Raw genomic sequence first — 47,005 nt, 5'->3', positions numbered from 1 at the left:
AACGCACCACAAACCCAGACCCAGACACCCTGACCAACCCCATCAACACACGAATGTTGCAACCACCCCCTGAACCCGCCAGGCCTCCGGCGGGCACTCTACAGCGAGGGGGCGACCTGCGCGACCTGCTTGATGGCGGCGGCCCGCGACTGTTCGGCTTGCCATCACGCTGTTGCCTGCGCCGCGTTGGCCGGTGGCGGTGTTGCTTGTGGTCGCCGGGTTCTGGGTACCTCGCCGCGTCGTCGCCGTAAACGGAACCAGTCCGGTCTGGCGGTGTCCAGCCGCATCGCTGCTGCTGTGGCCGGGCCTCGTTCGGCTGGACACCACCAGCGCGGCCAGGTTGGCTTCGCCCGTCGACGCGGCGAGGGACCCAGAACCAACACCCCGCATGGTCCTTCGGACCCCCGAACCACGGGGCCCGTCGCGCTGGCCCGTCACTGCCCGCAGCCGCCAAGGCGTCGGTTCTCATCGAAGCCGGCAGCCGGCCACACCCGCACAGCGCGCAAGGCCATGAGCGCCGATCGTCACCGCTCGACTGGCCCCGTGGCCCACTTCTCCCCCGCCAGGGCGGCGCGGATCAGGGTCAGGGTTCGGGCGTGGTCGGCGATGGCGTGGTCGCGGCCGGTGATCTCGTGGCCGCCGTCGAACCAGTCGAGGACCACGTCGCCGCCGGCGGATTCGAGGGCGCGGGCGTAGCCGTAGGCCTGGGCGGCGGGGGTGCGGGTGTCGTAGCGGCCCTGGCGGATCCAGGCTGGGGCGCGGACGTGGTCGATGTAGGTGATCGGGGAGGCTCGGCGGTAGCGGTCGGGGATTTCTTCGAGGGAGCCGCCGATGAAGGTGCGCCAGGCGACCTGGATGGCCGGGTTCATGTCGCGGTAGGCCGCGGTCCAGTCGGCCAGTGCCACGAAGGCCAGTGCGCCGGCGAAGAGGTCGGGGAGGCGGCCCAGGGACAGCAGGGACAGGAAGCCGCCGTAGGAGTGGCCGGTGATGAAGATCTGCTTCGGGTCGGCGATGCTCTGCTCCACCAGCCACGCCACCACCGCGGCGATGTCCTCGGTCTCGCGGTCGCCGATGTCGGGTCTGAAGCCTTCGCGGAAGTCCCGTCCGAAGGTGACCGAGCCGCGGTAGTTCACGGCCGCGTAGCCGATGCCCTCGGCCAGGAACGCCTGCGCCTCGGGCACGTAGCCGTCGACTGTCACCATGTTCGGGCCGCCGTGCACGGACAACACCAGTGGGCCGGGGCCGGTGACGCCGTCCGGTCGGGCCGACCAGACCTGGACGGGGGTGCCGTCGGCCGAGGTCACGGTGGCCGAGCGCAGCGGCGTCCCGGTGGGGACCGGTGTCGGCGACGCCCCGAGGTCCCAGGTCTGCTCGCGCGTCTGGCCGCCGTCGACGCGCAGCAGGCGCAACGGCTGGTTGAAGCGCGTGTGCAGCAGCCTGATCTCGCGGCCCGGGCCGTAGTGCGAGGCGAAGATGTTCAGGTGCGCGGCGGCGACGTCCGGGCTGAAGAAGCCGCCGTCGGGGTGTGGCACTGGCTGCAAGGTGCCGGTCGGCAGGTCGTACTCCAGCACCCGGTGCACCCCGGCGTCGACGTGCACCAGCAGCAGCCGCTCGGCGTCGTCGGACCAGTCCAGCGCCACCAGGTCGCCGGCGAGGTCCGGGGCGTCGACGTCGATCCGGGCGCCGTTGGCCGGGTTGTAGACGCACGGCCGGGCGAACCCGCTGCGCTCGGTGCTCACCAGCAGTCGGTTGTCGCCGGGGACCGGGGAGAAGCGGACCGCGCGGACCGGCGCGTCGGGACCGTCGCTGAGCACTGACACGGTCTTCGCGCCCTCGACGGCCAGCACGGTCACCGCGAAGCGCCGGATCCCCGGGTTGTGGTCGGTGGTGTCCACGGCCGCGAGCAGTCCGTCGGCCGAGATCACACCGTTCCACGCCTCGTTCGCCGAGGCGTACAGCCGCCGCGGCACGTCGCCCTCGGCGGCGACGTGGAGTTCGAAGCCGTCGTCGGTGACCACGGTGAGCGCCACGCGTCCGCCGGTGCGGGCCACGTCCAGGCCCCGCAGCACATACGGCGGGAGCCCCGGGGTGAGGTCGACGGCCGCGCCGGTGGCCAGGTCGGTGCGCCAGACGTGCCCGACCTCCGAGCCGTGGTCGTCGCGCATCGCCAGCAGCGAGAGCCCGTCCCGGCCGAGGACCGCCTCCAAACCGTCGCCGGCGTCGGCGAGCTCGGCCGGAACCGACGTGACCTGGTCGGTCTGCGCGTCCCACACCGCCAGGGTCAGGCCGTCGGTGTCGTCGGTGACGAGCAGACTGACGTCCCGCAGGCCGCGGCCCCGGCGGACCTTCACCAGCCGCTGGTGCGGGAAGTAGGCGTGCCAGTGAGATTCAGGCATGGAAGGCATGGAAGGCGTGTCAGGCATGTCAGGCTCCGATCAGAGCGGGCGGCTCAGGGTGATGGCAGGCGACTTGATGTACGGATTCGCTGTCGCCGACGGTGGCCGGCTGTGTGGAAACGAGAGTCTGGGGCGGGGCGGTCGTCGCGCAGATATCAGTGGCCTTCCAGCAGCGCGTGCGGAACCGGCATCCCGACGGCGGGGCGAGCGGGCTCGGCACGTCGCCGTCCAGGACGATCCGCTTGCGCGTGCGCTGAATCCGCGGATCAGGCACCGGCACGGCCGACAGCAGCGCCTTGGTATAGGGGTGAGCGGGCCGGTCATACAGCGCCTCGGCCGGGCCCCGCTCGACGATCCGCCCCAGATACATCACCGCCACCTCGTGGCTGATCTGCCGGACCACCGACAGGTCGTGCGCGATGAACAGGTAGCTCAGCCCGAGTTCTGCCTGCAGGTCCTCCAGCAGGTTGATCACGCCGGCCTGCACGGACACGTCCAGCGCGGACACCGGCTCGTCCAGCACCAGGATCCGCGGCTCCACGGCCAGGGCCCGCGCGATGCCGATGCGCTGCCGCTGCCCACCGGAGAACTGGTGCGGGAACCGGCCGGCGTGCGCCGGGTCCAGGCCGACCAGCTCCAGCAGCTCGGCGACGCGCTCCTCGCGCCGTCCCGGGTGCAGGCCGTGCACCGTCAGCGGCTCGGTGAGCAGGGCCCGGACGCTGAGCTTCGGGTTGAGCGAGGAATAAGGGTCCTGAAAGACCAGCTGCACGGTCCGGCGCAGCCGCCGCAGCTCGGCGCCCCGGGCCGCGGCGACGTCGATCCCGCCGACCGTGATCTCGCCGCCGGCCGGCCGGACCAGGTTCACCAGCACCCGGCCCAGTGTGGTCTTGCCGCAGCCGGTCTCCCCGACCAGGCCGACCGTGCGGCCGCGCGGCACCGTCAGGTCCACCCCGGCGACCGCCTGCACCGTGCGGGTCCTGCGGCCCATGCGGCCGCGGCCTTTGAGGTGGTACTCGGCGATCAGGTCGCGGACGTCGATCGCCGGGCCGCCGTCGGTCGCGGCGGCCGGCTGGGTCACGGCCCCGGCGGCGGTCATCGTGCCGCTCCCATCAGCTCCAGGACGCGTGCGCAGGCGCTGTCGTGCCCGGGCGACACCCGCGTCATCGGGAGCTGCGGCGCGTCGCAGACCCCTGGCACAACGTGCGCGCAGCGCGGGCCGAACGGGCAGCCGGCCAGCCGGTCGTGCGGCGACGGCGGCTGGCCGGGGATCGGCACGAGGCGCGCCGTCTTGCGGTCCACTCGCGGTAGCGCGGCCAGCAGGCCTTCGGTGTAGGGGTGCGCGGGGGCGTGGAAGAGGTCGTCGACCGGGCCGTCCTCCAGCTTCGTGCCGGAATAGAGCACCAGGACCCGGTCGGCCAGACCCGCGACGACGCCGAGGTCGTGGGTGATCAGCACGACCGCGGTGTCGGTGCGGTCCTGCACCCGCTCGATCACCTCCAGGACCTGCGCCTGGACGGTGACGTCGAGCGCCGTGGTCGGCTCGTCGGCGATCAGGATCTCCGGGTCGTTGGCGATGGACATCGCGATCAGGGCCCGCTGGCGCATGCCGCCGGAGTACTCGTGCGGGTACTGGTCCAGCCGTGCCCGCGGGTCGGGGATACCGACCAGGTCGAGCAGCTCGGCGGCGCGCTCGTGCAGCTCGGCGCGGCCCCGGTCGCGGTGGTGGACGGCGACGGCCTCGGCCAGCTGGGCGCCGACCGTCATCATCGGGTTCAGGGCGGACAGCGCGTCCTGGAAGACGATGGCGATGCGGCGCCCGCGGACGTCGCGCATCTGCGAGTCCGACAGGGTCAGCAGTTCCTCGCCGCGCAGCCGGATCGAGCCGGTCACCTCGGTGCCGGCCGGCAACAGGCCCATGACCGCCATCGAAGCGGCGGACTTGCCGGAGCCGGACTCGCCGACGATGCCGAGGGTCTCGCCGGCGGCGACGTCGAAGCTGAGCCCGGTCACGGCGGTCACCGGGCCGGCCTCGGAGCGGTAGCGGACGGTCAGGTCGCGGACCGCCAGCAGCGGTACGTCCGGCGATCCCGCGGCACCGGTCGGGATCGCCGAGTCGGTCGGGCCCCCGGAATTGTTCGTCGCGGCTGTCGTCATTGCCTATTGCCTTCCTTGCGGATCCAGGGCGTCGCGCAACCCGTCGCCGACGAAGTTCACCGCCAGCACCGTGGCCAGGATCGCCAGGCCCGGCGCGTAGAGCAGGTAGGAGTGGGAGGTGCCGACCATGCCGGAGGCCTGGCTGAGCATGGTGCCCCAGCTGGAGCGGGGCGGCTGGACGCCGAAGCCGAGGAAGCTCAGCGTCGATTCCAGGATCACCGAGGCGGCCACCGCCAGCGAGACGTTGACGACGATCACGCCGGTCAGGTTGGGCAGCAGGTGCCGCCACAGGATGCGCCGGGTCGGGACGCCGAGGACCCTGGCCGCGTCGATGTACTCCTTCTCGCGCAGGCTGAGCACCTGGGCACGCACCACGCGGGCGATGCTGGTCCAGCCGATGCCCGCCAGCACCAGGACGATGGTCGGCGGGGAGGAGCCCAGGCCCTGGATCGCCAGGGCCAGCAACGCGATCGCGGGCACGATGAGGAACAGGTCGGTCACGCGCATGAGCACTTCGTCGACCCAGCCGCCGAAGTAGCCGGCGACGGCGCCGAGCAGCGTGCCGAGCGCCGTGGACAGCACGCCCACGCCGAGGCCGATGGCCAGGGACACCTGCCCGGCGTACATGACCTCGGAGAGGTAGTCGCGGCCGAGCTCGTCGGTGCCGAGCAGGTGCGCGCCGGACGGCGGGGCGGCGCCGAGGAGCAGGTCCTGGGCGTTGTGCGGGTAGGGCGCGAGCAGGCCGGCGCCGAAGCAGCCGACGGTCAGAGCCGCCAGGACGACCAGGCCGGCGACGGCGACCTTGTGGCGGGCGAAGCGGCGCAGGGCGATTCGCGCCTGGCTGGGCTCGCGGTTGCTGTCGGTCTTTTTCGCAGCCCCGGCGTCGATCCCGGTGTCGATCTTGGTCTCGGTCATCGCAGATTCACCCGGGGGTCCAACAGGGCGTACGCGGCGTCCGCCAGGAGATTGAAGAGGATCATGGCGAGCGCGATGACCAGCATCCAGGGCACGAGGGTGAAGACGTCGCCGGCCATCATCGAGTCCAGGAACAGCCGGCCCATGCCGGGGATGGAGTAGATCTGCTCGGTGACCACCAGGCCGCCGACCAGGAGCGCGGCGTCCATGGCCACCACGGTCACGAAGGGGGCGAGGGAGTTGCGCAGCGCGTGCCGGATCAGGATCCGTCGACGCGGCACGCCCTTGGCCCGGGCCGTGCGCACATAGTCCGAACCCAGCGACTCCACCAGCGCCGCCCGGCTGAAGCGCGACCACCCGGCCACCAGCCCGACGGTCATGGTCAGCACCGGCAGCACGAGGTGCCGCAGGTAGTCGAGGTTCACGCCGCGGGAGCCGGGCGAGTGCAGGCCGATGAAGTAGAGCGGCGGGTCGGCCATGCCGAACTGCTGCTGCGGCCAGATCGCCAGGGCCTGGATGAGGATCAGGCCGACCCAGAACGCGGGCATCGCGATACCCAGATACGACAGCGCGGTGAAGCCGTAGTCGCCGACCGAGTACTGCCGCGAGGCGGAGTACAGCCCGACGGCCAGCGCCAGCACCGCCGCGAACAGCACGCCCCAGACCACCAGCTGCGCGGTCGTGGCGAGCGCCGACCCGATCATGGTGGAGACGGCGCCGCCGGTGCGGGTGCTGGTGCCCCAGTCGCCGGTAACGAACGCCTTCATCCAGCGCAGGTACTGCACCGGGACCGGCCGGTTCAGGCCCAGCCGCGCGGTCTCGCGCGGCAGGGCGGTCGGGTCGTGGGACTGGCGGAGCTTGGCCAGCGGGTCGAAGGTGGCGCGCACCGCCCAGAAGAGCAGGAAGGAGGCGATGATCACGACGGGCACGGAGGTGGCCAGGCGGCGGGCCACGAAGGTCAGCATGGTGGCGCCTCCGAGGCTTGCGATCGCACCAAGCGCTGCTGCGGCTGCGGCGAGCGCGACACCGAAGCCAGTCGGTGCAACAGCCGCGAGCACGACACCGAAGCCAGTCGGTGCGGCTGCGGCGAGCGCGGCACCGAAGCCAGTCGGTGCAACAGCCGCGAGTGCGGCGCCGAAGCCAGCCGGTGCAGCAGCCTCAAGCACGACACCGAAGCCAGCCGGTGCGGCCGCCGCGAGCACCGCGCCGAAGCCAGTCGGTGCGGCCGCGGCGGCGGCGAAGGCTGTGGCTGCTGCGACGAAGCTTGCGAACACTGATGCGGCAGCCGCGTGTGCGGCACCGGTTGCGGCGGCCGCACCGACTGCTGGTGCGGCTGCGGCAAGGGCGGCCGCTGAGACGGTGCCAGTGGCTGCGGGCCCGGATGCGGGCGCTGCTGCTGCTGGGGCGCTGGCTGTGTGCGCTGGTGCTGGTGCGGCGGCCAGGTCTGCGGCAGAAGCATCGTCGGCGCCATCACGAAACCAGCCCCCACTCCGCGAGGTTCCACCAAGGCCCCTCCGAAGGATTGATGCTGATCGGCCCGCCGACCCGCTTGTTCCACAGCAGCACGTTCGGCACCGCGCTGATCGGCAGCGACACCACGTTGTTCGCGATGAACGTGTCGGCTCCCAGCGACGCCTGGCGGCGGGCGGTCTCGTCGGTGGTGTTCGCGACCTTGCCGAGCAGCTGATCGAGCTGCGGGTAGTTCGACCGGATGAAGTTGATGCCGGCCTGGCCGTTCGACGGGCCCGGGATGTTCTGCGAGGCGAAGCTGGCGTCCAGGGTCGGGGCCGGGAAGGTGTCCACGATGGTCCACAGGCCCAGGTCGAAGTCGCCGGCCGGGGCGGTCTTGCTGAAGATCTCGGCGGCGGTGCTGTTCTTGATGGTCAGGGTGAACCCGGCCTGCTTCAGCTGGGCCTGGAGTACCTGCTCGATCAGTTCGCGGCGCTTGTTGCCGGACAGCGAGGTGATGGTGAACGCCGCCGGGCGGCCGTCCTTGGCCCAGATGCCGTCGGCGTTCTTGGCCCAGCCCGCGCCGGTCATCAGGGCCGTGACCTTCGCCAGGTCCAGGTGGTAGACCGAGAAGTCGGTGCCGGCGTAGCGGGACAGCATCGGGGAGTTGAAGCTCTGTGCCGGGCTCGTCGAGCCCAGCGGCCCGTACAGCCGCGTCACCAGCGCCTGGCGGTCGATGGCGTACGCCACGGCCTGGCGCACCGCCGTGGAGTCGAACGGGAACCGGGCGTTGTTCATCCACAGCGCCTCCAGGTTCCCCGACTGCGCGTCGGTCTGGATGTCCGCGTTCGGCAGGCCGGCCTTGATCTGGTCGATGACGTCCAGCTGCGGCGACGGGTACAGCGCGTCCAGCTGCCCGGAGCGGAACGCCTGGAAGGCCGCGGCCGTGTCGGCGGTGAACTGGAACGTCACCTTGTCCAGATGCGGCTTGGGACCCCAGTACTTGTCGTTGGGCACCAGGGTGACGCTGCTCCCCCGCACCCACTGCTCGATCTTCCACGGCCCGCCGCTGAAGCTGTACCCGTTCTTCATCACCGCGTCCCGGTCCTTGCCGGCCAGCAGATGCGACGGCAGCACCCCGTAGTCGCCGCTGAACAGCATCTTCCAGTTGCCGAACGACTTGCTGAGCGTCACGACAGCGGTCTGCGGATCCGGGGTGTCGATCGAGGTGATGAGGCTGTACCCGGTCTTGTCGAAGATGTCCTGGCCGTCGCGCACCTGCAGCGCCGTGTACTTCAGGTCGGCGGAGGTGATCGGCTGGCCGTCGGACCAGACCGCCTTCGGGTTCAGCCGGTAGGTGATCTTCGGCTGCGCGTCCCCGGTGATCGTCGGCTCGCCGGCCATCAGCGGCGAGGCCGCCGGCACCCAGTCGGCGCCCTGCTTGGCGACCGTGAACACCTGCGGGATCGTCTCGTTCTTCATGATGTACTCGCCCCACACGGCGCCACTGCACGTGCCCAGCCAGTCCGCGCAGTCCGGTTCCTGCTCGGCGCCGATGACCAGGCTGCCGCCCTGGCGCACGGCCACGGGAGCCGCGGTCTGGGTACGCACCGCCGACCCGGCCGACGGGTTCGCGGAGCCACCGCCGCAGCCGGCCAGGACCAGGGACAGGGAAAGGCCTGCGACCACGACGGCGACCGGCCCGGTGCGGCGAGTGCGACGGATGCCGCGGGAGCCAGCGGTGCGGTGGATATCGCGGGTACGACCAGTACTTCCTGAGCGGCCGATGCCGCCTGGGGTATTGCTCAGCTGCCGGTTCATTATTTGTCAACCTCTTCTCAACCGGTGCGCCGATAGTGAGGGGCAGCGATACCGGTCGTGTCAGTGAGCGATGGGAAAGGGAATGGTGGGTGCGGGTACTGCGGGACCCGGTGTCAGCGCAGGGCTTCGATCAGCCCGGCGACCAGAGCCGCGCGTTCGAGCAGAGATTCCTCAGCGACCCATTCGTGGCGGGCATGAGCACCGGCACCGCGAGGGCCGAGGCCGTCAAGCGTCGGGATCCCCAGACCGGCGGTGAAGTTGCCGTCCGATCCGCCGCCGACGAGCGCCGCGCCCAACGACGGCAGGCCTCGCTCGCGGGATACCTCCTGTGCCAGGTCCAGCAGATCGGCGGACATGGCCTGCTCCAGCGGCGCCCGGTTGATACCGCCGGACACCTCCAGACGAGCCTCGGGGTGCCGAGGCACAAGCGCGTGCAACGCGGCGTCGACACGCTGCAGCTCGGTCAGCTGCCAGGCGCGCACATCGACGTTGAAAGCGGCCGCCTCGGGCACCGTATTGGTGGTGGTGCCCGCAGAAGCGACGGTGGGAGTGACAGTCGTGCCGGCGCCGCTGTCGCCGAGCCCGGCCACAGCAAGCACCTGGCTCGCCAGCTCGATCAGAGCGTTGACACCGGCCTCCGGCTCAAGTCCGGCATGCGAGGCGCGGCCCTGCACGGCGATCCGGTACAAGCCCACGCCCTTGCGCGCGACCTTGGCGGCGTCACCTTCACCGGGCTCCAGCACCAACACGGCCGAGCAGTCCGCAGCAGCGGATTCGACCAGCGCGCGAGACGTAGGCGACCCGGTCTCCTCGTCCCCGGTCACCAGGACACTGACATGCTCCAGACCCCCACTATCGGCGGCCAGAGCAAGCGCCTCCCACCCGATCACCAGACCGGCCTTCATATCGAAGGCGCCAGGCCCGGTCAGGCGGCCGTTCTGGCGAGCGAAGGGACGTTCAGCCAGCGTCCCCAACGGCCAGACGGTGTCGGCATGGCACAGCAGCAGCACACCCCCGGGCGCCCCGGACCGCTTGGGCCAGAACAGGTGCGGGACCTCGTCCCGCATCATGCGGTGCGGCGTGCCCAAACCCGCCGGAGCCCAAGAGGTCAGCAGGTCGTAGCACGCGTGCAAGCCCGCGGCGTAGCCGGACGGAGTCTCGTGCCCGACCAGTTCGGCCAGCCGGGACACCGCACGCTCGGTGGCGGCCGCCGGACCGGTTCCCAGGTTGTCGGCAGCAGTCATCAGGACCACCCCTGCCGGGCCAGGAACTCCGCCAGCACGGACGCCGTGGCCTCCGGCGCCTCCTCGGGCACGTAGTGGTCGCACGGCAATGCCTGCCCGATGACCACCTTCGCGTAGTCGCGCCACACGTCCAGCACGTCGTAACTCCGTCCGACGAAACTGTGTTCTCCCCACAATGCCAGCACTGGACACTCCACGAGCCGACCCGCAGCCGCGTCCGCCTCGTCGTGCTCCAGATCGATGCCCGCCGCGGCCCGGTAGTCCTCGCACGAAGCGTGGATCGCCGCCGGGTCGGAGAAGCACCGCACGTACTCGGCCATGGCCGTGGGATGGAACGGCGTGCCGCCGTGATGCCGGGCCTGCATCCGGGTCCGGACCCAGAACCCTGGGTCGGCGCCGATCAGGTGCTCGGGGATCCCGTTGCCGGCGGCCAGGAAGAACCAGTGGTAGTACCCCAGCGCGAAGTGCGTGTCGGCGGTGGCGAACGTGTGCCGGGTCGGCACGATGTCCAGCACCGCCAGCGCCGCGACCGCGTCCGCGTAGTCCAGGGCGAGGCGGTGCGCGACCCGGCCGCCGCGGTCGTGGCCGGCCACCGCGAAGCGCTCGAAGCCCAGCTCCCGCATCACCAGGTACTGGTCGGCCGCCATCGCGCGCTTGCTGTACGCGGCGTGTCCCGGCGCCGTGGACGCCGGCTTGTCGCTGTCGCCGTACCCGCGCAGGTCGGTGAGCACCACCGTGTACCGCGAGGCCAGCAGCGGGGCGACCCGGTGCCAGATCACGTGCGTCTGCGGGTAGCCGTGCAGCAGCAACAGCGGCGGCCCGTCGCCGGCCACGCGCACGTTCACCCCGACGCCCTCGGCGTCCACGCGCCGAGCGGTGAAACCCGGTAGCAGCTCGTCGTTCATGCCCTGATCACAGCAACCCGTCCGGCGGCCTGTCCAAGACACGTCGGTGATGTCTCTGATAGGAACGCCCTATCTGCGGTGCTGAACCGGGACGCCGTGACGAGCCGAGACCTTCGGGACCGGCGTCGTCGGCGAGGTCATGAGCGGGGTGGAGGGCGGTGCGAGATGGACGTCCGGCAGCTGGAGTACTTCCTGGCGATCGTGGATTCCGGCGGCTTCAGCCGGGCCGCCACCGCGCTGTACGTGTCCCAGCCGTCGCTGTCGCAGGCCATGCAGGCCCTGGAGCGCGACCTGGGCAGCGACCTGTTCCACCGGATCGGCCGGCGCGCGGTCCTCACCGAGGCCGGCACCGCGCTGATCGAGCCGGCCCGGGCCGCGGTGCGCAGCCTGGAGCTGGCGCGGGCCAGCGTGGGCACGGTGCAGGCGCTGCGCGGCGGCGCGCTGGACATCGCGGCGATGCCCTCGCAGGCCGTGGAGCCGCTGAGCACGCTCATCCAGCGCTTCGCCGTCCGGTATCCCGACGTCGTGGTGCGGATCCGGGCCGCGTTCACCCCGCGCGACGTGGTGGAACTGGTCCGCACCGGGGCCTGCGAGCTGGGGCTGGTGGCCACCCCCGGACCGCTGGCCGAGCGCGGCGTGGTCACGCACCGCACCTGGGAGCAGCGGTTCGTGCTGGTCACTCCGCCGGACGGGCCGTTCCCGGCCGGCGTGCCGGTGAACTGCGCGGCGCTGAGCGGGCACCGGCTGATCGTCGGACAGCGCGGCACCGGGATGCGGATGTTCGTGGACAGCCTGCGCCACCAGGGGATCGAGGTCGGCATCGCGGTGGAGAGCGAGCACCGGGTCTCCATCCTGCCGCTGGTGCTGGACGGGGTCGGGTTCGCGGTGGTCACCGAGGCCTGGCGGGAGCTGGCCGAGCGGACCGGGGCGCTGGTGCTCGACCTGGAGCCGCGGGCCGCGCTGCACGTCGCGCTGGTCAGCCGGACCGCCGAGCTGACCCCGGCGGCGCGTGCCTGCCTGGAGCTGGCGGCGGCCACGCACGAGGCGGCGCCCCGCGACAGCCGGTAGGTCCCGTGGGCCGAATCCACGGACCCAACCGATAGGCCTCACCTATCAGGAGCATCGCCGATCGGTCTTGGACGCCCTCTCCGGGGCGTTGATGCAATCAGCCCATGACGAAACACCGCATCGCGCTGATCCCGGGCGACGGCATCGGGACCGAGGTCGTGCCCGCCGCACGCCGGGTCCTGGCGGCCGTCGGGGCCCGCCACGGCCTGGCCTGGGAGTTCACCGAGTTCGACTGGTCCTGCCGCCGCTACCTGCACCAGGGGGCGATGATGCCGGAGGACGGGCTGGAGCGGCTGCGCGAGCACGACGCGGTCCTGCTGGGCGCGGTCGGCTACCCCGGGGTGCCGGACCACGTCTCGCTGTGGGGCCTGCTGATCCCGATCCGGCGCGGGTTCCAGCAGTACGTGAACCTGCGGCCGATCAAGGTGTTCGAGGGCGTCCCGTCCCCGGTGCGCGGCGCGCTGCCCGGCGAGGTCGACTTCGTGGTGGTGCGGGAGAACGTCGAGGGCGAGTACAGCGAGATCGGCGGCCGGATGAACCGCGGGTTCCCCGAGGAGCTGGCGGTGCAGGAGGCGGTGTTCACCCGCGCCGGGGTGACCCGCGTCGTGGACTACGCCTTCGACCTGGCCGGGCGCCGCCGGGGCCGGCTGACCTCGGCGACGAAGTCCAACGGCATCGTGCACACGATGCCGTTCTGGGACGAGCTGGTCGCCGAGCGCGCGGCCCGGCACCCGGCCGTGAGCTGGGACCAGGAGCACATCGACGCCCTGGCCGCCAAGCTGGTCCTGGACCCGGCGCGCTTCGACGTGGTGGTCGGCAGCAACCTGTTCGGCGACATCCTCAGCGACCTGGCCGCCGCGGTGGCCGGCAGCATCGGCATCGCGCCCTCGGCGAACCTCAACCCGGAGCGCGCGTACCCGTCGATGTTCGAACCCGTCCACGGCTCGGCCCCCGACATCGCCGGGCGCGGCATCGCCAACCCGGTCGGCGCGATCTGGTCCGCGGCGATGATGCTGGAGCATCTGGGACACCCGGACGCCGCCGAGGACGTCACCGACGCCATCGCCGCGGCGCTCGCCGACGGGAAGGTGCTCACGCCGGACCTCGGCGGCTCGGCCGGGACCAAGGAGGTCACCGAACGCGTGGTGGAGCTGGTGGAGACTGCGGCAGGATAACCGCGAGCGACCGCCTGGCCGCAGCCACAGCTGTAGCCACGAGGGCCTACCGAACCGAAAACAGCCAGCCGCGAACACCGGCCGAGCCACGAGCACTTGCCGAGCCACGAGCACGTGCCGAGCCACGAGCCCCGAGCCGCGAGCGCCGATCGGCCGATCCCCGTGCCTCCTCTTCCGCCTGGTCCGAGGGCTCGCCCGCGACCGCGCCGGAGGCCGCCGAAAGGACCGGCCCGAGCGTGAACCGTTCGCGGCGCCCGATCCGATGAAGGGGCGTGAGTGCGGTCAGCGACGTCGAGTTGCTCGGAGCGATCGCGGCGGGCGACCGCCGCGCCTTCGAGACGTTCTACCGGCGGCACGCGAGTTGGCTGACGCTGCGGCTGCGGTATCGCTGCCCGGACAGCTCCCTGGTCGACGACGTCGTCCAGGAGACGTTCCTGGCGATCTGGAGCGGTTCGGCGCGGTTCCGCGACGAGCAGGCGTCCGCCGACGTCGCGGGGTGGCTGTGGCGGATCGGCTCGCGCCGCCTGATCGACGCGCTGCGCGCGCACGGCGCCCGGCAGCGCCTGGCGCGGATGCTCACGCTCGGCCGCTGGCGTGAGGAGCCGTCGGCCGAGCACGAGCTCCTGCTCGGCATCGAACACGGCGACCTCGGCGGCGCGCTCGCCCGGCTCTCGCCCGAACTGCGCGCGGTCCTCCAGGCCACGGTGCTGGACGGGCTGACCACCCGCGAGGCGGCCGTCCTGCTGGAGATCCCGGTCGGCACGGTCAAGACCCGGGCGATGAGAGCCCGTCGGCAACTGCGTCAGGAGCTGGCATGACCCAGGGTTCGGAGGCCGTCGTGGATCCCGGCGAGTGGCATGTGGCGAACGAGGAGTTGCGGCACTACGCCGCCGGCGAGTGCACGCCGCCGTCGCTGTGGTCGACCGAAGCGCATCTCACCGCCTGTCAGACGTGCCGGCTCCGGCTCGCCGAGCTGGCCGATCCCGCGCAGCTCGCGGACGGCTGGTCACGCCTGGACGCCGCGCTGGACGCGCCGGTGCCCGGCCGGCTGGAGCGGTTGCTGGTGCGCGTAGGAGTTCCCGAGGCCACGGCCAGGCTGCTCGCCGTGACGCCGGTGCTCCGGCTGTCCTGGTTCGCGTCCATCGCCGTGGTCCTCGTGGTGAGCACGGCGTCGGCGCATCTGGCGAAGGCGGTGTCCACCCCGATCGTGTTCCTCGCGCTGGCCCCGCTGCTCCCGCTGGCCGGCGTCGCGGTGTCCTTCGGTCCGCGCGTCGATCCCTCCTACGAGCTCGCGGTGGTGGCGCCGCTGCAGACCTTCCGGCTCTTGTTGTTGCGGTGTGCGGTCGTGCTCTCCACCACCAGTTTGCTCAGTTTCGCGGCCGCCCTGGCTCTGCCGGATTACGGACTGGTGGCCCTGGGCTGGGTCCTGCCTTCCCTCACCCTCACGCTGCTCAGCCTGGCGCTGACCCCACGGCTCGGACCGCTCACCGCCGTCGCCGTGGTCACCGCGGGCTGGATCGCCCTGCTGGCGGTCACCGTTCATCCGCACACCGGCAGATCCGTCGTGTTCGCGCTCGGCGGCCAGTTGGCCATGACGGCCGTGGGCCTGTCGGCCGCCGTCGTCCTGCCGCGTCTGCGGTCCCGCTTCGAGTCCGACCGCCACCCCGACCTCGTCGCGCGCCGCGTCACCAGGAGGACTCCATGACCGCCCCCACCATCGCCGCGCGTGCTCTGACGCTGCGGTACGCGCGGACGCTGGCGCTGGACGACGTGTCGCTGACCATGCACGACGGGGTCACCGGGCTGCTCGGCCCCAACGGCGCGGGCAAGACCACGCTGCTGCGGATCGTGGCGACGGCGATGACGCCGGACCGGGGCGAGCTGACCGTCCTCGGCCACGATCCGCACAGCCCGGCCGGCCGGCTCGCGGTGCGCCGCCGCCTCGGTTATCTGCCTCAGAGCCCGGGTTTCCATCCGAACTTCACGGCGTTCGCGTTCGTGGACTACGTGGCGATCCTGAAGGAGCAGACGAATCGCGGGCGACGCCACGAGGAAGTGCGCAGGGTTCTCGCCGTGGTCGGGCTGGACGCTCACCGCGGGAAGAAAATCAAGGCTCTGTCAGGCGGGATGCGGCAGCGGGTCGCGCTGGCGGCGGCGCTGGTCGGCGATCCGGACCTGCTGGTCCTCGACGAACCGACGGTGGGACTGGACCCCGAGCAGCGGCTGAGGTTCCGCGAGCTGATCGCCGAGCTCGGCGAGCGGCGCACGGTCCTGCTCTCCACGCACCAGACCGAGGACGTGATGACGCTCTGCCGGAAGGTGGTCGTCCTGGACCGGGGCCGGATCCTGTTCGAAGGAACCCCGACGGACCTCGCCGACCTGGCGCGGGGCCGGGTCTGGACGAGTTCGGCGCGCGAGCCGGGAGCACTGGCCGCGTGGCGTACCGGCACCGGTTCGTATCGCAACGTCGGCAACCCTCCGGGCGGCGCGCAGCTGATCGAACCGACGCTCGAAGACGGGTACCTGATGCTGATCGAGCGTCCCGGTTCGGCCGACGAGGTGTCACTGTGACGCAGACACTTCCCCTCCCCGCCCGGCCCACTCCATCACCCGCCGAGCCATCGGCGTCGGATCGTGCGGCGCGGCGCAAGGCTCTGATATGCCTGAGCCGTTTCGAGTCCGCGCGGCTGATCCGTCACCCGGGCACCGTTCTGGCGCTGGTTGTTCTCGTCGTCGTGCTCTACGCGGTCACGGACGATCGCACGGCGCGCTTCCCGATCCTCCAGGACACCGACCAGTTGGCCCAGATGCCGGTAGCCCTGCTGCTCGGCGGGACTGCGTTGATCCAGGGCAATCTGGCCGTGCTGCGGTCCCATCGGCACGGGACGGCCGGGGCCCTCGACGTCCTGGTCCTGCCGACGCGGTGGCGTACCGCCGCACATCTGGTCGCGGTACTGCCGTTGGCGATGGTGGCGGCGCTGATCGTCGCGGTGCACATCGTCTATCTCGCCACGCGCCCCGGGGCAGTCGGCTCGGTGAGCCTCTACGAGCTCGCGACCGGACCGGTGGTGGTGTTGCTCTTCGGCGCCGTCGGCGTCCTTCTCGGCCGCGTCACGCGCTCGGTCGTGGTCGGACCGCTGCTGATGGTGGTGCTCACCGCCGTCGCGTTGCTGACGGTGTCTCTGATCGCGCCGGGTTCCAGGAAGCCCGACTGGTTCCTCCCCTTCACTCCCACGTCGGGAGGCGATCCGCTGTACGGAACGGCGTCGCTTCCGGTGGATCTGATGACCAGGCCGGCCGGTCGTCACCTGGTCTATCTCCTGGGCCTGCTCGCTCTGATCACGACGGCGGCCCTGATGCGCGGCGGGCGGAAGCGCGGTCTGCTTGTGGCCGGTGCCGCGGGACTCGCGGTCACCGTCGCTGCCGGAGTGGCACAGACGCTCCCGCCTGATGCGTCGATCGTGGCGGCCCGATCCGCTGCCACCACGCAGCCGTCCTCACAGCAGCGGTGTCAGCACATTGAGAACATTACCTATTGCGCGTTTCCAGGGTTCTCTCCGTGGGTCACCGACTGGAACGCCGTTGTGCGCGGAGTGCTGCAGCGGGTTCCCGACCAGATGGCGGTGCAGCCACTGGCCGTACGGCAACGGATCATCGCCCCGGATGCGGCCTCACAGAACACGAGCAGCGGGGGCGCGCCGCCGGCACCGGTGGCGCAGTGGCACGCGGACGACGTCGCCGCCGGCACCCCCGACGCGCTCACGGCCGGCACCTGGTGGGGAGACGGCTGGTCGGAGACCGGGCTGGCCGGGCGCGTGGCCTACGAGGTGATCAGCCGGGCCGGACCGGGCGTGAGCGGCGAGCTGTGTCAGAGCCGCGGCGTGCTGGTCGGGTGGCTCGCGGCCCAGGCGACGGCCGGGACGAAGGCCGGCCTGCGCACGATGACCGACGGCAGTGGCGCCGGCGTCGCCTTCGCCGAGGCCGGGTTCGGCGGCGGTCTCTACCTCCCGGCGCGGGAGCTGGCGATGGTGTGGACGCTGCTGGATCAGCCTGCTGACAAGGTGGGCGAGCTCGTCCTTCAGCACTGGGACGAGCTGTCGGCGCGCACCACGACGATCGAACAGGCCGCAGCGCTTCTCGGAGTACCCGCGCCCCCGGACCAGGCTTCGGAAGGCGAGCAGCAATGCCTGTGACCGTGCGCGTCGCAGCCGCTCTGCTGCGCCCGACCGTGCGCGCCACGCACTGGGGACCGTTCGTCGCCACCACCGCCACGGGTCTGACGATCGTGTGCGTGCCCGCCGCGTTGACCGACCGGATGCTGCCCGGAACGCTGGTGACTCTGCTGCGGCTGGCGGCGGTCTGCGCCGCGCTCGGCGCGACGTTCCTGCTGGACGATCCGTCCGCGCCGACGACGGCGACCGTCGCCACGTCGCGCCTGGTGCGTCAACTGGTCCGGGCGGTGGTGGTGCTTCCAGCGCTGGCGATGTCGGTGTGCATCGCCTGGGCGATCGCCTCCGCGCTGCACAGCTCCGGAATTCCGGACCCGCTCGGGACTCTGGGCATCGAGGCGGCAGCGCTTTACGCCACGGCACTGGCTATCGCCGCAGCTCGACTGCGCAGCTCGCTCGACGGCGTCGCCGGGCCGTTCGCCGTCGCCGTCTTTCTGCTCGCGATCGGCGTCGCGATCCTGCTCCCGGAGAGCATCACACTGTTCCCGTCGCCGAACGACCCCCGGTGGCATCAGGTACACGTCCAATGGACGGCCATCCTCGGCATCGCAGCACTCGGATATCTGTGGGCTGCGTCGGATCACGTCCGCTGAATCCACTGAACAGGAAAGGAGCTGGAGCATCATGGCCGCTGCTCGGGAGTATCAACGCAAGGGCGAGGAAGTCCTCGTCGCCGCAGAGGAGCTGTTCTTACGGCACGGCTACACCGACACGACCATGCAGGCCGTGGCGGTGCACGCCGGCGTCGCGAAGGCGACCGTCTACAGCAACTTCCCGACCAAGGACGCCCTGTTCGAGGCGGTCGTCGCCCGCCGCGCCGAGGTCAACGGCACGAGCGTCGAGCACATCGACCTGGAGTCCCGCGACGCACGCGCGACCCTGGTCGAGCTGGCCGCCTGCTTCCTGTCGGTCATCTACTCGCGCGAGCAACTGGAGCTCCTGCGCACCGTGGTCGCCGACGCCCGCCGCCTCCCGCACCTGGGAGCGCTGGTCGTCGAGGGCGCGGGGCAGGAGACACGCGAAACGATCCACGAGTACTTCTCCCGCCTCGATGCATGGGGCGAGCTCGAAGTGAGCGACCTGGACATGGCGGTCGAGTACTTCCTGGCGATCATCAAGGCCGACCGGCATGTGAAGCTGCTGCTGAGCCAGGACGTGGACATCACCCCGGAGGCCATCCGCGCGATCGCCGAGGGCGCGGTGGACATCTTTCTGGGCGGGTCACGGCCGCGCAGGTGACCCCGTCGGCTCCGTCGGCTCCGTCGCGGCCCAGCTGGCCAGCAGGTTCAGGGCGTCGAACGAGGGGGTCGCGGGCTCGGCGGTGTAGGCCATGATGGTCAGCCCGGTGTCGGCGGGGAGCTCCAGAGCCTCGTAGGCGAGGGTGAGGTCGCCGACGACCGGGTGATGGATACGTTTGACGCCCGTGCGGTGCACGAGGACGTTGTGGGCGGCCCAGGCGGTGCGGAAGTGGTCGCTGCGCGTGGACAGCTCGCCGACCAGCTCCGTCAGGGGTTTGTCGTGCGGGTCCCGTCCGGCTTCGGCGCGCAGGATCGCGACGGTGCCGGCGGCCATGCGCTCCCAGTCGAGGTAGTAGTCGAGGGCCGCGGGGTCCAGGAACATGAAGCGTGCCACGTTGGGCGGTCGGCGCGGGGTGGTGCTGGTCGGGGTGGTACTGGTCGGAGTCGCGAGGATCGGGGCGAGCAGTGCTTCGCCGAGCCGGTTCGCGGCCAGGATATCCAGGCGGCGGTTGCGCACGTAGGCCGGGGCCGTGGACATGGAGTCCAGGATGCGCTGGACGGTGGGGCGCACGGCGGGCTTGGGGGTGCGGGCGGGGGTCCGCGTGCCGGTGTTGACGGCTTCGGCCAGGTGGAACAGATGCGCACGTTCGGCCTCGTCGAGGTGCAGGGCACGAGCGAGGGCTTCCAGGACGCTGTCGGAGACGCCGCGGGCGTTGCCGCGTTCGAGCTTGATGTAGTAGTCGGCGCTGACGCCGGCCAGCAACGCGACCTCCTCGCGGCGCAGGCCGGCGACCCGGCGGCTGCCGTGGCCGCCGGCGCCGGTGCCGGTCAGGCCGGCCTTCTCCGGGGTGATCCTGGCGCGGCGGGAGGTGAGGAAGTCGCGGAACTCGGTGCGGGCGTCCATGCCTCCAACGGTACGGCCGTTTCGGTGCGCGTGAGGGGGTCTGGCAGTACCTGCAACACCAGGAACTCCCTGGTCGGAGGCCGGAGGCGGCTGTCCGTGCCAGGCTGGGAGCCATGGAGTACACACGACTCGGAACCTCGGGCCTCAAGATCAGCCGGATCGGCCTGGGCTGCATGAGTTTCGGCGACCCGACCAAGAGACTGACCTGGGTCCTGGACGACGACGCGGCCGAACCGATCTTCCGCCAGGCCGTCGAGCTGGGCATCACGTTCTGGGACACCGCGAACATCTACGGCCTCGGCACCTCCGAGGAGATCGTCGGCCGGGCACTGCGCGAGTACACGCGGCGCGAGGACGTCGTCCTGGCGACCAAGCTGTGGGCGCCGATGCACGAGGGCCCGGGCGGCGCGGGCCTGTCCCGCAAGGCGGTCATGGAGCAGATCGACGCCTCGCTCCAGCGCCTGGGCACCGACTACGTCGACCTCTACCAGATCCATCGCTTCGACCCGGAAACCCCGATCGAGGAGACGATGGAGGCGCTGCACGACGTGGTCAAGGCAGGCAAGGTGCGCTACATCGGCGCCTCGTCCATGTGGGCCTGGCAGTTCGCCGCCATGCAGCACGCCGCGCGGTCCCACGGATGGACCAGCTTCATCTCCATGCAGGACCAGTACAGCCTGATCCACCGCGAAGAGGAACGCGAGATGTTCGGCCTCCTCGCCCACGAGGGCGTCGGAAGCATTCCGTGGAGCCCGCTGGCCGGCGGCCGGGTCACGCGCCCCTGGGGCGAAGGCTCCACGCAGCGCGCGGAGGTCGGCCCGACCACCGACGCGTATGGCAGGCCCCTGTTCCTCGACAGCGACCGGGCCGTCGTCGAAGCCGTCCAGCGCATCGCCGAGTCCCGCGACGTCCCGATGGCGCAGGTGGCGATGGCCTGGGTGCTGAAGAACCCGGTCGTCTCCGCCCCGATCGTGGGCGCGACCAAGCCGCACCACCTCGCCGACGCCGTCGCGGCGCTCGACCTCGAGCTCACCACCGAGGAGATCGACTCGCTGGAATCGCCCTACGTCCCGCGGCTGCCGACGTTCTTCTGACGCACGTCGCTCGAGTGGCGCCCCGGGCCTTCGGCCCGGAGCGCCCAGCAAAGCTCAGCGTGCATCAGAGCCCGTACTCGATGGCGGTCGCGCCCGGCGAGGCGACGCCGTACTCGATCGCGGTCGCGTCCGGCGACGCGGCGGCGTACTCGATCGCGGTCGCGTCCGGCGACACGGCGGCGTACTCGATCGCGCTGGCGGCCGGGGACACTCCGGCGGCGTACTCGACGGCCGTCGGGTTCGGCGAAACGACGCCGTGCTCGGCCGCGCTGGAGGGGGCGGCGGTCATGACTACCGCGATGCCGGTGGCAGCGGCCAGTCCGCCGAGCCGCTTGTAGACAGGTTTCATCGGTCTCTCCTATCGGGATTCAGATGGCCCTCACTACGACGGTAGCCCACTCGGCGCATCAGGGCTCTGCTATTGCAGCGGAGCCAGCAGGCCCCGGCGGCGCAGCAGTGGCAGCACGCCCTCCCCAACGTGGTAGGCCTCTTCGAGGTGCGGCTGGCCGGACAGGATGAAGTGCTCCACGCCGAGCCGGTGGTACTCCTCGATGCGGTCCGCGACCTGCTCGTGGCTGCCGACCAGGGCGGTGCCGGCGTGCCGGCGGAGCAGGCCGAAGCCGGCCCAGACGTTGGGATACACCTCCAGCCGGTCGGTTCGGCCGCCGTGCAGCGCGGCCATGCGTTGCTGGCCGACGGAGACCGAGTCGCGGAACTTCTTCTGGGCGACACCGATCGCGGCCTCGTCCATGCCGGCCAGCAGCCGGTCGGCCTCCCGCCACGCCTCGGCCGCGGTGTCCCTGCTGATGACGTGGAACCGCACGCCGAAGCGGACTCGGCGGCGAGGGTTCGTGCCCGCCGCCGCCTGCTCCCGCTCCTGCTCCCGCACCCGGTCCAGTTGCTCGGTCAGCTGTGCCGGAGGCTCGCCCCACGCCAGGTGCACGTCGGCATGCCGGGCCGACACCGCTGCCGCCGCGACCGAGGCGCCGCCGAGGAAGATCTCCGGCTGCGGCTCCGGGGCCCGGCCGACCGTGGCCCCGGCGACCCGGTAGTGCTCGCCGTCGAGGTCGTAGGGCTCTGGCGACCACGCGCCTCGCAGAACGCTGAGAAACTCGGCGGTACGCGCGTAGCGCCGATCGTGGTCGAGCCAGTCGCCGAACCGCCGCTGCTCCTGGTCGTCGCCGCCGGTGACGACGTTCACCATGAGCCTGCCACCGGACATCCGCTGATACGTCGCGGCCATCTGAGCGGCCAGCGTCGGCGAGACCGAATCCGGCCGGAACGCCACGATGAACTTCAACCGCCTCGTCACCTGCGTGAGCGCCGCAGTGGTGACCCACGCGTCCTCGCACCACGTCCCGGTCGGAGTGAGCACGGCCTCGAACCCGACGCGCTCGGCCGCCCGCGCGACGTCGGCCAGGTAGTCCAGGTCCGGCGGCCGTCCCACCGCCCGCGGATCGTCCGTCGCAGTACCCGAGTGCACCCAGCCGATCACCTCGCGGCCGTCGCCGGAGGTGGGCAGGAACCAGTGGGCCCTGATCGGCCCCGGCTCAAGCTCCAGCCCGCCTCCGGCGACATCAGGCTCTGTCATCGCGCCAACGCGAGATTCTGTCGGCTCTCCACGCTGATGAGCGGAACCAGCGCGGGTCCGCCGCGCAGCCGTTCCAGCCACTGCACAACTTGGGCCGCGACGCTCCGGTGCATGATGTCGTTCAGGACGTCATGCCGACCGTCCGCGGTCACCGCCAGCTCGGCCTGGGGAAGCCGGGCCGCGACGCCGCGAACGGTGTCAACGGGAGCAACGACATCGGCCCCGCCGTGCAGCAGCAACACCGGGACCGCCACGTCTTCGAGCCGAGCCCCGGAGAGAACCACCGCGAGATGCGCCGGGACCGGATCGGACAGACCGCCCCGGGCGAAGTCGGCGTCGGCGCTGAGCCGGGCCTGGTGAGTGGGGCAGCTTGTGCGCGCGGCGAGTTCGTCGTCCCAGGCGGTCTCATCCTCGTTCGCGGGCAGAGCCGGGCCACCGGCATCAGAGTCGGGCAGCCCGACAAGCAGCAGTCCGTCAACCTTCACGCCGCCGAGCTCGGCCAACACCAGGGCCAGGGCTTGCAACGCCCCGGTGTCCGAACCGGCCAGTACGACCGGCACGCCAGGACTCGCACCCGCGACCAGCTCCCCGACCGAGTACGAGACCGCTCCGAGGTCGTCATCCGCTGAGCTGCCGAGCGCGTGCACCACATACGCGTCCTGAGCCAGCCGCCGACCGAAGCGTTCGTAGACACCGCCGTGCTCGCCTCGACCGGGGAGCAGGATCACCGTCCCCCGCACCAAGGGTCCGTCCGGCGCCGGCTCCCAGGTGTGCGTCGAGGTGTGCGTCGAGCTATGCGTCGACTCCGCGGCCGTCACAGGTTCGCTCCGGCACTCGCGCCGACCAGCGCACCGGTGTCGGCGCCAGTCTCGGCACCGATACCAGCACCAGCGTCCCGCCGCGCCACTTCCTCACGCACCAGCGGAAGCAGATGCCGCCCGTAGTCGATCGCGTCGTCCAACGGGTCGTACCCCCGGATCAGAATCGTCGTGACCCCGATGTCGACGTAGTCCAGCAGCGCCTGCGCGACCGTCTCCGGCGTCCCGACCAGCGCGGTCGAGTTCCCGCCCGCCCCGGTGGCCTTGGCCGGCGCCGTCCACAGCGCGCGGTCGTGCCGGTCGGCCTTCGCCGCCGCCGCCAACAGCCGCTGCGACCCGGCGTTCTCCGGCTGCGTCCCCGGACCGCCCCACCCGCGCCGCTTCTTCGACCAGAACGCCGTCCCACCCCCGTTGGTGATCGTGTCCAGGATCCGCTCGGCCCGCTCCCAGGCCAGCTCCTCGGTCGCGCCGAGGATCGGCCGGAAGGACACCGAGATCCCCGGCACGTCGGTCCGACCCGCCGCAACCGCCGCCGCACGCACCGACGCGATCTGCTCAGCCGTCTCCGCCAGCGGCTCGCCCCACAGCGCGAAGGTGTCCGCGTGCCGCCCGCCGACCCGGTACGCCGCCTCCGAAGAGCCGCCGAAGTACAGCGGGATCCGGCCCACCGGCTTGACGTCCGCGTAGTGGTCCTCGAACCGGTAGAAGCGGCCCTCGTGGCTGAACGGCTCCTCGGACTCCCAGGTCTGTCGCAGGATGCCGAGATACTCGTCGGTGCGCTCGTACCGCTCGTCCTTGGTCAGGTAGTCCCCGTCCCGGCGCTGCTCGGCGTCGTTGCCGCCGGTGATGGTGTGCACGGCGACCCGGCCGCCGGTGAACTGGTCCAGGGTGGCGAACTGCCGGGCGGCCAGTGTCGGGGCGACAAACCCGGGCCGGTGCGCGACCAGCACGCCCAGCCGCTCGGTGTGCGCGGCCGCGTACGCCGCGACCTGGGCGCCCTCGGGGAAGCCGGAGCCGTAGCCGATCAGGATCCGGTCGAAGCCGGCGTCCTCGTGCGCGCGGGCGAACCTGCGGGTGAACGCCGGATCCACGACCGGTCCGTCGCCGCGGAAGGTCTCGGAGGCGTGCTTGGTGGCGATCATGCCGATGAACTCGACGGGCATCGTGGTTTCCTAACCGTGGTGGGTGGTGCCGGGGCTGAGCCGGTGGCGGGCGAGCGCGGCCTGGCCGGCCGCCGAGATGACGGAGTCGTCCTGCGGGGTGTGCACCCGGGCACACAAGACGTCCCGCAGGTGTCGTTGGAGCGGGTTGTGGCGGGTCAGGGCGTTGTTGCCGACGAGCGCGACGGCGCGTTCCACGGCGTCGATCGCGGCCCGGGTGCCGATGAGCTTGGCGGCGGCGGAGTGCTCGCCGGCCTGCGCGTCGCCGTCGTCGAACCGCCGCGCGAGTCCGGCGACCAGGTCGACGGCGGCGGTGAGCTCGACGTCGATCTCCCCCACCGCGTCCTGGAAGCGCGGCAGCGAAGCCAGCGGCCGGCCCAGCGCCGAGGGCGTCCGCTCGTGCAGGAAGCCGATCAGCCACTCCCGCGCGGCTTCGGCGACCCCGAGGTACAGGGCCGTCAGACCGAGGTTGTTCCAGGCCGCCAGCGACGGATCGCGCCGCGGGTCGGTCGCGGACGGGTCGACGAGCCCGGCGGTCGCGTCCAGCGGGACCCGGACGCCGTCGAGCAGCACGTCGTCGCTGCGGCTGGCACGCAGGCCCAGATGGTCCCAGGTCGACTCGATGCTCAGGCCGGGCGTACCCGTCACCGGATCGGCGCGCACCAGGAACGAGCCGACCCGCGTCGGCTCCTCGTCGGTCCGAGCCCACACCGCCAGCCAGCGCAGGCCGATCGCGCCGGTCGAGAAGATCTTGCGTCCGGTCAGCTCCCACGCCTGTCCGCCGACGGCGCGGGCCACCGTCGCCGGCAGACCGCCGCGCGCCGGAGTCCCCAGGTCGGGCTCCACTCTCAGGGCATTGACGAGCGAGGGCCCCTCGACCGAGTCCGCGAGCAGCTGGTCGTAGTAGTGCGCGGGCCAGGACCCGGTCCGCGCCTGAGCGGCATGGGTGAACAGCGTCATGGCGGTGACCAGCGCGACCGAGGGGTCGGCGGAGCCCAGGACGCGCAGGATCTCGACGGTTCCGGCCAATCCGGTGCCGGGCCCGCCGTGCCGTTCGGCGACGGTGGCGGTCAACAGGCCCGCGGAGTGGACCTCGGCCACGCCCTCGAAGGCGAAGGATCCTTCCCGGTCATGTTCCTCCGCGTGCTCGGCGAGGCGTTCGGCGGCCAGCGCCAGCGACTGCGGAGTGGGGCTCGGCAACAGGAAGCGGGTCGGAGTCTCAGCGTTCGCCGAAATCGGAGTCTCAGTGTTCACCGAAGTCTGTGTGCTCACAGGTCTTCCTTCCGGAGCAGAGGGGGCGGGGCGGTGACGGTGACCGGCGGCACGGGGCCGGTGCAGCGTTCCAGTTCGACGAGGGCGTGCTGCCCGGTGCATCCCTGGGACAGTCGCGAGCTGGGAACGTCGGCGGTGAGCACGTTGGGATTGCCGTGCACGCACAGCACCCGGCCGTCCGCAGCGACGAGCGGGTCGAACCACGCGCCGGTGGGCAGCTGGATGACGCCGGGCCGGATGTCCTCGGTGAGGACCGCCCCGGCGAGGACCGCGCCCCGGTCGTTGAAGATGCGGACGACGTCGCCGTCCCGGATGCCGCGCGACTCAGCATCCTGCGGATGCAGACGGACGGCCTCCCGTCCGGCCACCTTCGCCGCCACGCTGACCGCGCCGACGTCGAGCTGGCTGTGCAGCCTGGTCGAGGGCTGATTCGCGATGAGGTGCAACGGATACCGGGCCGCGTCGGCGGCGCCCGGCCACTCGTCGGGTTCGAGCCAGACCGGATGTCCGGGGCAGTCGGGATATCCGAACCCTGCGACGGTCGCCGAGGTGATCTCGATCCGACCGCTCGGCGTGCGCAGCGGCGAGCCTTCGGGATCGGCGCGGAACGCCTCGAACAGCGTGAACCGGCGCGGTCCGGTCGGCAGTTCGTACTCGCCGGCGGCCCAGAACTCCGCGAAATCAGGCACCTGGTTCCCGGCGCGGCGGAACTCGACGCTCCATTCCGTGTAGAGGTGCTCGATCCACTCGCGGGCAGTGCGGCCCTCGGTGAACTCCTTCTCGAAATCCAGGCGCTGCGCCAGACCGGCCAGGATCTCGTAGTCGTCGCGCGCCTCGCCGACCGGCTCCACGGCCCGGTGCATGGCGATCAGGTGCGTGTCCCGGCGTCCGCCGCCGAGGTCCTCGCGTTCCAGGGTGGTCGTCGTCGGCAGCACGATGTCGGCGTGGCGTGCCGAGGCGGTCCAGTACGGCTCGTGGACCACGACGGTGTCGGGCCGGGCGAATGCGCGGCGCAGGCGGGAGAGGTCCTGGTGGTGGTGGAACGGGTTGCCACCGGCCCAGTACACGAGGCGGATGTCGGGATAGGTGTGGGTGGCGCCGTCGTAGGCGTAGTCGGCGCCCGGGGTCAGGAGCATGTCGGCGATCCGCGCGACCGGGATGAACGTGCCGACGGGATTGCGCCCTTGCGGCAGATACGGCAGGCGGGTCTGCGGGCCGTTGTCCCCGACGTCTCCCATCGAGCCGTAGCCGTGGCCGAAGCCGCCGCCGGGCAGGCCGATCTGGCCGAGCAGGGCCGCCAGCGCGAGTCCTGCCCAGACCGGCTGCTCGCCGTGCTGGATCCGTTGCAGCGACCAGGTGACGGTCACCAGGGTCCGCGAGGCGGCCATGCGGCGAGCCAGGGCCCTGATCCGCTCGGCGTCGATCCCGCAGATCGCGGCGGCCCAGTCGGCGTCCTTGACGACCCCGTCGGTATAGCCGTCGAGGTAGGCGGCGAAGGTCTCGGAGCCGACCGTGTATCGGTCGAGGAAGGCCTGGTCGTGAAGGCCTTCGGCAAGCAGCGTGTGGGACAGCCCGAGCATCAGCGCGACATCGGTGGCCGGAACGGGCGCGAACCAGTCGGCGTCCAGCGACGCCGGCAGATCGGCTCGCAGGGGACTGACAAGGGCGACGCCGACCCCGCGCTCGGCCAGCTGCGCCAGTGCACCGGGGGTGCCGTGGCGGGTGACGCCGCCGGGGGTGACGAAGACGTTCTTCTCGGGGATGCCGCCGAAGGCCACGATCAGTTCGGTGTTCTCGATGATGGTCGGCCAGGAGGAGCCCGCGCGCAGGACGGCGTCGGCGTCGCCGACCAGGTGCGGCAGCAGCACGAGCGAGGTGCCGAGGCTGTAGGAGTTCCGCGACGAGGTGTAGCCGCCGAAGCCGTTCAGGAACCGGTGCAGTTGGCTCTGCGCGTGGTGGAAACGCCCGGCGCTGGCCCAGCCGTAGGAGCCGCCGAACACGGCTTCGTTGCCGTGTTCGGCGCGCACCCGACGTAGTTCGGCCGCCAGCAGGTCCAGGGCCTCGTCCCAGTCGACCTCGACGAACTCCTCCAGGCCGCGCCGCTCGCTCGGACCGGGACCGTGCTCCAGCCAGCCGCGCCGCACCGCGGGCCGGGTAACGCGGGTACGGTGGCGCAGCGCGCCGGGGACGTTGCCCAACAGCGGGGACGGTGCCGGGTCGGCGGGGTGCGGCAGGACCGCGATCCCGCCGTCGGCATCGGCCTGCACGCTGTAGGCACCCCAGTGAGATGTGGTCGGGGATGTGGTTCGGGACATCGACATCAGGCTCCTGATCCGGCTGCGCGGCCGCCGTTCACCGGTCAGACCGCCGCGAGTTCGGAGGCGTCGGCCTGCTCGCGCACCAGCCGGACCAGGTTGCCGTAGTCGCGGGCGTCGGCCAGCGGCGAGAAGCCGCGGATGAGCAGGGTGCTGACACCGAGCGCGACGTAGTCCAGCAGCGACTCGGCGACCTGCTCGTAGCTGCCCACCAGCGCCGTGGAGTTCCCGGCCGCGCCGGTCTCCTTGGCGATGGCGGTCCACAGCCGCTTGTCGTGGACGTCGCCCTGCGCCGCGTACTCCAGCAGTCGCTGCGAGCCGCGCGCCGCCGCGAAGTCCTTCTTGTCCCCGCCCCAGCCCCAGGCCTTGCGCGCCTCGCCGACCTTCTCCTTGGTCAGCTCCAGGATCTCGGCGGCGCGCGTCCAGGCCTCGGACTCGGTGGCGGCCGGGATCGGGCGCAGGCTCACGCTGAAGCGGGGGTCGCGGCCGTACGGTGCGGCGGCGGCGCGGACGTCGCGGATGCGCTCGGCGATGCCGGCCAGCGGCTCGCCCCAGAAGGCGTAGACGTCGGCGTGCTTGCCGCCGACCCGGATCGCGTCCTCGGAGGCGCCGCCGAAGTAGATCGGTATCGCCCCGGGCTCCGGACGCACCGAGGACCAGCCGCCGCGGACGGTGTAGAACTCGCCCTCGAAGTCGAAGGGGTCGGCGGACTCCCATTCCTTGCGCACGATCGACAGGAACTCGTCGGTGCGGCGGTAGCGGGTCGCCTTGTCGGTCAGGTCGCCGTCGCGCGCCTGCTCGCGGTCATCCCCTCCGGTGATCGTGTGCAGGGCGATGCGGCCGGGGTGGAAGGCGTCGATGGTCGCGTACTTGCGCGCGGCGTAGGTCGGCGAGACGAAGCCGGGGCGGTGGGCCAGCAGCACGGCCAGGCGGGTGGTGTGGGTGAGGATCTGGTCGGCGACGGTGAAGCCGTCCACGGAGGCCGAGGAGTGCGCGACCAGGACGCGGTCGAACCCTGATTCCTCGTGCGCCAGGGCCAGGTCCTTGAGGTAGTCGAGCTGGACGGCCGGGCCGGAGACGGCGGCGGTCTCGGTCTCGCTGCCGGGGCGGGTGGAGGCGATGCCGATGAACTCGATGGGCATGGCGGGTTTCCTTACGCGGTGGGGGTCGGGCGGGCGGACAGGAGGTGTTCGCGGCGCAGGCGCGGCGCGGCGGCGACGAGGCGGGCCGTGTAGGCGTGCCGCGGGTCTTCGAGGACTTGGCGGACCGGTCCGTCCTCGACGATCCGGCCCTGGTGCAGGACCGCGACGCGGTCGGCGACGCCGGCCAGGGACGGCAGGTCGTGCGAGATGACCAGGACGGTCGTCGCGGTGGTGTCGCGCAGCTCGGCGAGCAGCCGCAGGACGTGGCCGCGGTTGGCCGCGTCCAGCGCGCTGACCGGCTCGTCGCAGATCAGCAGCGCGGGCTTGGTGACCAGGGAGCGGGCCAGCAGCACGCGTTGGCGCTGGCCGCCGGAGAGCCGGCCGGGGTGGCGGTCCAGGAGCGTGTCGTCCAGGCCGACGGCGCGCACCGCCTCGGCGGCACTCTCCCGGCGCTCGGCCTTGCCGCCGACACCCGCGACGGCGAGCGGTTCGCCGACGGACTCGGCGACGGTCAGCTCGGGGTCGAGGGCGCGCAGCGGATCCTGGAACACGAACTGCAGGCGCCCGGTGCGCCGGAACGCGCGCAGTTCGCGGCCGCGCAGCGCGGAGATCTCGGCGCCGTCGAATACGACGCGTCCGGAGCGGAGCGGGACCAGCCCGGCGACGGCCCGGGCCAGCGTGGTCTTGCCGGAGCCGGTCTCGCCGATGATGCCGACGATCTCGCCGGGCTGCGCGGACAGGATCGCGTCGGCCAGGACCGGCGGCGTGTGGCGGCCGCCGTAGCCGACGGTGACTTCGTCGACGGCGAGGAGGGGATGGTGGCCGGTGGTGTCGGGGGCGTCGGGGGCTGTTGCGGCCACGGTTGCGGCTGCGGTGGTGGTGGCGCTGAGGGCTGCTGTCGGCGTGCTCGTACTCATCGGCTCGCCTCCAAGAGCACGCGGGTGTGCGCGTGCCGCGGCGCGGCGACGATGTCGGCGGTCGGCCCCTGCTCGACGAGCTCGCCCCGGTACAGGACCAGGACTTCGTCGCAGACTTCTGCGACGACGGCGAGGTCGTGGGTGACCAGCAGCAGTGCGAGGCCGCGCTCTTCAGTCAGCGTGCGGAGGAGGTCCAGCACCTCGGCCTGCACCAGCGCGTCCAGCGAGCTGGTCGCCTCGTCGGCCACCAGCAGGTCGGGATCCCCGGAGATGGCGATGGCGATCAGCACCCGCTGGGCCATGCCGCCGGAGAGCTCGTGCGGGTAGCGGCGGTAGACGGTCTCGGCGTCTCGGAGCCCGACGGCGGCGAACAGTTCCAGGGCCCGGGCGCGAGCTGCGGCCCGGCCGACTCCGGTGTGGACGCGCACCGTCTCAGCGAGCTGACGCCCGACGGTGATCGACGGGTTGAGGTAGGAGGCGGGGTCCTGGAACACGATGCCGATCCGGGTGCCGCGCACGGCATCCCACTCGCGGCGGCTGAGCCCGGTCAGATCGGTGCCGCCGAGGTCGATGCGGCCCGCCGACCGCTCACAGCCCCGGGCCAGCAGGCCCAGGACTGCACGGCAGGTCAGGGTCTTGCCGCTGCCGGACTCGCCGACCAGGCCCACGGTCTGGCCGCGGCGGATCGCGAACGAGACGCCGTGCACGGCCTCGGTGCGGCCGGCGCCGACGGTGACGCGCAGGTTCTCGACGCGCAGGACTTCGGCTGCCTGCTCGGCGACGACCGGCTCACTCATAGCGGTTTCGCCGTCGAGGATCGGCGGATCAGAGAGCTGGGACCGGGACATGGGCATCCTCCTTCGCCTCGTAGTGGAAGCCAGGATCGGTGGCGGCCGCCTCGGCACCGTCGCCCGGCAGCAGGTCGGCGGCGCCGCTGTCGCGGATCGCGTCGGCCAGGGCGTTCAGCGCCCCGGCGGCGATCATGATCAGCAGGCCCGGGGCGAGCGGCGCCCACGGTTGTTGCGCCAGGTACTGCAGGTCGCTGCTGAGCAGGCCGCCCCAGGTCGGGGCCGGCGGCTGGACGCCCAGGCCCAGGAACGCCAGCGAGGACACCGCGAGCAGCGCCGCAGCCGTGGCCTGGGCCGCCGTCACCGCCAGTGTCGGCAGGACCTTGCTCCAGATGTGCGTGCGGAGGATCCACCAGCGTGATGCCCCGAACAGCTCGGCCGCCTCGACATACTGCGCGCGGGTCAGACCGAGGCCTGCGGCGCGGGCGATGCGGAAGAAGCGCGGCGCGAGGATCAGGCCGATCGCGACCATCGCGGTGGTCAGGGTGTTGCCCAGAACGCCGGTCACCGCGACCGCGAACACGATGTACGGCAGCGTCATGAACGCGTCGGACAGCCGGGACAGCACCCACTCGAACGGCCGCCCCAGCCACAGCGACGCCAGTCCCGGCAGGACGCCGACCGCCAGCCCGACCCCCACCGCCTCCAGCGCGCCGACGACGGAGCGCCCGGTCCCCTCGACCAGGCGGCTGAGCACGTCGCGGCCGAGGTAGTCGGTGCCGAGCAGGTGCTGGGCGCCGGGCCCTTGCAGGACCGCGTTCGGGTCCTGCTTCAGCGGGTCGAACGGAGCGAGCACGCCGCCGAGGACGGCGAGCAGCGCGATCACCCCGATGACCGCCAGCGACACCTTGGCCCCACGCAGCCGCCAGGCTCGTCGCAGAGTCCTCATATCGCGCCTCCCGCCGGGCGGCGCGCCTGCGGGGTCAGCCGCGTCAGCGCGAGGTTGACCGCGATGTTGCTCACCAGCACCACCGCGATCGTGACCAGCAGCGTCCCTTCGATCAGCGGGATGTCGTGCTGCGAGCCGGCCTGCAGCGCCAGCTGCGCCACGCCGGGCAGATTGAAGATCTTCTCGGCGACGACCGCGCCGCCGATCAGGCTCGGGATCTCCAGGCCGATGACTGTGAGCGCCGGGGCGGCCGCGTTGCGCAGCACGTGGCCGAACAGCACCCGGCGCGCCGGCAGCCCGCGCGCCACCGCGCCGGTGACGTAGTTCTCGTTCAGCGCCCCGACCAGCGAGGTCCGCAGCTGCCGGGCGATCGCCGCCGCGCCCTCGACGCTGAGCGCGAGCGCGGGCAGCAGCGCGAACCGCAGCCACTGGCCGGGATCGGTGGCGAGCGGCACGTAGCCGCCGGATGGCAGAACCTTGAGAAACACGGAGAAGACAATGATGAGCGCGATCCCGATGACGAACGGCGGCACCGTCGCCAGCCCCGAGCACACCAGCGTCACCGCGCGGTCGAGCCTGCCGCCCTGCCGCAGCGCCGCCGCGATCCCGGCGACGCCGCCGAGCACCACGGCGAAGGCCAGCGCCAGCACCGCGATCGACAGGTCGACCGGCAGCGCCTGCCGCACGCTCGTCGCCACCGGGATCCCGGTGAAGTACGAAGTCCCCAGGTCGCCGGTCAGCGCGTGCCCGAGCCAGCTGAAGTACTGCACCACGAACGGCCGGTCCAGCCCGAAGACGTGGTTCATCCGTGCGATGTCGGCCGGCGTCGCGAGGTCCCCGAGCACCGCGGCCGCCGGGTTCGCGTGGCCGAGCGCGCCGAGCCCGTAGGTGAGGAACGACGCGAGCAGGAACACCACCACCGGGACGGCGACGATCCGCACGGCGCTGCGCCCGGTGCGAACGGTGCGTCCCAGCGGACGGCGCGCCACCGCAGGTGCCCGGACCGACTCCAGCCCGGCGGTTCCTGCCGCTTGAACGGCGCTCACTTGATCGTCACACCCTCGAACCGCTGCACCACGGTGTCCGCCGGAATCTCAGAGACCTTCGACGAACGCGCCAGGATGCGCGGCACCGTGTAGAGGAAGACGTTCGGCATGTCCTTCACCGCCAGCGCGGTCGCCGCCTGAAGCACGGCCGGGTAATCCGGGCTGTCCAGCGGCGTCACAGAGATCTTGTTCACCGCGTCCAGCAACTCCTGCGGAACCGTCCGCCCCGGATTCATCAGGCCCTGCTGCCCGAACAGCACCTGGAACGCCTGCGCCGCCGAATCGCGGCCGGCGAAGGCGTCCACGGTCAGCGCCCGCGAATGCTGGACGTAGACGATCTGCGTGAACTGCGCCGCCGGGATGACCTCGATCTTCACCTTGAACCCCACGGCCTGAAGCTGCGACTGCACCTGCTCCGGCACACCGGTCGCGACCGAGGTGGTGAGGGTCACCTCCGGATTCGGCCCGTACTTGGACTGCGCGAGCAGCACCTTGGCCTTGTCCGGGTCGTAGGCGTACGGCTGGCCGATCGCCGGGTCGTTCCCGACGTAGCCCGCCGGGAACGGCTGATAGGCGACATCGCCGTAGCCGAAGTTCGCCGTCTGAAGCAGGGCTTTGCGATCGACCGCGTACTTCAGCGCGAGCGCCGCGTTCGGATCGTCGAACGGCGGCAGCGCGGCGTTCACGTCCAGGGTCGCGACCACAAGCGAGGGAATGACCTGCACCGCCAGGCCGGCCGCCTTGGCAGCGGCGATCTCGCTGCCCGGAATCTGCGCGAGGTTGTACTGCCCCGACTGAAGCCCCGCCACGACCGTCGCCGCGTCGGGCAGCGGGTACAGCTCGACCCCGGCGAGCTTGATCTGATCGGCGTTCCAGAAGTTCGGATTGCGGACCAGGACCGCCTTGGAGTTCTGCGTGTACGACGTCAGGCTGAACGGCCCGGCGCCGGCCGGCTTGAGCGCCAGGCCCGTCGCGTCCGTGGTGAAGGCGGCGGGGTTGACGATCATCCCGGTCTTCCCGGCGAACAGGTTCGGGATCTGGTAGTTGGCCACGGTCAGGTCGATCACGACGGTGACCGCGTCCTGCGCCGTCACCTTCTTCACCGTGGTCAGCTGCGAGGCGATCAGCGAGTTCTTGGCGTCCCGGCCCCGCTCAATGCTCTGCTTCACAGCGGCGGCGTCGAGCGCGGTGCCGTCGCTGAACTTCAGGTTCGGACGCAGGGTGAAGGTCACCTGGGTGCCGTCCGCGTTGAACTTCCAGCCGGTGGCCAGGGCCGGAACCGCGTCGCCCTTCTCGTTCTCCTGCGTCAGTCCGGCGTAGGCCAGGGACAGCGCGTGGACGTCCCAGCCGGCCGAGGAGGTGACCGGATCCCAGGAGGTCGGCAGCGCCCACCCCCATTTCAGAGTGCCCGTGGCATTGCCCGCCAGTTGGGCGTTCGCGCCGCTCGCCGCGCCGGTGCTGGTGCCGCCACAGGCAGCCAGGAGGGCGCCGCCGACGGCGCCGAAGCCCAGCGCGAGGAAACCGCGGCGGCTGGTGCCCCGCGAGCCGAATTGTTCTGTGGTTGACAAGGAAGTAGGAACGCCGGGGGTCGCCATCGGACCGGGCCCGCCTTTCGGAGGTATGCGTACGCGCCGATCACGGCAGGCGGCCGGAAATCGGCGTACGCCTGGGCGTCGGAAGCGAGATGGGGAAAGTTGTGGATGCCGCCGCGAGACGAGTGCGGCGCGAAGTGCGGGTGACGCCGGACCGCGCCGGCACGCGGCGATCCGGGGTTCTCTCCCGCGGGTGGAAATCCGATGCGGCCGAGGCAGGCCGGGGGCGACCGGGGTGGGTGTCAGGCGTCAGCGGGCGCGAACACCCCGGGAAGCGAAGCGCTTCAGATACGTGGTGCCGGGCAACACAGGGCGCTGGAGGTGCGCCTGAAGTCGACGTAGCGGCAGACCACGCCGGGGTGTATCCGGTTCATGGTGCTCATCGTGGCGACGGCGGGCACCGCTGTCAATTGATACATCAGAGTGTCTTATGGCTTGAGACCCGGGACTCCGCAGGTCCCCGAGCGGCGGCGGCCGCGTCCAAGTACTCGGAGAGCGGACGCCAGCCGGGGACCACGGCGCGTCCGGCCGGCCCGGTGAAGACCAGCGTGGGCAGGGCGTAGCGGTATCCGTCCTCCGGCATCTCGCCGAGCGGTTTGGCCCGACCGTTGTGGCGTCCGGGCGTGGTGATCTCCCGGACTTCGGCGCACGGCGAGCGGGTCTCGGCCCAGTCCCGGCGCACGGCTTCCAGCACTTCGGGGCTCGCGGCGGCGCGCGCCAGCTCCGAGGCGTCCACGCCGGGAAGCCCTTCGAGAGCACGGCGTACGCGCTCCGGGGTGTCGGCGGGCTCGCCGTCGAGGAAGGTGGTCTCGCGCAGCCGGCGCAGGACCGCGTCGGCGATGTCAGTGCCCTGAACTTCGGCGGCCTTGCAGGCCAGCGATGCGGGCCAGCTGCTGGCGGCCACCCACTTCAGGTGCGCGGGGCACGGCGCGGCGGTGTGGGTCGAGATCTCGAGCAGTTCCCGGTGGTACCAGGCCGCCTCGGCTGCGGGGTCCGGCGCCGGCTCGTCGCAGTCGTCGAAGAGGATGCCGTAGACCCGGCGCCACCGGACCTGGTCGCCCAACGCGGTGCGCAGCTGCTCGAACTTGGGCTCGGAGCCCCAGGCCCAGGGGCACGCGGGGTCGGTGAACTCCGCGACCGCCAATGAGCTGTCCGCGCCGGTCATGCCGGTCACACCCCGTCGGATCCAGCGCCGCGGTCCACCGGCGCCCACAGGCTCGGCAGGTTCACCACGACGCCCTCCTGGCTGCTGCGCGCGATCACCACGACGGCTTCCTCGACGCCGGGGTTCTCCTCGCGGTGCGGCACGAACGGCGGCACGAACACGTAGTCGCCGGGCTCGGTCTCGATCCGCACCTCGTCGGCGCCGTCGGCGAAGACGAACACCGGATTCCCGGACACCACGTAGATCGAGGTCTCCGTCTCACCGTGGTGATGGTCCCCGGAGTTCGTGGCCGGTGCGACGTGGGTCTGGCCCATCCACACCTTCGAGGAGCCGACCGTCTTGCCGGAGACCGCCTCCAGGCGGGTCATCCCGGTGGTCTGGTTGGTGTCGCCGCTGAGCTCGGCGCCGCGGACGTGCCGCAGCGCGGTGTGCCAGTGGTCGGTCATGGTGTCCCGCCTCTCGTCATACGCTCACCGCCAGCGAGCCGGTGAGCAGGTCCGCGACGCTGATCCCGGCCAGGAAGTCCTCGGTCCGGGCGCGCAGCGCCGTCCACAGCACGGAGATCTGCTCGGCCGGCGCCGGATAGAGCACCGACTCGGGCGTGTCCCCGTTGATTGTGAGCATCTGGCCGTCCACCGCCGCCACGATCTCGGCCAGTGAGATGGCCGACGCCTCGCGCGCCAGCCAGTAGCCGCCCTCACAGCCGCGCTGGCTGCGGACCAGGCCGGCCACGCGCAGGTCCCGGACCACCGCCTTCAGGAAGCGGTAGGGGATCTGCTGGGACATGGCGATGCCCTCGCAGGTGAGCGGGCGAGCGGTGTCCGCCGCCAGCTCGACCAGCACGCGGATCGCGTAGTCCGTCCTCGCCGAGATGCGCATCGGTTTCATCGGTCCTTGCCGGGAAAGCGGATGGGAGGCGTGCCCGCGCTTGTCCGCGAACGACCGGGCGGACGCTTGACACACCGGCACCGTATCAAAATAGACTCATCGTGGTGTCCTTTTCATCGGCGGCGTCCGCGGCACCGGATCGCCCCACCGAAATCGGCTCGCGCGGCGGCGCGGCCGGCCCCCGCGGCGCGTCGCTCCGGCGACCGTCCGCCCCAGCCGACGAAAGCGACGTCCCACCATGGCGACCATCCTGACCGTCTCCGCAAGCCCTTCCACGCACTCGAAGACCGCCCGCACGCGGTCTGTCGTCGACGCGTACCTCACCGAGGCCGGGCACACCGTCCACGCGCTCGACGTCCGGGACCTCCCGGCGTCCGCGCTGCTGTCCGCCGACCACTCCGATCCCGCGATCGCCGCGGCGATCGAGCTGTTCGAGAGCGCCGACGGGGTCGTCGTGGCGACTCCGGTCTACAAGGCCTCCTTCTCCGGACTGCTCAAGACCCTGCTGGACCTGCTCCCCCAGCGCGCGCTGGCCGGGAAGGTCGTGCTCCCGCTGGCCACCGGCGGCACGCTGGCGCACGTCCTGGTCCTGGACTACGCGCTGCGTCCGGTGCTCACCGCGCTGGGCTCGCCGGTCATCGTGCAGGGCCACTTCCTGCTGGACCACACCATCACCGTCGACGCCGGCAACGGCCGGGCGGCGTTCACGGCCGACTCCGAGGACTCGCTGCGGCGCGCCGTGGACAGCTTCGTCCGGGAGCTGGGCTACCGGGTCCCGGTGCCCGTCGCCGCCTGATGGTCCTGCCACCATCCAGGTGGCGAGACGGGGATGACATTCCGATGCTTTCCGCGGGCATGATGAATCCGTCCCCAATCCCTACTGAATCTATAGGCATAGTCTCGGAGGGTTCGAAGACCGTGACAACCGACGTCGGCACTTTCGCCGAGACCTGGCAGGAATGGCACACCGGCCAGGAAGGCCGGACCGGTGCTCCGCACGGCTTCCTGGCCATCACCGAACTGCACTGGCTGGGCGGCGCGCCGGAGCGTTACGACGACGCCCCCGGCGCGTGGTCCACCGGCCCGGACGGCGTCCGGGTGCTGCTGGCCGAGGGCGAGGAGCTGGTCGTCGACGGCGTGGCCGTGCACGGCGAGTACAGCTTCGGCGTCATCGGCGAGCGGGACAGCCTCTTCCCGGTGTCCGGGGACGCGGTGATCGAGGTCGCCAAGCGCGGCGGCCACGACATCCTGCGGCCCCGCCACCCCGAGAACCCGCTGCGCGTGGCCTACGCCGGGACCCCGGCGTACGAGCCGGATCCGCGGTGGGCGGTCGGCGGCCGCTACGTGGCCTTCGACAGCCCGCGGCCGACCACGGTCGGGGCGGCGGTCGAGGGCCTGCAGCACGTCTACGACGCGCCGGGGCGGGTCGAGTTCGAACTCGACGGTCAGGAACTGAGCCTCACCGTGTTCCCCGGCCACGCGCCGGGCAGCCTGATGGCGCTGTTCACCGACGCCACCTCCGGTGTGAGCACCTACGCCGCGAACCGGTCACTGAGCATCGGCCCGCCGGACGCCGACGGCACCGTGTGGCTGGACTTCAACCGGGCCGTGAACCTGCCCTGCGCCTACACCGATCTGGCGACCTGCCCGCTGCCGCCGGCGGAGAACCGGCTCCCGGTCGCCGTCGAGGCGGGAGAGAAGACTCCGTACGAGCGCGGCTGAGGAGAGTCCGGTGAGCGACGCAGCACCCACACCACCTCGAATATCCATCAACACCCTGTCGTTCCTGACGCCGGGCAACTTCCCGGACGACGACCCGTACGCCGGGCTCGAGCAGACCCTGAGCCTGTTCGAGCTCGGCGAGCGGCTGGGCTTCGACGGGGCCTGGATCAGGCAGCGGCACCTGGAGCACGGCGTCGGGTCCGCCGCGGTGTTCCTGGCCGCGGCGAGCCAGCGCACCAGCCGCGTCGAGCTCGGCACCGCGGTGATCCCGATCGGCTACGAGAGCCCGTTCCGGCTGGCCGAGGACCTGTCGATGGCCGACGTGCTGTCCCGCGGACGGTTGCAGGTCGGCCTCAGCGCCGGCCTGCCGCCGCACGCGGACCTGATGGGCCACCTGGTGTTCGACGGCGACTGGCGGACCTACGACCTGTCGTACGGCCGGATATCGCGGCTGCTGGAGAACCTGCGCGGCGACTTCCTCGGCGACGCGGACACCGTCATCCACTCCCCCGGCAACACCCAGCGGCCGCGCCTCCAGCCGCACAGTCCGGGGCTGGCCGACCGGATCTGGTACGGCGGCGGCAGCGGCCGGTCGGTGCGCTGGGCCGCCGAGGCCGGGGTGAACCTGCTGACCGGCAACATCGTCTTCGGCGAGAGCACCGACGACTTCACCGCCGCGCAACTGGCCCTGCTCGCCGAGTACCGGCGGCTCCTGGACCCGGCGCGGCGGACGCGCGTCGCGCTGGGCCGCGTGATCGTGCCGCTGGACGGCGCCGACCGCGCGACCCGGCAGAAGTACCGCGACTATGCCGCGAGCCGTTACGAGCGCACGCTCAAACCGCAGGGGGAACGGCGGGTGCTGTTCGCGCCGGATATGGTGGGGACGGCGGAGCAGATCCTTGAGCGGCTGCACGCCGACGCCGCTGTCGCGCAGAGCTCCGAGCTGCGGTTGGAGCTGCCGTACGAGTTCCACGTCGAGGACTACGAGCAGATTCTGCACGACGCCGTGCATCTGATCGGGCCCGAGTTGGGGTGGGTCGCCGGTGCTTCGCCACACGTCCAGACGCCGGAGAAGCTCACGGCGACGGCATGAGCCGCGCCCCGGGCACGACCGATTCACGCTCGCTCGGCGGCGATGCACCGGCGCCGATTCCTCCGGCTCCCTCTACTCCCGCGGCTCCTCCGGCTCCCCTGGTTCCTCCAGCTCCCCCGCCCCGCAAGGCGTTCGCGGCGCTGGCCGTCCGTGACTACCGCATCTACCTGTCGACCGGCCTGGTCTCCAACATCGGCACGGCGATGCAGGGCGTCGCCCTCGACTGGTTCGTGCTGACCCACACGCACAGCGGAACCGCGGTCGGCTGGACCACCGGGCTCCAGTTCGCCCCGGTGCTGCTGTTCGGCCTGTGGGGCGGCGTCCTGTCCGACCGCTACGACCGGCGCGTCCTGCTGCTCACCGCGCAGACGCTCTACGCGCTCCAGGCGGCGATCCTCAGCATCGCCGTGTTCACCGGCCACGCGCCGCTGTGGCTGATCTACGTGCTGTCGTTCTGGCTGGGCTGCGTGTTCACCGTCGAGAACCCGGCGCGGCTGTCGTTCGTCACGGAACTGGTCGGCGGGGCGCTGATACCGAACGCGGCCGGGCTGAACATCCTGTCGATCAGCACGGCTCGGCTGGTCGGCCCGGCCGTCGCCGGGGTGCTGATCGGCGCCGTCGGCACCGGCTGGGTGTTCGTGATCAACATGGTGTCCTTCGCCGTGGTGCTCGCCGGGCTGACCGCGGTCCGGCCCGCGCCGCGAGCCGTGACACGTGCGCGGACGCCGTGGAAAGGTGCCGGCACCGCAGGGCTGCGCTACGTCGCGGCCCGCCCCCGGCTCCTCGCGGTCCTGGCGATCTTCGGCCTGGTCATGACGTTCGGCTCGAACTTCCCGATCACGATGACGCTGTTCGCCGGCCAGGTCTACGGCGTCGGCGCGCGCGGCCTCGGCTTCATGTCCACCGCCCTCGCGATCGGCACGATCGCCGGAGCCCTCGTCGCGGCGCGCCGGGCCGCACCGCGGGTGCGCAAGGTCGTGACCGGCGCGGCGTTGTTCGGCGCCGCCGAGGCAGCCGCCGCACTGGCCCCGGCCTACGCCGTGTTCCTGGTGCTGCTCGTCCCGGCCGGATTCGGGCTGATGACGCTCAACACCGCGGCCAGCGGCTACGTGCAGACCGAGGTCGACGAGGCGATGCGCGGCCGCGTGATGTCCGTGTACACGGTGGTCGCGATGGGCGGCACCCCGATCGGCGGCCCGACGATCGGCTGGATCTGCCAGCACGCCGGCGTCCGCTGGGGCATGGGCCTCGGCGCCGCGGCCTCCGTCGCGGCCGCCGGGTTGGTGGCGCTCTGGCTGGTCAGCCGCACGAAAGCAGCTTCCTGTCCGGCACCGACGAACCCGGGACGGATCCCGGCATCCGGCGTGCCGGCGAGCCCGCTGTGACCGCCGACGAACGACCTGTGCACTGATCCCGCACTGATCCCGCGAACGGAAGGCAGCCACAGCCATGTCACGCCAGACCAGACCAGCCCGCACCGGCCTCGGCATCACGTCCCTGGCCGTGGCGTCGCTGGCGGCCCTCACCGCGTGCACCAGCACCCGGACCCCCGCCGGTGCCGCCGCCGTCGGGGACCCGGCCCGGACGCTGGTCGTCGGGACGACCGACCAGGTCACCAGCCTCGATCCGGCGGGATCGTGGGACGCCGGCTCCGGCACCATCGAGACCGAGGTGTACTCGCCGCTGCTGAACACCGAGCGCGGGTCCTCGGACGTCGTGCCGGACCTCGCCGCCGGGATCAAGCTCACCGGCCCGAAGCAGTACACGGTCACCCTCAAGCCCGGGCTGAAGTTCGCCAACGGACACGACCTGACCTCCTCGGATGTCGCGTTCAGCTTCGACCGGCAGCTGCGCATCGCCGACAAGAACGGCCCCTCGTCCCTGCTCTATGACCTGGCGTCGGTCGCGGCGCCGGACCCGCTGACCGTCGTGTTCACCCTCAAGTCGACGAACGACGCGCTGTTCCCGCAGGTGCTCTCAACCTCGGCCGGCCTCATCGTCGACGAGCAGGTGTTCCCGCCGGACAAGCTCCTGGACGACACCGCGATCGTCGCCGCGAAGCCGTGGGACGGGCCGTACTCGATCGGCACCTACGACAAGAACTCGCTCGTCTCCTTCACTGCGAACCCCGTCTACCAGGGCCTGTTCGGCACCCCGAAGACCCAGGCCGTCGACCTGAAGTACTACACCGACGCGAGCAACCTCAAGCTCGACGTCCAGCAGGGCACCGTCGACGTGGTCTACCGCACGCTGCCCGTCGCAGACCTCGAAGACCTCGGCACGAAGAAGGGCGTCGTCGTCCACACCGGCTCCGGCAACGGCATCCGCTACCTCGTCTTCGACCTCAAGACCCAGCCCTACGGCACCGCGACCAAGCAGGCCGATCCGGCCAAGGCGCTGGCCGTCCGGCAGGCCGTGGCCGACTCCGTCGACCGCGCGCAGCTCGCCTCGCAGGTCTACAAGGGGACCCTGACCCCGCTCTACTCCCCCGTCCCCGACGGCCTCACCGGCGCGATCCCGGCGCTCAAGGCGCTGTACGGCGACAAGAAGGGCGGCCCCGACCCGGCCGCGGCCAGGGCGCTGCTGGCCCGGGCCGGCGTGGCCACCCCGGTGGTCCTGAACCTCCAGTACAACACCGACCACTACGGCTCCTCCTCGGCCGACGAGTACGCGCTGATCAAGACCCAGCTGGAGGCCACCGGCCTGTTCACGGTGAACCTGCAGTCGACCGCGTGGACCCAGTACGGCAAGGACCGCGTCGCCGACCAGTACCCGCTGTACCAGCTCGGCTGGTACGCCGACTACCTCGACGCGGACGACTACCTCGCGTCCTTCTATTCGCACAGCAGCTGGGTCGCCGACAACTACGACGACCCCGCGGTCCAGGCGCTCATCACGCAGGAGGAGACCGAGCCCGACCCGGCCAAGCGCACCGCGCTGATCGAGCAGGTCCAGGACAAGGTGGCTGCGGCGGTGCCGCTGATACCGCTGCTCCAGGGCTCCACGGCGATCGTCACCCGGAGCGGGGTCACCGGCGTGCCGGCCACGCTGGACAGCTCGTACACGTTCCGGTGGGCGGAGCTGTCCAAGCAATGAGCGTCCTGATCCAGGACGTCCCGGGCGCCGCCGGCCCCACTTCTCAATCCGGGGCCGGCCGCAGGGACCACGGGCTCGCGCGCTACCTGACAGTCCGCTTCCTGCTCATCATCCCCACGGTCCTGGCCCTGGTCAGCGTCGTCTTCTTCCTGATGCGCGGCACCGGCGACCCGATCACCACCGCGTTCGGCGACCGGCTGACCCCGGCCCAGCTGCACGCCAAACTGCATCAGGCCGGATACGACCGGCCGCTGCTGACCCAGTACCTCGACTATCTCCGCGGGCTGGCCGTCGGAGACTTCGGCCGCACCGCCACCGACGACCAGCCGGTCTCCACGGTTCTGCGCACCTACGGCGCCGCGACGATCGAGCTCGCGGGCTACGCGCTCGTCGTCGCGCTGGCCGTCGGCGTCCCGCTCGGCATGGTCGCCGCGGCCTACCGGGACCGGGCCCCGGACGTGACGTTGCGGCTGCTGGTGATCCTCGGCTACGCCACGCCGGTGTTCTTCCTGGGGCTGCTGTTCAAGCTCGTCTTCTCGGTCTGGCTGGGCTGGCTGCCGTCCTCGGGGCGCGCGAGCATCGGCGTGCAGCTGGAGCTCCAGAACCAGAGCAGCACCACCGGCCTGTATCTCGTCGACGCGATCCGCAGCGGCGACGGCGCGGCGGTCGTCGACGTGCTCGAACACGCCGTGCTGCCCGGCCTCACCCTCGGGCTGCTGGTCGCCGGGGTGGTCGCGCGGCTGGTGCGGACCAACCTGATCGGGACGCTGTCCGCGGACTACGTCGAGTCCGCGCGCTCCCGCGGCGTCAGCCGGTTCCGGCTGGTCACCCGGCACGCGACCCGGCCGGCGCTGATCCCGGTGGTCACGGTGCTGGGGCTGCAGATCGCCGGGCTGCTCGGCGGGGCGGTGCTGACCGAGACCACCTTCGAGTGGAAGGGCCTGGGGTACAAGCTCGCGCACTACCTGAGCGCGCGGGACTTCCCGGCGGTGCAGGGCATCGTGGCGCTGTTCGCGGTGGTCGTCGCGCTGACCAACTTCCTGGTCGACGTCGTCGCGGCCCTGATCGACCCCCGAGTGAGGTACTGACCGTGGCCCGGCTTTCCGGCAGCCTTTCCGGCAGGGTGTCCAGCAGCCTCTCCAGCAGCGTCGGGGTGCAACGCGCGATGCTCCTGACCGGCGCCACGCTCACCGCGCTGTTCCTGCTCACCGCCGTCTTCGCGCCGCTGCTGGCTCCGTACGGGCACGCCCAGCTGAGCAGCGGCCAGGTCCTGTTCGGCTCGCAGCAGCACCCGAGCCGCGCGCACCTGCTCGGGACCACCATCGCCGGGTACGACGTGCTGTCGCGCACCATCTGGGGCACGCGCACCGCGGTCGCGATCATCGCCGCGGCGCTCGGGCTGTCGGCGGTCCCGGGGATCCTGCTCGGCCTGGTCTGCGGGTATCTCGGCGGCCCGCTGGACCGGGTCCTGGTCGGGGTGGCCGACGCGATGTACGCCTTCCCGCCGCTGCTGCTGGCGATCATCATGTCGATCGTCATCAGCGGCGGGCAGTCGAGCCTGGCCGGCGGTCTGGGCGCGGCGGCGTGCGCGGTGGCCGTCGCGTTCGTGCCGCAGTACTTCCGGGTGGTGCGGGCCGAGGCGATCCGGGTCAGGTCGGAGCCCTTCGTCGAGGCGGCGCGGGTGATCGGCACCGGGACCTGGCGGATCATGCTGCGGCACGTGCTGCGGAACTCGGTGCGCACGCTGCCGCTGATCCTGACGCTCAACGCCTCCGAGGCGATCCTCACGCTGGCCGGGCTCGGGTTCCTCGGCTTCGGGATCGAGCCCAACGCCGCCGCCGAGTGGGGCTACGACCTGAACCGCTCGGTCGCCGACGTCACCTCGGGGATCTGGTGGACCGCGGTGCCGCCGGGGCTGGCGATCGTGCTCACCGTGCTGGGGACCACGCTGCTCGGCGAGAGCTTGACGGACCTGGCCGATCCGCGGCTGCGTCGCCGTCCGGCGGCGGCACCCGAAATCCGGACGGAGGGCGGAGCAGGTGCCTGATCTGCTGCGGATCGACGATCTGCACGTCGGTTTCCACACCGACGCCGGCGCGGCTCCGGCTGTTCGCGGCGTCAGTCTTTCGGTGGCCCCCGGCGAGGTTCTGGCCCTGGTCGGGGAGAGCGGCAGCGGGAAGACCGTGACGGCGAAGTCGGTCCTCGGGCTGCTGCCGGCGACCGCCGTGACGACCGGCCGCGTGCTGCTCGGCGACGGTGCCGCCGACCCGGACGAGGACGTGCTCACCGCGTCCCCGGCCCGCTTGCGCGCGATGCGCGGCACGCTGGCGGCGATGGTGTTCCAGGAGCCGTCCACGGCCCTGAACCCGGTGTTCACGATCGGCTGGCAGATCGCCGAAGGACTCCGGGCGCACGGCCGGGGCAGCCGCGCCGAGCGCCGGGCGCTGGCCGTCGAACTGCTCGACCGGGTCGGCATCCCGGATCCGGCCGTGCGCGCGAAGTACTACCCGCACCAGCTCTCCGGCGGACAGAAGCAGCGTGCTGTCATCGCCATGGCGCTGGCGTTGGGGACGCGGCTGATCGTGGCCGACGAGCCCACGACGGCGTTGGACGTGACGGTGCAGGCGGAGATCCTGGAGCTGCTGCACCGGTTGCGGACGGACCTCGGCACGGCTGTCTTGCTGATCACGCACAACATGGGAGTGGTCGCCGACCTGGCGGACCGGGTGGCGGTGATGCGGGACGGGGCCATTGTGGAGCAGGCGCCGGTGGCGACGCTGTTCGCGGCACCGGCGCATGTGTACACGCGCGAGTTGCTGGCTGCTGTGCCGGTGTTCGGCAGCACGGATCGGGCCGCATCCGCCCTCGAATCGGCTGACGGACCGGTGGTCAGCGCGGCAGGCCTGGTGATCGACTATCCCGGCCGCCTGGGCCGCCGTGCTTTCCGGGCGGTCGACGGCGTGGACTTCGAGATCCGGGCCGGCGAGGTGCTGGGGCTGGTCGGGGAAAGCGGGTCGGGCAAGACCACGATCGGCAGGGCGGTGGCCGGGCTGACCGGCGTCACGGCGGGCAGGCTCGACGTGCTGGGTGATGTGCTGGGCGATGTGCTCGGCGATGTGCCTGGCAGTGTGCTCGGCGAACCGTCGGTGGCGCGGCGCCGCTCGGACAGCCCGCACCATCCACACCATCCACACCACCCACGCCACCTGCGCCGCCTCGGCCGAGCCGCCAAGCGAACCCGCGCCGGCCACCTCGGCTTCGTTTTCCAGGACCCGGCCACCAGCTTCAACCCCCAGCTCACCATCGCCGACAGCGTCGCGGAGCCGCTGCGGGTGCACCGTCCCGAACTCGGCCGCCGGGCGATCCGCACCGAGGTCGAGGCGCTGCTCGACGCCGTGCGCCTGCCGCGCGGGCACGGCGACCGCTTCCCGCACGAGCTCAGCGGCGGCGAGCGCCAGCGCGCCAGCCTGGCCCGGGCGCTGGCGCTGCGGCCGCGGCTGCTGGTCGCCGACGAGCCGACGTCGGCGCTGGACGTGTCGGTGCAGGCTGCGGTGCTGGAGCTGTTCGCGGGTCTGCGGCGGGAGCTGGGTTTCGCGGCGCTGTTCATCAGCCACGACCTGGCCGTGGTGGAGCAGGTCGCGGATCGGGTCGCGGTGCTGCACCGGGGCCGTATCGTCGAGTCCGGCGACACCGCCGTGGTCCTGGGCGCGCCCCGGGAGGACTACACGCGGCGGCTGATCGCCTCGTTGCCCGTGGCGGACCCGTCACGCCAGTCGCGTCGGCGGCGCGAGGATGGAGGAATCGGTGAGCGAGGTATCGATGAGCACTGACACCGACGGCGGCACCGCCGCCCTGGTGGACGAGGTCCTGGCCGCGAGCCCGGTCTTCGACGGCCACAACGACCTGCCGCTCGCGCTGCGGGCGCGCTCCGGCTCCGGCGTGGAGGGCCTGGACCTGGGCCGTGCGGATCTGCACACCGACCTGCCGCGGCTGCGCTCCGGGGGCGTGGGCGCACAGTTCTGGTCGGTCTACGTGTCCTCGACGCTGCCCGAGCCCGAGGCCGCGGTGGCCACCCTGGAGCAGATCGACACGGTCTACCGGCTCGTCGCGCGCTATCCGGACGACCTGCGGATCGCCTACACCGCCGCCGATGTGGAGGACGCCTTCGCGACCGGCCGCATCGCCTCGCTGCTCGGCATCGAGGGCGGCCACAGCCTGGCCGGTTCGTCCGGCGTGCTGCGCGCCTTCGCCCGGCTCGGCGTCCGCTACGTCACGTTGACCCACAACGACAACACCGCCTGGGCCGACTCGGCGACCGACGAGCCGGGCGTCGGCGGACTGGACGACACCGGGCTCGCGATCGTCGCCGAGCTCAACCGCACCGGTGTCCTGGTGGACCTCTCGCACACCGCCGAGAGCACCCAGCTCGCGGCGCTCGGCGCTTCCACGGCCCCGGTCATCTTCAGCCACTCCAGCGCCCGAGCGGTCAACGACCACCCGCGCAACGTCAGCGACACCGTGCTGGAGCGCCTGCGCGCCAACGGCGGCGTCCTCCAGCTCACCTTCGTGCCGCCCTTCATCTCCCCGGACGTCGCCGCCTGGACCGCCGACCTCGCCGCCGAGCGCGAACGCCTCGGGCTGCCCGCGCATCCGTGGACCTGGCCCCGCACACCCCGCCCGGGCGAAGACCCGAAATCGGTCGCCGAGCAGTACGCGCAGACCCTCGCCACCCCGCCGGACCCGCGGCTACAGGAATGGCTCGACCGCCACCCGCGCCCGGAAGCCACCGCGGCGCAGGTCGCCGACCACGTCGAGCACGCCCGCGAGGTCGCCGGCCTGGCGCACATCGGCCTCGGCGG

General features: G+C 71.8%; 42 protein-coding genes (1 of these 42 running past the window's edge). 18 read left to right on the top strand and 24 right to left on the bottom strand.

Features of this window, described 5'->3' with window-relative positions:
- Positions 1-524: 524 nt before the first annotated feature.
- The 8 genes from ABH920_RS44870 to ABH920_RS44835 form a co-directional block, all read right to left on the bottom strand.
- Entirely contained in the window at positions 525-2,396 is a 1,872-nt protein-coding gene (locus ABH920_RS44870) for a prolyl oligopeptidase family serine peptidase (RefSeq protein ID WP_370355461.1), read from the bottom strand.
- 28 nt (positions 2,397-2,424) lie between these two features.
- Positions 2,425-3,492 carry an ABC transporter ATP-binding protein gene (locus ABH920_RS44865; protein WP_370355460.1) on the bottom strand — a complete coding sequence of 356 codons (1,068 nt, stop codon included), beginning with the start codon at positions 3,490-3,492 and terminating at the stop codon, positions 2,425-2,427.
- The gene (locus ABH920_RS44860) at positions 3,489-4,550 is read right to left on the bottom strand and encodes an ABC transporter ATP-binding protein (RefSeq protein WP_370355459.1); all 1,062 of its coding nucleotides are present in this window, start codon (positions 4,548-4,550) and stop codon (positions 3,489-3,491) included. The genes ABH920_RS44865 and ABH920_RS44860 overlap by 4 nt, the downstream gene beginning before the upstream one ends.
- Positions 4,551-4,553: 3 nt before the next feature.
- Positions 4,554-5,465 (bottom strand): ABC transporter permease, encoded by a 912-nt coding sequence (locus ABH920_RS44855; RefSeq protein WP_370355458.1) that lies wholly within the window; start codon positions 5,463-5,465, stop codon positions 4,554-4,556.
- On the bottom strand, positions 5,462-6,430 hold the full coding sequence (locus tag ABH920_RS44850; RefSeq protein WP_370355457.1) for an ABC transporter permease: 969 nt from the start codon (positions 6,428-6,430) through the stop codon (positions 5,462-5,464). The genes ABH920_RS44855 and ABH920_RS44850 overlap by 4 nt, the downstream gene beginning before the upstream one ends.
- Before the next feature lie 505 nt (positions 6,431-6,935).
- On the bottom strand, positions 6,936-8,603 hold the full coding sequence (locus ABH920_RS44845) for an ABC transporter substrate-binding protein (protein WP_370355456.1): 1,668 nt from the start codon (positions 8,601-8,603) through the stop codon (positions 6,936-6,938).
- Between the two features lie 245 nt (positions 8,604-8,848).
- Entirely contained in the window at positions 8,849-9,979 is a 1,131-nt protein-coding gene (locus ABH920_RS44840) for a M20 family metallopeptidase (protein ID WP_370355455.1), read from the bottom strand.
- A complete protein-coding gene (locus tag ABH920_RS44835; protein WP_370355454.1) occupies positions 9,979-10,884 on the bottom strand; it encodes an alpha/beta fold hydrolase in 906 nt (301 codons plus the stop codon). Before ABH920_RS44835 ends, ABH920_RS44840 begins: the two co-directional genes overlap by 1 nt.
- Positions 10,885-11,049: 165 nt before the next feature.
- On the opposite strand from ABH920_RS44835, the gene ABH920_RS44830 reads away from it, so the two are divergent.
- The 8 genes from ABH920_RS44830 to ABH920_RS44795 all read left to right on the top strand — a co-directional run bounded on the left by ABH920_RS44830 (position 11,050) and on the right by ABH920_RS44795 (position 18,595).
- Positions 11,050-11,952: a LysR family transcriptional regulator gene (locus tag ABH920_RS44830; RefSeq protein ID WP_370355453.1), complete on the top strand. Its 903-nt coding sequence runs from the start codon at positions 11,050-11,052 to the stop codon at positions 11,950-11,952.
- Positions 11,953-12,056: 104 nt separating this feature from the next.
- Positions 12,057-13,127 (top strand): tartrate dehydrogenase, encoded by a 1,071-nt coding sequence (locus tag ABH920_RS44825; RefSeq protein ID WP_370355452.1) that lies wholly within the window; start codon positions 12,057-12,059, stop codon positions 13,125-13,127.
- Positions 13,128-13,399: 272 nt separating this feature from the next.
- Positions 13,400-13,945, top strand: a complete 546-nt coding sequence (locus ABH920_RS44820; RefSeq protein WP_370355451.1) for an RNA polymerase sigma factor — start codon at positions 13,400-13,402, stop codon at positions 13,943-13,945.
- Positions 13,942-14,832 carry a zf-HC2 domain-containing protein gene (locus ABH920_RS44815; protein WP_370355450.1) on the top strand — a complete coding sequence of 297 codons (891 nt, stop codon included), beginning with the start codon at positions 13,942-13,944 and terminating at the stop codon, positions 14,830-14,832. The genes ABH920_RS44820 and ABH920_RS44815 overlap by 4 nt, the downstream gene beginning before the upstream one ends.
- The gene (locus ABH920_RS44810) at positions 14,829-15,698 is read left to right on the top strand and encodes an ABC transporter ATP-binding protein (protein WP_370355449.1); all 870 of its coding nucleotides are present in this window, start codon (positions 14,829-14,831) and stop codon (positions 15,696-15,698) included. The genes ABH920_RS44815 and ABH920_RS44810 overlap by 4 nt, the downstream gene beginning before the upstream one ends.
- Entirely contained in the window at positions 15,695-17,320 is a 1,626-nt protein-coding gene (locus ABH920_RS44805; RefSeq protein ID WP_370355448.1) for a hypothetical protein, read from the top strand. The genes ABH920_RS44810 and ABH920_RS44805 overlap by 4 nt, the downstream gene beginning before the upstream one ends.
- The gene (locus ABH920_RS44800) at positions 17,311-17,949 is read left to right on the top strand and encodes a hypothetical protein (protein WP_370355447.1); all 639 of its coding nucleotides are present in this window, start codon (positions 17,311-17,313) and stop codon (positions 17,947-17,949) included. Before ABH920_RS44805 ends, ABH920_RS44800 begins: the two co-directional genes overlap by 10 nt.
- A 31-nt stretch (positions 17,950-17,980) precedes the next feature.
- On the top strand, positions 17,981-18,595 hold the full coding sequence (locus ABH920_RS44795) for a TetR/AcrR family transcriptional regulator (RefSeq protein ID WP_370355446.1): 615 nt from the start codon (positions 17,981-17,983) through the stop codon (positions 18,593-18,595).
- On the opposite strand, the gene ABH920_RS44790 is transcribed toward ABH920_RS44795, so the two are convergent.
- Positions 18,578-19,498, bottom strand: a complete 921-nt coding sequence (locus tag ABH920_RS44790; protein WP_370355445.1) for a helix-turn-helix transcriptional regulator — start codon at positions 19,496-19,498, stop codon at positions 18,578-18,580. The two genes, ABH920_RS44795 and ABH920_RS44790, sit on opposite strands and share 18 nt — an antisense overlap.
- A 113-nt stretch (positions 19,499-19,611) precedes the next feature.
- Here ABH920_RS44790 and ABH920_RS44785 point away from each other — a divergent pair, with 113 nt between their 5' ends.
- Positions 19,612-20,592 (top strand): aldo/keto reductase, encoded by a 981-nt coding sequence (locus tag ABH920_RS44785; RefSeq protein ID WP_370355444.1) that lies wholly within the window; start codon positions 19,612-19,614, stop codon positions 20,590-20,592.
- Positions 20,593-20,656: 64 nt separating this feature from the next.
- Here the strand turns inward: ABH920_RS44785 and ABH920_RS44780 are convergent, their stop codons facing one another.
- The 15 genes from ABH920_RS44780 to ABH920_RS44710 form a co-directional block, all read right to left on the bottom strand.
- Positions 20,657-20,941, bottom strand: a complete 285-nt coding sequence (locus ABH920_RS44780; protein WP_370355443.1) for a hypothetical protein — start codon at positions 20,939-20,941, stop codon at positions 20,657-20,659.
- A gap of 69 nt (positions 20,942-21,010) precedes the next feature.
- Positions 21,011-22,183 (bottom strand): LLM class flavin-dependent oxidoreductase, encoded by a 1,173-nt coding sequence (locus ABH920_RS44775; protein WP_370355442.1) that lies wholly within the window; start codon positions 22,181-22,183, stop codon positions 21,011-21,013.
- Positions 22,180-23,001, bottom strand: a complete 822-nt coding sequence (locus tag ABH920_RS44770; RefSeq protein WP_370355441.1) for an alpha/beta hydrolase — start codon at positions 22,999-23,001, stop codon at positions 22,180-22,182. The genes ABH920_RS44775 and ABH920_RS44770 overlap by 4 nt, the downstream gene beginning before the upstream one ends.
- Positions 22,998-24,164 carry an LLM class flavin-dependent oxidoreductase gene (locus tag ABH920_RS44765; protein ID WP_370355440.1) on the bottom strand — a complete coding sequence of 389 codons (1,167 nt, stop codon included), beginning with the start codon at positions 24,162-24,164 and terminating at the stop codon, positions 22,998-23,000. Before ABH920_RS44765 ends, ABH920_RS44770 begins: the two co-directional genes overlap by 4 nt.
- 9 nt (positions 24,165-24,173) lie before the next feature.
- A complete protein-coding gene (locus ABH920_RS44760) occupies positions 24,174-25,433 on the bottom strand; it encodes an acyl-CoA dehydrogenase family protein (protein WP_370355439.1) in 1,260 nt (419 codons plus the stop codon).
- Positions 25,430-27,748, bottom strand: coding sequence for a molybdopterin-dependent oxidoreductase (locus ABH920_RS44755; RefSeq protein WP_370355438.1), 2,319 nt, complete (start codon positions 27,746-27,748; stop codon positions 25,430-25,432). Before ABH920_RS44755 ends, ABH920_RS44760 begins: the two co-directional genes overlap by 4 nt.
- Before the next feature lie 44 nt (positions 27,749-27,792).
- On the bottom strand, positions 27,793-28,890 hold the full coding sequence (locus ABH920_RS44750; protein ID WP_370355437.1) for an LLM class flavin-dependent oxidoreductase: 1,098 nt from the start codon (positions 28,888-28,890) through the stop codon (positions 27,793-27,795).
- Positions 28,891-28,901: 11 nt separating this feature from the next.
- Positions 28,902-29,807, bottom strand: coding sequence for an ABC transporter ATP-binding protein (locus tag ABH920_RS44745; protein WP_370355436.1), 906 nt, complete (start codon positions 29,805-29,807; stop codon positions 28,902-28,904).
- Positions 29,804-30,604, bottom strand: a complete 801-nt coding sequence (locus tag ABH920_RS44740) for an ABC transporter ATP-binding protein (protein ID WP_370355464.1) — start codon at positions 30,602-30,604, stop codon at positions 29,804-29,806. The genes ABH920_RS44745 and ABH920_RS44740 overlap by 4 nt, the downstream gene beginning before the upstream one ends.
- A gap of 28 nt (positions 30,605-30,632) precedes the next feature.
- Positions 30,633-31,544, bottom strand: a complete 912-nt coding sequence (locus ABH920_RS44735) for an ABC transporter permease (RefSeq protein ID WP_370355435.1) — start codon at positions 31,542-31,544, stop codon at positions 30,633-30,635.
- Positions 31,541-32,590 (bottom strand): ABC transporter permease, encoded by a 1,050-nt coding sequence (locus ABH920_RS44730; protein ID WP_370355434.1) that lies wholly within the window; start codon positions 32,588-32,590, stop codon positions 31,541-31,543. The genes ABH920_RS44735 and ABH920_RS44730 overlap by 4 nt, the downstream gene beginning before the upstream one ends.
- Positions 32,587-34,158: an ABC transporter substrate-binding protein gene (locus ABH920_RS44725; RefSeq protein ID WP_370355433.1), complete on the bottom strand. Its 1,572-nt coding sequence runs from the start codon at positions 34,156-34,158 to the stop codon at positions 32,587-32,589. Before ABH920_RS44725 ends, ABH920_RS44730 begins: the two co-directional genes overlap by 4 nt.
- Positions 34,159-34,600: 442 nt before the next feature.
- Positions 34,601-35,347 carry a DsbA family protein gene (locus tag ABH920_RS44720; RefSeq protein WP_370355432.1) on the bottom strand — a complete coding sequence of 249 codons (747 nt, stop codon included), beginning with the start codon at positions 35,345-35,347 and terminating at the stop codon, positions 34,601-34,603.
- 5 nt (positions 35,348-35,352) lie between these two features.
- Positions 35,353-35,793 carry a cupin domain-containing protein gene (locus ABH920_RS44715; RefSeq protein ID WP_370355431.1) on the bottom strand — a complete coding sequence of 147 codons (441 nt, stop codon included), beginning with the start codon at positions 35,791-35,793 and terminating at the stop codon, positions 35,353-35,355.
- Between the two features lie 16 nt (positions 35,794-35,809).
- Positions 35,810-36,235, bottom strand: coding sequence for an Rrf2 family transcriptional regulator (locus tag ABH920_RS44710; RefSeq protein WP_370355430.1), 426 nt, complete (start codon positions 36,233-36,235; stop codon positions 35,810-35,812).
- A gap of 238 nt (positions 36,236-36,473) precedes the next feature.
- Between ABH920_RS44710 and ssuE the strand changes: the two genes are divergently transcribed.
- The 9 genes from ssuE to ABH920_RS44665 form a co-directional block, all read left to right on the top strand.
- Positions 36,474-37,031, top strand: coding sequence for an NADPH-dependent FMN reductase (ssuE, locus tag ABH920_RS44705; protein WP_370355429.1), 558 nt, complete (start codon positions 36,474-36,476; stop codon positions 37,029-37,031).
- A gap of 122 nt (positions 37,032-37,153) precedes the next feature.
- Positions 37,154-37,957, top strand: coding sequence for a DUF1684 domain-containing protein (locus tag ABH920_RS44700; RefSeq protein ID WP_370355428.1), 804 nt, complete (start codon positions 37,154-37,156; stop codon positions 37,955-37,957).
- Positions 37,958-37,967: 10 nt separating this feature from the next.
- Complete coding sequence (locus ABH920_RS44695) at positions 37,968-39,050, top strand: LLM class flavin-dependent oxidoreductase (RefSeq protein ID WP_370355427.1); 1,083 nt, start codon at positions 37,968-37,970, stop codon at positions 39,048-39,050.
- Complete coding sequence (locus tag ABH920_RS44690; RefSeq protein WP_370355426.1) at positions 39,047-40,435, top strand: MFS transporter; 1,389 nt, start codon at positions 39,047-39,049, stop codon at positions 40,433-40,435. Before ABH920_RS44695 ends, ABH920_RS44690 begins: the two co-directional genes overlap by 4 nt.
- A 64-nt stretch (positions 40,436-40,499) precedes the next feature.
- Positions 40,500-42,146 carry an ABC transporter substrate-binding protein gene (locus tag ABH920_RS44685; protein ID WP_370355425.1) on the top strand — a complete coding sequence of 549 codons (1,647 nt, stop codon included), beginning with the start codon at positions 40,500-40,502 and terminating at the stop codon, positions 42,144-42,146.
- On the top strand, positions 42,143-43,234 hold the full coding sequence (locus tag ABH920_RS44680; RefSeq protein WP_370355424.1) for an ABC transporter permease: 1,092 nt from the start codon (positions 42,143-42,145) through the stop codon (positions 43,232-43,234). Before ABH920_RS44685 ends, ABH920_RS44680 begins: the two co-directional genes overlap by 4 nt.
- Positions 43,235-43,311: 77 nt before the next feature.
- Positions 43,312-44,193 (top strand): ABC transporter permease, encoded by an 882-nt coding sequence (locus ABH920_RS44675; protein ID WP_370355463.1) that lies wholly within the window; start codon positions 43,312-43,314, stop codon positions 44,191-44,193.
- A complete protein-coding gene (locus ABH920_RS44670) occupies positions 44,186-45,976 on the top strand; it encodes an ATP-binding cassette domain-containing protein (protein ID WP_370355423.1) in 1,791 nt (596 codons plus the stop codon). The genes ABH920_RS44675 and ABH920_RS44670 overlap by 8 nt, the downstream gene beginning before the upstream one ends.
- Positions 45,966-47,005, top strand: partial view of a dipeptidase gene (locus ABH920_RS44665; RefSeq protein WP_370355422.1) — the 5' portion only. The gene runs 199 nt beyond the window's last position; only the first 1,040 of its 1,239 coding nucleotides appear in the window; the start codon lies at positions 45,966-45,968; the stop codon falls past the right edge of the window. The genes ABH920_RS44670 and ABH920_RS44665 overlap by 11 nt, the downstream gene beginning before the upstream one ends.

Source organism: Catenulispora sp. EB89, from assembly GCF_041261445.1.
Classification (GTDB): Bacteria; Actinomycetota; Actinomycetes; order Streptomycetales; family Catenulisporaceae; genus Catenulispora.
Note: the sequence above shows the minus strand (reverse complement) of the source record. Positions and strands in the feature narration are given on the sequence as shown.

Coding starts and splice junctions, on each gene's coding strand:
- ABH920_RS44870 (WP_370355461.1), bottom strand. CDS start 2,396: ATGCCTGAATCTCACTGGCACGCCTACTTCCCGCACCAGCGGCTGGTG.
- ABH920_RS44865 (WP_370355460.1), bottom strand. CDS start 3,492: ATGACCGCCGCCGGGGCCGTGACCCAGCCGGCCGCCGCGACCGACGGC.
- ABH920_RS44860 (WP_370355459.1), bottom strand. CDS start 4,550: ATGACGACAGCCGCGACGAACAATTCCGGGGGCCCGACCGACTCGGCG.
- ABH920_RS44855 (WP_370355458.1), bottom strand. CDS start 5,465: ATGACCGAGACCAAGATCGACACCGGGATCGACGCCGGGGCTGCGAAA.
- ABH920_RS44850 (WP_370355457.1), bottom strand. CDS start 6,430: ATGCTGACCTTCGTGGCCCGCCGCCTGGCCACCTCCGTGCCCGTCGTG.
- ABH920_RS44840 (WP_370355455.1), bottom strand. CDS start 9,979: ATGACTGCTGCCGACAACCTGGGAACCGGTCCGGCGGCCGCCACCGAG.
- ABH920_RS44835 (WP_370355454.1), bottom strand. CDS start 10,884: ATGAACGACGAGCTGCTACCGGGTTTCACCGCTCGGCGCGTGGACGCC.
- ABH920_RS44830 (WP_370355453.1), top strand. CDS start 11,050: ATGGACGTCCGGCAGCTGGAGTACTTCCTGGCGATCGTGGATTCCGGC.
- ABH920_RS44825 (WP_370355452.1), top strand. CDS start 12,057: ATGACGAAACACCGCATCGCGCTGATCCCGGGCGACGGCATCGGGACC.
- ABH920_RS44815 (WP_370355450.1), top strand. CDS start 13,942: ATGACCCAGGGTTCGGAGGCCGTCGTGGATCCCGGCGAGTGGCATGTG.
- ABH920_RS44810 (WP_370355449.1), top strand. CDS start 14,829: ATGACCGCCCCCACCATCGCCGCGCGTGCTCTGACGCTGCGGTACGCG.
- ABH920_RS44800 (WP_370355447.1), top strand. CDS start 17,311: ATGCCTGTGACCGTGCGCGTCGCAGCCGCTCTGCTGCGCCCGACCGTG.
- ABH920_RS44795 (WP_370355446.1), top strand. CDS start 17,981: ATGGCCGCTGCTCGGGAGTATCAACGCAAGGGCGAGGAAGTCCTCGTC.
- ABH920_RS44790 (WP_370355445.1), bottom strand. CDS start 19,498: ATGGACGCCCGCACCGAGTTCCGCGACTTCCTCACCTCCCGCCGCGCC.
- ABH920_RS44785 (WP_370355444.1), top strand. CDS start 19,612: ATGGAGTACACACGACTCGGAACCTCGGGCCTCAAGATCAGCCGGATC.
- ABH920_RS44780 (WP_370355443.1), bottom strand. CDS start 20,941: ATGAAACCTGTCTACAAGCGGCTCGGCGGACTGGCCGCTGCCACCGGC.
- ABH920_RS44775 (WP_370355442.1), bottom strand. CDS start 22,183: ATGACAGAGCCTGATGTCGCCGGAGGCGGGCTGGAGCTTGAGCCGGGG.
- ABH920_RS44765 (WP_370355440.1), bottom strand. CDS start 24,164: ATGCCCGTCGAGTTCATCGGCATGATCGCCACCAAGCACGCCTCCGAG.
- ABH920_RS44755 (WP_370355438.1), bottom strand. CDS start 27,748: ATGTCCCGAACCACATCCCCGACCACATCTCACTGGGGTGCCTACAGC.
- ABH920_RS44750 (WP_370355437.1), bottom strand. CDS start 28,890: ATGCCCATCGAGTTCATCGGCATCGCCTCCACCCGCCCCGGCAGCGAG.
- ABH920_RS44745 (WP_370355436.1), bottom strand. CDS start 29,807: ATGAGTACGAGCACGCCGACAGCAGCCCTCAGCGCCACCACCACCGCA.
- ABH920_RS44740 (WP_370355464.1), bottom strand. CDS start 30,604: ATGAGTGAGCCGGTCGTCGCCGAGCAGGCAGCCGAAGTCCTGCGCGTC.
- ABH920_RS44735 (WP_370355435.1), bottom strand. CDS start 31,544: ATGAGGACTCTGCGACGAGCCTGGCGGCTGCGTGGGGCCAAGGTGTCG.
- ABH920_RS44720 (WP_370355432.1), bottom strand. CDS start 35,347: ATGACCGGCGCGGACAGCTCATTGGCGGTCGCGGAGTTCACCGACCCC.
- ABH920_RS44715 (WP_370355431.1), bottom strand. CDS start 35,793: ATGACCGACCACTGGCACACCGCGCTGCGGCACGTCCGCGGCGCCGAG.
- ABH920_RS44710 (WP_370355430.1), bottom strand. CDS start 36,235: ATGAAACCGATGCGCATCTCGGCGAGGACGGACTACGCGATCCGCGTG.
- ssuE (WP_370355429.1), top strand. CDS start 36,474: ATGGCGACCATCCTGACCGTCTCCGCAAGCCCTTCCACGCACTCGAAG.
- ABH920_RS44690 (WP_370355426.1), top strand. CDS start 39,047: ATGAGCCGCGCCCCGGGCACGACCGATTCACGCTCGCTCGGCGGCGAT.
- ABH920_RS44685 (WP_370355425.1), top strand. CDS start 40,500: ATGTCACGCCAGACCAGACCAGCCCGCACCGGCCTCGGCATCACGTCC.
- ABH920_RS44680 (WP_370355424.1), top strand. CDS start 42,143: ATGAGCGTCCTGATCCAGGACGTCCCGGGCGCCGCCGGCCCCACTTCT.
- ABH920_RS44675 (WP_370355463.1), top strand. CDS start 43,312: ATGCTCCTGACCGGCGCCACGCTCACCGCGCTGTTCCTGCTCACCGCC.